Source organism: Caballeronia sp. SEWSISQ10-4 2, from assembly GCF_030464885.1.
Classification (GTDB): Bacteria; Pseudomonadota; Gammaproteobacteria; order Burkholderiales; family Burkholderiaceae; genus Caballeronia.
The window spans coordinates 1-44,438 of the sequence record NZ_JALPRJ010000070.1 but is presented as its reverse complement, the minus strand read 5'-3'; the positions used below and the strand labels follow the sequence as shown (position 1 = coordinate 44,438).

Here is a 44,438-nt window from a genome sequence, read left to right as displayed (position 1 = left end):
TCCTCGTTTTACTCTCGGGAGCTTACTTTCGCTGGCCCCTTACATAGTATCTAGTGCCTTGGGCGAACTGGGTAAGCTTCAGTACAGCAGAAGATCACTGCAGCGCTATCGCACAATCTGGCGACACCTCATGGCGTTTTGTCGTGAGAATAACCTTGGAGATGAGTACTCGGCGGAGTTGGTCGTCCAGTTTTTTAACGCGTATCAGATGCGTGAAGGAGAACACCTCACGTCACGCGAGGGGTGGCGACGGCATATCGTCTTCGGCCTTAAGGTGCTGGACGACTTTGCGCGTGACGGGCACATTGAGCGAACTGTTACCGATATGCAGAAGATACAAGTCCCGGCGCCCATGAACAACGCGGTGCGCGACTACGAACGGTACTGCCGGGATCGCCTTCATCTTCGGCCGACGACCCTTCGCGAACGGATGCGAGAGATCGCCATATTCGGGGATTTCCTGGGATCAAGGAACATCACAGTTTTCGATCAGATGCAGCCGGCCGATGTCTCCGCATTTGTTACCTCACTACATCGTCTGGCGGCCAAGACCGTCTCGCGAATCGTCTGCGATGTGCGCGGCTTCCTGCGGTTTCTTCTGATGCGAGGAATTCTGCAGCGAGATCTGAGCCATGTCTTGCCGACGATCCGCGTTCCCCAGGATGCGACTGTTCCATCGGTCTGGGACACAGAGCTCGTAATCAGGTTGCTCAAGGTCGTTGATCGCAGCTCGCCCAAAGGCAAGCGCGATTACGCGATCCTCCTGCTTGCCTGTCGCCTCGGATTGCGAGTGGGAGATATCCGGACACTAACGCTCGATGACCTGAAGTGGGAAACGGCCACCGTAGAGATTACGCAGTCGAAGACCCTCGAACCGCTCTGTCTGCCACTAACGGAAGAGGTCAGAGAAGCGTTGATCGACTATTTGAGATTGGCGCGTCCTCAATCAGATTGCCTTGAAGTGTTCCTCACATTGACGCCCCCGTTTCAACCCGTCTGCGAAACTGACAACCTGCATCGCATAGTCCAGTTTTGGAAAGACCTTGCCGGCATCCGCTTCCGGACCAAACAACGCCACGGTTTGCATTCGCTGAGGCATACACTGGCGACGCAACTGCTCCGTGAGCAAACGCCATTTCATGTCATCAGCGAGATCCTGGGGCATGCGACGACGGCCTCAACGTTGATCTACGCCAAGACCGACGCGGAAACCCTGCGCACTGCCGCGTTGAACACCGAGGAGGTGCGCCATGTCGAGTAGGGAATTCAAGGGGCAGTTCCGGAGTACAGTCGGCCCGCTCATGGAACAGTTCGTCCAGGAGAAACAGGCATGTGGCTACCGCTATGGTGAGCCGGCCCGTCTGCTGGCGCGCTTTGATCGCTTCTTATGCAACGAAGCGCTATCGCAATGCGAGCTACCGCGTTCGATCAGCCGCAAGTGGCTCGCCAAACAACCCCACGAGAGTGAGGGTACCCAATATCATCGTATCTGCGCAGTTCGCCAATTCGCCCTATACCTCTGCCGGCTGGGATATCCCGCGGATGTGCCGGATCGATCTCTGACCACCAGGGGTGCCAGCAGCTTCTCACCGCGCATCCTGACACACGCCGAGATCAAGCGGCTGTTTGACGCAGTCGACAAGCTCACGCCAACCGCACGATCTCCAATGCGACATCTCATCATGCCGGAAGTATTCCGGCTGCTGTATGGCTGCGGCTTTCGGCTCGGCGAGGTGTTGCACCTGCGTGTGGCCGATGTTGACCTTGACCGAGGAGTCCTGACGGTGCGCGAGGCCAAATTTGGCAAGGATCGCCTCGTGCCTCCAGCCTTGCCGTTGGTGCAGCGCCTTCGAACCTATGCGGAAGTCATGGGAGACCGTTCGCCCGATGCCTACTTCTTCCCCTCGCCATCCGACGGCCCGTGGAGTCTCTCGGCCGTCTATTGGGTATTTCGGGGCCTGCTGCTGCGTTGCGGGATTGCGCACGCCGGTAGAGGCAAGGGGCCGCGCGTACATGATCTTCGACACGCCTTTGCCGCACATGCCTTGCTGCGCTGGTGCCGCGAGGGAGCTGACCTCGATGCGAAGCTCCCCGTACTGGCGACCTACATGGGCCATCGCTCCCTTGCCGGAACGCAGCGCTATCTGCATCTGATTGTCGAACTCTTTCCGGAGATCACGGTGCGCACCAACGCCGCCTTCGGTGACGTCATTCCGCGGAGGAACGGATCATGAAACCGACGGATTTCTCCATGCTCGTGACCAGCTTCCTGACGCATTATCTGGCCGCACAGCGCAATCTGAGCCCCAACACCATCAAGGCCTATCGCGACGTGTTCACCCTGCTGCTGCGATTCTGTCGCGACGGGCGTGGCATCGCCCTGGAACGTTTGTCTCTGGCACAGATCGACGCTTCTCTTGTGGAGGCGTTCCTTGATCATCTGGCCGACGATCGGCACGTTTCGATCAGCACACAGAATCATCGCCTCGCGACGTTGCCCGCGTTCTTCCGCTACGTACAGTCGGAAGTGCCCGAGCGCCTGCTGCAGAGTCAGCAGATTCTCGCCATTCCGCTGCGGCGACAGCCGCGCCCCAGCGTCGGTTATCTCTCCAAGGAATACCTCGCACAGATTCTCGCACAACCGGACCTGCTTACGTCCGAGGGCCGCAGAGATGCAGTGATGTTGAGCGTACTCTACGACACCGGTGCCCGGGTACAGGAGCTGATCGACCTGAACGCCGGCGACGTGCGCCTGGATCCGCCATCACAGGTGCGGCTCTTGGGAAAGGGACGCAAGATGCGCGCCGTGCCCCTGATGGACGCGACGGTCGAACTGCTGCGCCAGTATCGGCACGACAACAACCTCGATCGCCCCGAACATGCGGACAAGCCGCTCTTCCAGAACCGGCAGGGCACACGGTTAACGCGCTCGGGCGTGCGCTACCTTCTGCACAAGTATGTGCAACCTGTACGGCGCGATCATCCCGACTTCACGCAGCCGGTAAGTCCGCACAGCTTGCGGCATACGAAGGGAATGCACCTGCTGCAGAGTGGCGTCCCGCTCGAGATCATCCGCGACTTCCTGGGTCACGTGGACGTGAAGACAACTGAGATCTATGCTCGCGCGAATCTTGAGATGAAGCGGAAGGCACTCGAGAAAGCGGTGGACGGTACACCGCTTCCGACGATCCCGTCCTGGCAGCAGAACAAGTCCCTGCTCGACTGGCTACATTCGCTATAGGGCCACGGAGGTCATGCACGCCGTTTGTTAGTTGCTGGCCTCCACATCCCGCTCAAACATTTATGTCGAGTTCCAACGAACGGAATCCTTTGCTATAAGCGGGCGGGATTCGAGACAGCACATAACAACTTTCTGTCGGTAATAGATCAAATGTGCAGCAGCACATTTACTCTATCTGCATGGCGACGAAGTGAAGCATGCCCGGCAGATCCGCGAGGCGTTCTCGGACCAATAGACTCTCTCGACGACATCATTCCATCTCGGCATGATCTTGTCGAACTGCATGGCCAAAATGCTTGCGATAGGATTTTGCGCTTATCTTGGCTCGACCCCTATGTCGGCGGCGAGAAAATTTAGTTCGTTCCGAAGTTCGTCCAGTGCCGCGCGTGGCGGCAGCGCTTCTCGCGCCAATCTCACGCTATGGCGGCATCCGCCGTCTGCTCCTTCAGACGCTGCAATCCCGGCGCAGCCAGGTACGCGATTTCGTAACCGGCGACACCCTCGATCGCGTGCAAAGGCGCCGAGCTCAGCGTGAAGCGAGAGAGCTTCCAGTTGAGCACATCGAGGCCGACGAGCGATACGACGATATCGTCGCGCGTCGCGACCTGTGCGTTGCGCTTGATCTCGGCGGAACTTAAGTCACCTAGGTCGACGCCTTCGTCGACCGGGACATCTTCGCGATAAATCGACAACACGCGCCCGGGTTGGCCCGTGTGAACAGCAAGATGCAACCACGTTTGAATCGGCGGACGGCCAAACGATTCGACAACCGGTTTAAAGCGCGGCCCGGTCACGAACCTAGCCGCTTCGTCCTCGTTCAGCCACAGGTAGATCGACGTGTAGGCATTGTAATGTGCGCCATACTTCCCGCGCTCACGCAGCGCGAACGCCTTGAATGCGAGCCCTTCGGCATTGTCCCAGACGAGGCCGCGGGTACGGCCCCGCTCGCGGATTTTCGACATGTCGTAGTCCGACGGCAAACGGTGTTCATATTGCTTGATCAGCATGACTGCACTCCTGAATTTCGGGAATATTCAGGTTGCCAGAGCCGCACCAGGCGTTCAATGCCGGGTGTCGTATAACTGTGATGACGGTCGCGAATCGCCGACGCCTTGCTCGTGCCGGGCGGCCGCAAAACCCGGCAGAGCACCGCTGAATACATGCACATCCCACCCACGATGCTGCAGCCAGTATGCAGTGGTGAGCGCGCGCGTGCCGTCGTCGTCGATCAGCACGACGCGTGCGCCGCGCGTCGCCAGCGTGCGATACGTCACGCCGAGCAACTGCCCTCCCGGCGCCGAAATCGAACCAGCAAGGTGCCCTGCTTCGTATTCCTGCTCCGAGCGCACATCGAGCAGATACGTGGTGCGGGAATCCCCTTCGGCAAGCCAGGCGTCGACACGATCGCGCTCGACAATGGAAATGCCCGCGCGAGCCGCGAGCTGGCCGACCCGCTCAGCGCCATAGGCAGCAGAACTGGCACTCGCTCGCGTATGCGATCTGTCCGCACCGCTTTCAAGTTCGAACGATGCGCGCGTCCAGCCCACCGTTCCGTCTTCGAGCAACGCGACACCGTTCGGCACTTGCGCGTCGACCAGCGTCTGCGCGCCGATGATCGCGCGCGGCAAGCCGGCGCACGACACCACGACCAACGTGTCGGGATTCGGCACGTTGTCGAGAAAGCGGTGCAGGATTTCCTCGCCGGGCACGTTGACGGCGCCCGGCACGTGCGACTCCGCGAATTCGCGCGGCGTTCGCGTGTCGATCACGATCACGTCGTGGCCTTCGTCGCGTAGCGCCTGCAGTTCGGCGGCATCCAGCGAAGGCGTCGCGCGCAGCTCACGAATGCTGCCAGCGAACACGTTGCCGGGAATATCGAAGGTCGGCAGCCCGAATCCGCCGTCCACGGTCCATGCCGCCACGCCACCGGCCAGAATATGCAGATTGCTGTAGCCGAGACGCTCCAGGATCTGCGCGCCGCTCGCAGCCGTGCCGTCCCCGCCGTCGACCAGCACGAGCCGTACCGACTGGCGCGGCACGACGTCGCGCACGCTCGCTTCGAGCCGCGGCAGAGGCAGATTGGTGGCAAAGAGCGGCGCGCCGTTTCCAAAATCCGTTTCGGTCCGCAGATCGAGCAGCGCTAGTTCCTGCCCGCCGCTCAAGCCGGTCTGCGTCAGCCATGTTTGCAATGTCGACCGATGAATCTCGCGAATGCTCATGGAAGTCCCGTGTGGAATGATGAGGTTGTTTGAAAACCGAAATGAAGATGCGCCGCGGTCTGCGGCGGTTTCCGAGCCCGATAGATATAAGCGCGGACGCACACCGATTCAACCAATATAAACAGCTTTCGAAGCCATCAAAAATTCTATTTCAAGCAATCCTGTCTATCCAGATCCGGTTTCGATGTTCGGCTCGAATGACGATTACTTAGCATGATTCATTCGTTGTCGATTCGAGATTCGCCGTGATCTACTTGCGATCTGACACGCACCTGGTCCGGTGCAAGCCGCTGCGACGCTGCAACGGCTGAGGCAAGATCACCGGCCCGGACATTCGCTCTCGGGCGACCACTCACTGCATCGGAAACCCCATGGCTGAATCAAGCGGTGTCGAGCGACCGGCCGACCGCGATGCGAAACCCGCATCGCCATTCGTGCCGGTTCACTCGCCTCTCGACTATGCACAGAGCCCGGCGGCACGCCTGCTCGAACAGCCGCTGAATCTCGGCCTGTTCCTGCCAATCCAGGCCGGCGGCTGGAGCGCGTCGACGCTGCCGCGCACCACCGACTGGTCATTCGATTACAACGCCGCGCTCGTCAGGCAGGCCGAAGGCTTCGGCTTCGATCTGGTGTTCGCGCTGTCGCAATGGCTGCCAAAGGGCGGCTATGGCGGCGTCTTCAATGGCGAAGCGCTCGATTCGTTCATGTCGCTCGCGGCGATGACGGCAACCACCGAGCGCGTCTTCCTCGTGGCGACCAGTCACGTGCTGTATGGGCCGTGGCATCCGCTGCATTTCGCCAAGTTCTGCGCGACGCTCGATCACATATCGAAAGGACGCTGGGGCATCAACGTAGTGACGGGACATCGCGCCGTCGAGCATGAAATGTTCGGCTGGCAGCGCATCGAACATGACAAACGCTATGAGCTCGCTGCGGAGTTTCTCGACGCGGTTCAGCAATTGTGGGCGCAACCCGAGAACTTCTCGTTCGAACCGACGCAGTCTAAATGGCGGCTCGACAGTGCGTTCGTCACACCGAAGCCGCGCTATGGACGCCCGCTGCTCGTCAACGCCACGGGCTCTGACGCCGGCATCGAGTTCGCCGCGCGTTACTCTGACTTCATTTTCATCACCAGCCCGGCGGGTTCCGACATCGAAACGGCAATCGCCACGCTGCCTGCCCACACGGCACGCGTCAAAGCCGCGGCGCGTACGCACGGCCGCACGGTGCGCACGCTGCTCAATCCGATGGTGATCTGCCGTGAAACGTCGGCGGAAGCGCATGCCTATCGCGATGCGATCGTCGCGCATGCCGCCGAAGGCAGTTTCGATCGCTTCAATAGCGACGCGCATGCGTGGCGCAACCAGGCGGACCGCGCGCAAGTAGCGCGGCGCGCCGTGGGCGGCAATGTCTCGATGGCAGGCTCGCCGGAAGAGATCGTGGACTACATTCGGCGCCTTCATGCGGCGGGCGTCGACGGCATTCAGGTGAGCTTCTTCGACTTCGCGCCGGACCTCGAATTTTTCGGCCGGCGCGTGGTGCCCTTGCTGCGCGAAGCCGGGCTCAGGCATTGAACGCGCCGGCATCCACCCTTCCCGCTTGAACCGGATCCACGATGCCACTGAACTCGCTGCTAAACACCATCCGTCGCGCGGCACGCACCACGCCCGCCATGCTGCTCACCGCTTCGTTGCCGGTCACGATCACGCTCGTCGCGCACGGCGTCGAGGCGCAAACGCGCGGCGGCATCCTCAACATGGTGGTCACACCGGAGCCCACCACCCTGGTCAACCTCGCCACCACAGCAACCAGCGTGATGCAGGTCAGTGCGAAAGTGACCGAAGGACTGCTCGATTATGATCTGGATCTGCAACCGCGCCCCTTGCTCGCCACGTCGTGGGACGTCAGCGGCAACGGGCGCACGTATACGTTCCATCTGCGGCACGGCGTCAAATGGCATGACGGCCAGCCGTTCACTTCCGCCGACGTCGCATGGTCGCTGCAAACGCTGCGCAAGTTGCATCCGCGGGCACGTTCGACATTCGGCAGCGTCACCGACATCGCCACACCCGATGCATACACGGTCGTGCTACATCTCGCGCACCCGGCGCCCTATCTGATCAAGGCGTTCTCCGCCTCGGAAACGCCGATCGTACCGAAACACATCTACGAGAACACCGATCCGTTGACCAATCCGGCCAACAATGCGCCGATCGGCACGGGCGCGTTTCGCTTCGTAAAATGGGTGCGCGGCAGCTACATCGAGTACGCCCGCAACGACGATTACTGGGACCCAACAAAGCCCCGTCTGGACCGCATCATCGTCAAGGTGATCGGCGATGCCGCGGCGCGTTCGATCGCGCTCGAAGACGGCTCGGTGGATATCGGCGGCGAAACGCCGGTGCCCTTGTCCGATCTCGGGCGCATCCAGGCCGATCCGAGGCTCGGCCTGGAAACACGCGGCTATGCGTTCGAAACCGGCGTGGTCCGCATCGAATTCAATCTCGACAATCCGTATCTGAAGAATCTGCCGGTACGCCAGGCGATCGCCGCGGCCGTGGATCGGAACGTGATCCGCAACGTGATCTATTACGGCTACGCGAATCCGACCAGCAGCCCGATCATTTCCCGCCCGTATGCGGATGCGTCGCCGAGCCCCTATCCGTATGACCTGAAACGCGCTAACGCGCTACTCGACGCAGTGGGTTATCCGCGCCTCGCCAACGGTTCGCGGTTCGCGCTGGAGGTCGATCCGTTTCCCGGCAACGATGCGTATAGCCGTATCTGCGCTTATCTGCGCGTGTCGCTCGAACGGATCGGCATAACGCTCACCGTGCGCAATCAAGACCTGCCCGCGTACCTGAAACGCATTTACACGGACCGTGACTTCGACATGAGTGTGCACGGCATGAGCAATCTGTTCGATCCGTCAGTAGGTGTGGCGCGCCTCTACACGAGTACGAATTTCCGCCCCGGCGTTCCGTTCACCAACGGCTCGCACTATAGCAATCCTGACGTCGACCGGCTGTTCCAGCAGGCCGCCGCGGAACCCGACGAGGCGCGCCGCAAACAGGAATTTCTCGATATCCAGCGGATCATCGAGCGCGATCTGCCCGACATCACACTGGCGTCGCCGCAATACGTGACGGTCTACAACCGCCGCCTGCACGACCATACGGTGTCGCCCGATGGAACCGCTTCGAGTTTCGCCGACGCGTGGCTGCAACGCTGAGCACGCCGCCGCTCGCCGCCCAGCCCCCTACTCAACCGGTGCATTCATCCTAACCATGACAATCAACCGAAGATCATTCCTGAATACTTCGGCGGCACTGCTCTCTGCCGCCGCACTGCCGCGGATCGCCGGCGCGTCGGTATCCAGTGCGCCTGGCGATGGCGGCACGCTGATTTACGCGGTGCCTGAAGACGCGACACAACTCGTGTCGTTTCTCGACACCAACACGCGCAACCGCAACATCAGCGCGAAGATCACCGAGGGGCTGCTGCGTTATGACACCCAGTTCAAGCCGCAACCGCTGCTCGCCACGTCATGGGACATTAGCGCCGACGGTTTGCGCTATACCTTCAGACTGCGCGCGAACGTGAAATGGCACGATGGCCAGCCGTTCATGTCAGCGGATGTGCGCTATTCGCTGCTCACGCAGCAGAAGCTCGGCCCGCGCGGACGCATCAGCCTCGCCAATGTGGCGCGGATCGAGACGCCCGACCCGCTGACCGCGGTCATCGTACTGTCGCGGCCCGCGCCATACCTCATCAAGGCGTTCTCGTCGGCCGAACTGCCGATCGTGCCGCAACACCGCTACGGTGACAGCGACCCACTGACCAACCCGAACGCGAGCGCGCCGATCGGCACCGGTCCCTTCATCTTCGAGAAGTGGGTGCGCGGCAGCTACGTGAGCCTGCGCCGCAATCCGGACTACTGGCGCACCGGCACGCCGCATCTGGAACGCGTGATCTTCAAGGTGGCGAGCGATCCCGCGGCGATCTCCGTGGCGCTCGAAAACGGCGAAGCGCATGCGGGCAACAACATCGCGCTCGTCGACCTGGCTCGCCTCGCGCGCAATCCGCAACTCCGGGTAGACGACACCTACGACGCGTACCTGAACAACGGAGCGTTTCTCGAATTCAACAACGAGCATTCCGCGCTCGCCAAACCCGAGGTGCGCCACGCCATCGCGCAGGCGTTGGATCGCAACTTCATTCGCGACAACATCTATCACCGCCATGCAAATCTGATCGATTCGCCGGTGCCGCGCGTGCTGTCGAATTACTACGACGACAGCACCTTCCACTATCCGTTCGATCCGGCGGCCGCCAATGCTGCGCTCGACCGCGCCGGCTATCCGCGTCAGGCAGACGGCGTGCGCTTCGCGCTGCGCCTCACGTACCTGACCAGCAACGACCTCAAAAACGCCGCCAGCTATACACGCTCGGCACTTGGCAAGATCGGCATCAAGGTAACGATCCTCGAAGGCGATCTGCCGACGTTCCTGAAGCGCGTCTACGGCACGCGCGAATTCGACATCAATCTGAACGGCCTCGGCCGGCTGTACGACCCGAGCGTCGGCGTTCAGCGTTTCTACTGGGGCGATGGCGTCAAGCATCCGCTCGTGTGGATCAACGCATCGCACTACCAGAATCCGGACGTCGATCAACTGTTCGTCCGCGCCGCCGTCGAAACCGACGATACGCGCCGCGCATCGCTCTTCAAGCAGGCGCAGCAGATCGTCGGCCGCGACCTGCCGGTTTATCCGCTCGTCAGCATCCCGTCGATCCAGGTCTACAACGCGCGCGTGCGCAATCTGAACAACAGCATTGACTTGATGGCCGGCGACTTCTCCGACACCTGGATTGACACAAAGGCCAACGCGTGAGCCTGCCGCTGACGCCGCCCTTAGGGACTCTTTCATGACTGCAACGCCTACCACCGACACCGCCCAGGATCTGCTCGATGCGCTTACCTTCGCCAGCGCCCGCGAGCAGGCAGCCGCACTCGCCGACGGCCGCGTGTCGGCGCTCGACCTGCTCGAACATAGCCTCGCGCGCATCGACCGTTTCGACAGCGCGGTCAACGCCATTGCCGTGCGCGATGACGAAGGCGCGCGCCGCGCCGCCCGCGAAGCGGATGCTGCGCTCGCACGCGGCGAGCGCAAACCGCTGCTGGGCGTCCCGATCACCGTGAAGGAATCGTTTGACGTCGCCGGCCTGGTCACCAGCGGCGGCAATCCGCAGTACGCGGGCAATCGCGCCGAACGTGATTCGCTGGCGGTCGCGGCGCTGCGCGAAGCGGGCGCGGTCATCATCGGCAAATCCAATGTGCCGCTCGCCAACGCCGATCTGCAAAGCTACAACGATGTCTATGGACTGACCGGCAATCCGTGGGACCTCACCCGCACGCCCGGTGGTTCGTCCGGCGGCTCGGCGGCCGCGCTGGCCGCCGGTTACGTCGCGCTGGAACTGGGCTCTGATATCGGCGGATCGATCCGTATTCCTGCCCATTTCACCGGCGTCTTCGGCCACAAGCCGAGCTATGGGCTCGTCGCGATGCGCGGGACCGGCGCGTCCGGCGGGCGGATCGTCGATCGCGATTTGAGCGTGGCCGGCCCGCTTGCGCGCAGCGCCGCCGATCTTGAACTCGCGCTCGATTTGCTCGTCAATCGCGAACCGCTTGCCGCGAAGGCTTGGCATGTCACGCTGCCTCCCGCTCGGCAAACACGGCTACGTGATTTTCGCGTGCTGGTGCTCGACACATGGCCGGGCACCGAAGCGAGCTTGTCGGAGCGGTGGGTGATCGAGCGGGTGGTTGAGCGCTTGCGTTCGCAAGGCACGCGGTTGAGCCGCGTCAGCGATCTGCCTGCCGGACTGTTGCCGAATCTGGCGAGCTCGCATCCGCTATTTCGGACCCTCTCCGGTGCGTCGCTGGCCGAGCCGCCGCCGTTGAGCGCGCGAGCGCAGCAACGGCTGAAGCAACTGCAGCCCGGAGATCAAAGCGCCGAAGCGGCCCGTCTGCGCGCGCCGACGCTGTCGCATCGCGAATGGCTCAAGGCGGACGAGCAGCGCTTTGCGTTGCGGCACGCGTGGGAAAAACTGTTCGGCTCGTTCGACGTCGTGGTGACGCCGGTCGCGCCGGCACCCGCATTCGCACACAATCACAGCGAGCCGAAAGACGAACGCACGTATCCGGTGGCTTATGCGGACGGTGTGCGCCAGTTGCCGTTTTTCGAGCTGTTCTACTGGGCCGGTTTGCCGGTGTTGCCCGGCTTGCCCGCCACCAGCTTTCCGCTCGGTCTCGGCGACGATGGGCTGCCGGTCAGTGCGCAAGCGGTGGGTGCCTATCTGGAGGACCGTACGACCGTCGCGTTCGCGCGCGCGTTCGAAGCGGCGTATGGCGGTTTTATCGCGCCGCCCGGCTATGCGGGAGACAACGCATCATGACCTCGCGCCCACCGATGACGGACACGCCCGGCCCATGGCAGGACCAGGGCCGCATCGGCGAATGGATCGAACGGGCGGCCACGCTCGGCCGTGACTTCGAGCAACTCGCCGCGCATCACGACCGCACCGGCGAAGCACCGGCCGCGCAATTCGACAAGCTGCTGAAGGCCGATCTGCTTCGGCTGGTTGTCGCGCAATCGGACGGCGGCCACGGCGCCGGTCTCGCGGCGGCCAGCGCGGTGGTGCGCGAGATCGCCTATGGCGATCCGTCGGTCGCGCTGATCCTGTCGATGCACTATAGCCAGCACGCGGCGATCGTCCGTTCGGAGCGCGAGAGCTTGGGTGAATGGCCCGCGCATCTGGCGCGCCGGCTGGCGCGTGAAGCTGCGACGGGTGCCGCGCTGCTGAACGCCGCACAGGTCGAGCCGGGGCTCGGCTCGCCATCGCACGGCGGCCTGCCCGACACGGTCGCCGTGCGCGACGGCGAGCACTGGCTGCTGTCGGGCCACAAGCTGTATGTGACCGGCTCGCCGCTGCTGTCGTGGATCAGCGTGCTCGCGCGCACCGATGAAGCCGAACCGCGCCTCGGCCAGTTTTTGATTCCGCGCACGGCGCCCGGCGTGCAGCTCGTCGAAACGTGGGACCCGCTCGGCATGCGGGCAACCGTCAGTCACGATGTCGTGTTTACCAACGCCGCGGTACCGCTTGCCGATGTAGTCGCGCTAAAGCCCGCATCGCTCGGCTTGCAGCGCCATCCTCACAGCACCGCGTGGTATTTCACGCTGGTCGCTTCTGTATATGACGGCGCCGCGCGGGCGGCGCGCGACTGGCTGCTGCAGTTCCTGAACGAGCGGCGCCCCGGTGCGCTCGGCGGCGCGTCGCTCGCGAGCGTGGCGACCGTGCAGCATACGGTCGGCGCAATCGAAGTGCTGTTGCGCACCAACGACTGGCTGCTGAAAAGTTCCAGCGCGGCATTCGATGCCGGCGAAGCGCCGGAGACGCTCGCGGGCACCGTCAAGCAGGTGGTCATCGAGAACGCCATCGAGGCCGTCGACCATGGGCTCGAACTGAGCGGCAATCACGGACTCGCGCGCAGTCATCCGCTGGAGCGGCATCATCGGAACGTGTTGTGCGGTCGGATTCACGCGCCGTCGAACAGTCTGCTGGGCGGCAACGCGGGCCGCGCCGCGCTGCAGGCGTGGGGCGGGCGCGAGACCGCGCGCACCTGAAAGCAGGTCAAGGCCCGACACAATCACAGCCAACGCACCGCGGCGCACACCGCCGCGGTCGCGCCGAAAATGATCAACGCGCCGAAACACAAACCCATCAGATGCGCGTACAGCACCTGTTGCGGATCGAGCTCGGCTTCGGCGCCGTCGGGTGAAACCAGCGGATAGGATAGGTTGTCGTAGTGATCCTGCGTGGTGTCGGACATCGAGGCTCCTTTCTGTTGAATCATCGTCATACTGTGTGTCGCGTCGGACAGCAGGCTCGGCAGCCGCTTGCCCGATATCGCGAATAGCTCTAGCGTGTCATGGTCGGCAGCGTCTTTAAACCGGCCGTCGCATATTTCAGTGATGACAAAAAACTATGGATTGCCATGAAAACACTCGACCTCGAAGCCGTACGGGCTTTCGTGCTGGTGGCTGATCTGCGCAGCTTCACACGCGCGGCCGATGCGCTGAACAGCACGCAATCGGCGATCAGCCTGAAGCTCAAGCGGCTCGAAGACCGGCTCGGCCACCGGCTGATCGAGCGCACGCCGCGCATGGTGCGTCTGTCGCCGAAGGGCGAGGTGTTCCTGCAAGCCGCGCGTCACCTGCTCGACGCGCACGACGACGCGCTCGGCGCGCTGGTACGCGAGCGCACCACGCTGAAGGTGGGCATCAGCCATCACATTGTCGGCAGTGAATTGCCGGTGTTGCTGCGGCATGTGCATAGCGCCGATCCCGGCCTGCTGGTGGAGATGCGCGTGTCGAGTTCGCGCGATATCGAAGCCGACTTCGACCGCGGCGCGCTCGATGCCGCGCTGGTGCTGCGTCACGACGACAGCCGCCGCGACGGCGAAACGCTGCTGAAGGAACCGTTCGGCTGGATGGCGACGCCCGACTGGGCGCATCGCGAAGGCGACCCGCTGCGGCTGGCGACCCAGGCGTATCCGTGCCGCGTACGGGCAATGGCCGTCGACGCACTGGACGAAGCGCGAGTGCCGTGGGTCGAGGTGTTCGTCGGCGGCGGCATCGCAACCATCGGCGCGGCCGCGCAAGCCGGGCTCGCGGTCGCGGCGCTGGCGCTGCGGGTCGCGCCTCTCGGCACAGTCGACGTCGGCCCGCGCCTCGGCTTGCCGCCACTGCCGTCGCGCGAGGTCGTGCTGTATTCGTCGACTTCCGACCCACAGGTGCGCGCCGCGCTGCGTACGCTGGTCAGCGCATTTCGTTCGACGCCGGCTAATGTGCGCTGAACGCGTGACAGCCAGGCGAACCCGCCAGCGCTTGCGGGCACAGCTCGGCGGCTTGCAAGGCAAACACTGCATCGGCTACTCCGGCACGCCGGCCTCGAGCGATACCGGAGCCAACGCCGGCTTCTTCTTCTCGAACACCGAGGCCAGCATGCCCGGAATGGTTTGACTCGCGGCGTCGTCGTAGCCCCTTACGCCCATCGGCGTGGTGGTGCGTTCGGGCGCTTCGACCAGCGTGCCGAACAGCCTGTCCCATAGAATCAGCACCACGCCGAACTGGCTGTCCGAATACTTGCGGATTTTCGCGTGATGCGCGAAATGCTGGCTCGGCGTCACGATGACACGCCCGAGCACACGCTCGAGTCCCGCCGGCAGTTTCAGATTGCTGTGGTGATACAACTGTCCGGCCAGCGCGAGCGGCGCATGGATCAGCAGCACGAGCGGATTGAGCCCGAGCAGTGGAATCAGGATGGCGCGCGGCGCGAGAATCGTGATCGCCGCGCCCGGATGGTTGCGGATCGTGGTCGACGCCTCCATCAGCGGATCGCTGTGATGCAGCCGGTGAAAACGCCACAGGAAACGGAACGTGTGATCTGCGCGATGCCGCCAGTAGTCCGCGAAATCGAGTACCAGCACGCCGAGCGTCACCTGGATCCACAACGGCACGGCGACGTGATTGAACAGGCCCCAGTGGTTTCTCTCCGTTGCATGAACCAGCCACACGATGCCGAGGCCGAGCACCGCGGTCGTCGCCACGTAGGTCGCGCCGATCACGAGATTCTTCGCGGTGTGCTGCCATCTCCCGGCACTGTCGATTAACGGCGCGAGCGCCTCGATCAGGATCAGAAGCGGCAGCCCGATCAGGATCACGGCGTAGCGCGGGTTCGCCAAGGCAAGGTTGTACAGATGCATGATGATCTCCAAGTCCTATTTGCTGTCCGGCTGATTCTCGGGAAGCGCACGCTGGAAGGCCGGAACTTCCAGACACGTTTCGACGATCCTGGCGATCGTCGGGTAAGCATCGATGTCGAGACCGGCGCGGCGCGCGGTCAGCGCCTGCGGCACGAGAAACAGGTCGGCCGCGCCGGGTGTGTCACCGTGGCTGAAGCGGCCGGTAAAGCCGTCCTGCAGGCGCTGTTCGAACCCGCGCAGACCTTCGACGGCCCAATGCCGTTGCCATGCGAGGACCGCGTCGGCGTCCTGGCCGAGGTGCTCGCTCAGATAGCGCGCCACGCGCGCAGCGCCGAGCGGATGAATGTCCGCGGCAATGCTCGCGGCAAGACTCGTCACACGCGCCCGCGCGAGGGGATCGGCGGGAAAGAGCGGGGGTTCGGGATAGGTGGCGTCGAGGTATTCGATAATCGCGAGCGATTGCGTCAACAACGCGCCGTCGATCGCAAGCGTCGGCAGCAGTCCCTGCGGATTGAGCGCGAGATATGCCGGTTGACGGTGCGCGCGCAGCGCGATGTCAACCGGCACCGTCTCGTAGGAAAGCAGCTTGAGGTTCAATGCGATCCGCACGCGGAAAGACGCGGACGAGCGGAAATAGCCATGCAGTTTCATGACGGCGCCTGATGAGATGAAAGAGGCTACGAGAGCAATGGGCGATTGGTTACATGACTGACGGCGACAACTCAGCCCGTCGCTATCGCCCTCGTCTTCAGACGCCGCAGCAACCACGCGACGAAACCCGGCAACTGCAACGCTACCGCCACCGCAAATGCGCTCTGGAAAGCGATGGGCGGGTAGTGATGCGCCGCATCCGGCTGCCATGCGCCGACAATGAAGCCGAAGCCGCTCTGCACGACGAACGCGCCGAGGAAAATCAACAGGTTCAGACAGGTCGCCGCACGCCCGGTCAAGGCCGGCGGCACGTTTTGCGCGACGATCGTATATTCGAGCCCGGCAATCGTGCCGATCAGCGTGAAGGCAACCGTGATCGCCGGGATCAGCGGCACGATGTTCAGCACTGCCAACACCTGCACGGCGATAAAGAGTCCCACCCCGACGCCGGCCACATCGAGTGGTTTCATGCCGAAGCGCCGCCCGGCCCATTCGGTGATATTGCCGATCGACAGCGAGCCGGCCACGATCGCCCCCATGCCGGCGAACAGCAGCGTCGCGGTGGTGCGTTCGTTCAGGCCGCCGGCGTCCTGCAGCCATCGGCCCATCCACAGACCCTGCAACCCGAACGCGACCGCATGCGCCGGCAGCAGCAATGCGATCGTGCGGCGAAACGCCGGGTCGCGGTACACCTCTAGCAACGAACGCAGCGACGGCCAGCGCGTCACCCGATGCGCGAGCGGCTCCGGCGGCGTCACGAAATAGATCACCAGCGCCGGTATCAGCGTCACGCCCGCCAGTACGACGAACAGCGCGCGCCAGTTCAAGTACTGAAGCGCCAGCTCGACGGGCAGTGTCGCCGACATCGCGCCAAGCCCGCCGGCCGCCAGCAGATAGCCGTGAATCGACGGCAGCTTGTGCGGATCGACCCAGTACGAAAGCGCCTTGATCGCGCCCATGAAGCACGCGGACAAACCCAGCCCGGTGAGAATCCGCGCCGTGAACAGCGCGGCGAAGCCGTTGCCCGCCGCGAACAGCAGCGAGCCGAGCGCGGCGATGCCGAGCAGCACGAGCTGCACGCGGCGCGGGCCATAGCGGTCAAGCGCGAGACCGACCGGCAATTGTGCGAGACCGAAGGAAACGAAATACGCGCTCGACAGCAAGCCGAGTTGCCCGGCGCTCAGTTGCAGCGACTCGACCAGATACGGCGCAAGCACCGCGTTGATCGCACGGAACACGAACGACACGTAGTGGCCGAACGCGAATGGCAGGAACACCGTCAGGTACAAGGCAGCGGTGCTGAAACGGGCTTCGGTGTTGGACGACTCCACGCGGGACTCCTCGATGGCATTGAAGACAGTGGTTGGCAACGATTGCCGGGCCGGTCGGCGCGACGGCCGGTTTAGCTGCCGGCTCGCGTGCTGCCGTTGGGATCGGCTGCGCCATACACGTGCTGGATCTCGCCGTCCGGCGACTCGCGCACCAGCGTGCCCAGCTCCGCCAGCTGCGGCAGATTCTGCAAGCCGTACAGCATCAGCGGCGCGCTACCGTGCGGATTGGCGAAGCGGTGCGCAATCCACGGCGGCACGTACAGCGAATCGCCGGGTGCCAGCCGGTACTCGGACGTGCCGTCGACATGAGCACTGCCCTCGCCCGACACCACCACATACAGATGCCAGAACGAATGACGATGCGAGTGCGTGCTGCATTGCGGCTCGACCACCTGCACCGTCAGGGAAATGCCGGGCGCCGCCTCCACGCGGCCGGCGTCGGCATCCGCGACCAGCGCGACCGTGCCGCGTTCGCCGTGACCCGTGCCGGCCCACGTCTGCGAGACGGCACGCCACGGCCAGTGGACCGGCTTCTGGCGGCTGCGGCTGGCCGCCGCGAGGTAGGCGTCGAACGGCACCAGGCGGCCGGCATCGGGTTGCGGCCGGTGTTCAGGCAGTGGCCGGAGCCGCGACTCGCCGGTATCGATCGCGGCAAGGGCTTGGGCGTCGCTCATGCGGTCTCCTGGAGGTCGGCGGCGGGAATCGTGTCATCGGGGCTCGCGGCGGCGGGACGCCTGCTGTCGATCGCATCGAACAGTTGCAGCACGCAACGCTCGGCGTCGGCGGTCTGTCGCGATGCGATCTGCGGACGCGGCAACGCGTGCGTATAAAAGTGCGCGCCTTCGACCAGGAAGCCGATTGCCCATAACCGTGGATGCGGCCGTCCGCTGCGGCCGATCGGCCGCGATTGCGTGTCGATGTCGATACCGCCCGGGTGGTAGTCACCGTTGCGGTACGGCCGGATCAGGCCGCGGCGCCGCAGATTCGCGGTCAGCACCGAGTCGTCGGTCAGCGGCGAATAACTGTCGAGCCGCGCGGCGATCAGCACGTCGGCGAAACGCTGCGTTGCGCCTTCCGTGTACGGCGTGTCGATGCGGAACTGGCTGCTTTGCGGATCGCCGCTCACGCTCGCGCCGGGGCCGCCCGCCAGATCGAGCACGCCGGCGGCGCGCAGCGCGAGGAATTCCACGTTGCGCTGCTTCGGCGGACCGAACGCGACGCGGTTGGTGATCGCGTTGAATTCCTCGACAAAAAAACGATGCGAGCCCGGGGTCAGTCCGCCGAATTCGACCGCCGTGCGAAGCGCTTCGCGCGTATCGCGCAGCACGTCGGTGGCCGCTTTCACCGGGCTCGCCAGATTGCCTTTGAAGGCGTGGGCGAGATCGTCGTTGAACTGCTCGTCAAAGAAACGCTGGAACGCTTGCGCCGACACGAAGCTACGGCCTTTGAGCGGCCACAGGATCGCCTCGATTGCCTGCTGCTCGCCGGGCGTGGCTTCGAACGTAGCCGGATCGACGGTTTTCTGAAGCGCCGCGCTGCGATACGCGTATGCCATTTCCTTGATGATCAGCGGCAACACGTCCACGCGGAAATCGACGCGCGGATCGCTGCGCGCGCTCTTCGTCGCTTCGGCAAGCGCACGCACCGCGGCCGGCGTGAAGAACTGCGCCTGATGCTTGCCCGTCAGGCCCTTCTGATTCACGCCTCGCGCGGCGAACGGCAGGCAATTGCGTGAAAACAGCAGGATGTGCGGCTCCTTGCCCGAGGGCTCATAACGCAAGCCGTTCTGCGTTTGCATGTAGCGTCCGCCCCGCCCGAGCGTGAGCTCGGAAATCACGTCGTGCGCGGTGAGCCCAAAACCCTGCACCGCGACGCTCGCCTGTGCGGAGATGCTCGACAGTCCCGCGACCGGATACGGCGAGGCGAAAAAACCGAGCTTCGGATTGCGCGCAACGTGTTGCTTCACGAAGGCGCTGTTGCGAAGATCGTCGTCGGTCGGCTTGCGCCGGCCGTGACCGGTCACGAGAAATACGTAATCCGTGGGATACGTATAGCCGTTTTCGAGCCGCACCTGGAAACGGCTCTCGCGCTCTTCGACATCCAACACGCGGGTGCGATGATGAGCGACGGTGATGCGCTCCGGCAGCAGCCGCACCACCCGGTCATAAACCCACGCCAGGTATTCGCCGAGCAAGCTGCGCGGGAGATGATCGAATTCGGTGATCGCCGCACCCGAGCCGTCTTCCACGCGAAAGTAGCGCTGGCCGAAGCGCCGATAACCGCTCGCGCTCGCCCATTCCACCAGCGATGGCCCGTTGCTGCCGCCGCCCGCGACGCTGACCGGCGCGAACATCGTGATCTGCGACGCGACGGTGTTGATCAACAGATGATCGGGCTGGCGCGAAGGGTGCGAACCCTGCCCGCATTCGCCCGCATCGATCACGTCGATGTGCAGCCGCGCATCGGCCGGCAGCCGTCGAGCGTGTTCGAGAATCCGTTCCAGCACGCTCAAACCACGCGGGCCCATTCCCACCAGCGTCACGTTCGTCAATGTCATGCGGTTTCTCCTCAATTGGCCAACGCGGTTGCCGTTGCGTTTGCGGCTGCGCTGGCCGTATCGGCGCGCACAGGCTGGGGCGCGCTCGTTTCTTCGAGCTCGAGCGGCGCTTCATGGATTGCCAGAATGTCCGGCTCGCCGGGCAAGGCCCGGAACGTCGAGCGCACAAGTGGATCGTGACCGGGCACGATGTGGTCGGGGCCGTCGGCGAGCCGCTCGATCAACGCATGCGCATCGAGCATGCGACCCACATCGATCACGATCGGAAACGGCCGGCGGGCGCGCAGGTTGTCCCAGTAGTGCGCGGCGTCGCTCGCGAGCACCACGTGGCCGCGCTGTGTCGCCACGCGCACCACCTGCAAACCCGGCGTATGGCCGCCCACCTGATGCAGCGTGATGCCCGGAAACAGCTCGCTGTCGCCGTCGACGAAATGCAGGCGACCCTCGAACAGCCGGAACACCGCCTGCGCCACGTCCTGCGGTTCGAACGGCCCGCGCAGGGCGCCGTGGCACATGCAACGGCCGGTGCAAAACGCGAGCTCGCTTTCCTGCAAATGGAAGCGGGCGCGCGGAAACGCGTCGAGGTTGCCGGCGTGGTCGTAATGCATGTGCGTGATGACCACGTCCTCGATTTCGGCTGCGTCGATGCCGAGCTTGGCGAGCAGCGCGGCGGGTTCGCCGAAGTAATCGCGGCCGCGCTTTGCGGCCAGCGCCGGTTTGAAACCGGTATCCACCAGCACCGTGCGCTGCGCGTTCCGGATCACCCAGAAGTAAAAGTCGAGCGGCATCGCGCGGTTGCCGTGCGGATCGTGGCCGAGGTAGTTCTCGGCGCTGTGCCGCGCCGTGTGCGTGGCATAGCGCAGCGCATAGACTTCATACTCGGCCGTGCCGGCGAGGGCATCACGCTTCATTGCGCGGCCTCCGCGGCTTCGGCTTCGTGCGCGTGCCCGGTGCCGGCGACGCGCAGCGTAATGACCTTCTTGCCGGCGTGGGCGTGCGCGTGTATTTCGTCGGTTTCGAAGAAGAACTTGTGCTCGCCGAACGCGGGCACCAGTTCGTCGAGCCACGTCGCCTGCGGATCGAACTTCGCGTAGAACGGCCGGCGCACCCAGTCCGGATTGCGCGCCTGCAGAAACTGCAGCGCGAACACTTTCTCGCCGCCGATCGTGACGATGCCGTCCACCATCACCTTGCCCGGGAATGCGCTCATCGACGGTCCGCGCACCGTGCGCGCGAGTCCCGACACTTGCCGATACGCTTGCTGGAAGATCTCGTACGCTTCGGCAAGCGGGAGCTTGAAGTAATCGCTCGGTCCGGTGTCGCGTTCGACGAACATGTAGTACGGCACGGCGCCCAGCTTCACGCCGAGCGTCCATAGCCGCGCCCATGCATTCGCGTCGGTGTTGATGTGACGGATCAGCGGCGCCTGCATCCGCACCGTCGCGCCGGTACCGATGATGCGGCGCACCGCCGTTTGCGCGATCTCGGGCTCCAGTTCATTCGGATGGTTGTAGTGGCCCATGATCGCGAGATTGCGGCCGGCCGCAACCACCGACTCGAATACCTTCAGCAGGTCGTCCGCGTCCTTGTCGGTGACGAAGCGCTGAGGCCAGTACGCGACCGATTTGGTGCCAATGCGGATGTTCTGGATATGCGACAGCTCGGGCACGAGCAGCGGCGTCAGGTACTCGGCGAGCGAACGCGCGTTCATCACGAGCGGGTCGCCGCCGGTAATCAGCACGTCGGTCACGTCTTTATGGCGCTTCAGATATTCGACCAGTTGGGTGGTCTCCCGCGCGTCGAACTTGAACTCGTCCATGCCGACGAATTGCGGCCAGCGGAAGCAGAACGTGCAATACGCGTGGCATGACTGGCCCGCACTCGGGAAAAACAATACCGTTTCGCGATATTTATGCTGCATTCCTTGTAACGGCACGCCATCCAGATAGGGCACGTTATGAGTTAGCTGACCGGCCGGATGGGGATTCATTCGTAAGCGGATCTTATGGATGAATTGATCAATTTCATCTTCCGATTTGCCTGACTTGATCAGATCTCTCAGGTTCGCGTATTCATCGTCACGCAACATGTCTTTATGTGGGAAGGTCAACCGGTAAATCGGATCGTCAGGCACACGATCCCAGTCGATCAACTCGCTCAGTACATATTGATTCACGCGGAAAGGCAGTACGCGTGCCACCACATCGACTGCTTCCTGCTGCTCGGCGGAGAGTTTCGACCATTCCTGCGTCTGCCGGATAGTTTGCCGCGTGAACGGCTTGAATCGACTCGGTACGGGGTTTTGCATATCAGTGCCCTCGGGGAATATTTTTCATGCGGCAGGCGGGAGCCCGCGAAATGCAAATATTAAAAACCAGACGTTCCGCTACAGACGTGAATTAGTTAGAAGCGGTACGACTCTAATGGCGGCCCCCAAATTTGGCCATCGTGCGTTTGAGATTTCTGAGATTTAATAACCCTATGAGTGATTTTAATTAAGCTAATTTTTCAGCACCTCTTAACAAATGGAGATTTTTCATAACAACTCGGAATCCACACGTGTTATGCACTGAATAGACACAGCAACTCCGCACGTCATTCAACCCGTCAATTAAAAAGCAGAATTCGTTGTTTGGCATTCGCAATGCTTGCGTGCTTTACTGCTTGCACGCAAGCCATGGCCCGGTGCCGCAAATATCGTGGTCCATGAGCACCATGACGTCTTGGCCCGCTTTACCGAACGCATGCCTGGCATGTTGGTCGACACGGATACTCACTGTGACCCACTCCGCTCTCACCGAGTCATCGTTCGCGCCGGCGACATCAGTTGAAAGTGCGCGCGACGCGTCCCCCTTTGTTCCGGTCCGCTCACCTGCCGGGTTTACGGATAGTCCGGTACCGCATGCATTGACGCAGTCCTTACTACTCGGATTGTTCCTGCCGATTCAGGCTTGCGGCATTGATCGCGGGCCGCAGCCGAGACAATCAACGCAGTCCCACGACCCATACATACGAAAGGTGATTGCATGAGCCGACTCTGGTACACGCGCTGCCCCGCACCGACGCCGTTTGGCATCACAGTGCAAAAGGGCTGGCTGCAGGAAGAATTTGCCGCGGACGGCATCGACGTCAAGGCGTTGCAGGATGCCGACGACGCATTGATTCGCCGCTCGCATTTCACCCATAGCCAGCCGTGGTCGTTCCGCCAGGGAGGCAATATTCCCGCGCTGTGGGCGCGTGCTCAAGGCAGTGACACTCGCTTGATAGGCCTGAACTGGGTCGATGAATTCCAGGCGCTGATCACGCTCGACCGGCAACTCGGCGCAACACCGGAAGCGCTCGCCGGGCGACGCTTCGGATTTCCGCGCAATACCAGCGCAAATGTGGTCGATTTTCACCGGGCTACCGCGCTGCGCGGTTTCTCGTCGTTGCTCGACACGGTAGGCGTGCAGTTCGAAGATATCGTTTTCGTCGAACTTCCGCATGCGCCTCGTGGACTCGAAGACGCCAAGCCAGCCGGCGATGCGCCGCTTGATGCGTGGCTCGACGCCCAACGCTCGCACGAATTCGCCCGGGAAGCCGAGGCGCTGCTGCGCGGCGAAGCCGACATCGTGTTCGTCAAAGGTGCGACAGGACTCGACATCGCGAATCTGCTCAACGCGAAAATCCTCGTCGAGATCAGCGCGCAGCCCAATCGCCTCGCTCATGCGAATAACGGTACGCCCCGGCCGCTGACGGTTGACGCGCAACTGCTGCGCGAACGTCCCGACATTGTCGAACGCGTGCTGGCCCGCACGCTCGACACCGGCGGCTGGGCCAACGCCCACGCAGCCGATGTCAGGAGCTATGTCGGGCGCGAGGTCCGTAGCGCCGAGCATTGGGTCGAACGTGCGTACCCCGGCGGGCTGCACCGGCAATTGACGATCGGCCTCGATCCGCAAGCGCTCGCCGCACTCGCCGACTTCAAGCATTTCCTGTTCAAGTGGGGGTTCATCGTGTCGGATTTCGATTTCGATGCATGGGTCGATCCAGCGCCCCTTGCCGCTGCGCTCGAACGGCGTCGCGCGCTTACGCCCGCAACAGTCTGACCGCTTCGGTCTCCTCTGCTCCTCTCACCTAACAAAACGATGCCACATGTCACATCGCAAGCGGCGCCGCGCCGCCGCGGCAAGCGTGTATTGCGCGGGGCACTCAGAATTGCTTTTGCACTCGCCGTTGCGCTGGCCGGTCAGCCGTCGCAGGCACAGACGCGCGGCGGCACGCTCAATTTTGTCGTGACGCCGGAACCGACTGCCCTCGTCGCCCTGGCCACCACCGCGACCAATGTCCTGAAGGTCAGCCCGAAAGTCACTGAGGGCCTGCTCGAGTACGACTTCAAGTTCCAACCCAAGCCCTCGCTCGCAACCTCATGGGAAGTCAGCGACGACAACCGCAAATACGTTTTCCATCTGCGCCACGGCGTCAAATGGCACGACGGCAAGCCCTTCACGTCCGCCGACGTCGCGTACTCGATCCAGACGCTCAGGCAAGTCCACCCGCGCGCGAAGACCACGTTCGCCAACGTCACCGAGGTCGCGACACCTGATCCCTATACGGTCGTCATTACGCTGTCGAAGCCAGCGCCGTATCTGATCAAGGCGTTCTCGTCGTCCGAGACGCCGATCGTGCCCAAACACATCTACGACGGCACCGACGTGCTGACCAATCCGGCCAACAACACACCGATCGGCACCGGTCCATTCCAGTTCGTCAAATGGGTGCGCGGCAGCTACATCGAATACGTACGCAACGACGACTACTGGAACCAGGGCAAGCCCTGGCTCGACCGTATCGTCGTCAAGGTGATCAACGATCCCGCCGCCCGCACGGTCGCATTCGAAGATGGCTCGGTCGATCTGAGCGGCGATACGCCGGTGCCGTTGTCGGACCTCGCACGCCTGAAGGACAACCCGAAGCTCGGGCTCGAGACACGCGGCTACGAATTCCAGGCAGGCGTGGTGCGCATCGAATTCAATCTCGACAACCCGGTGCTGAAGAATCCGAAGGTGCGCCAGGCGATCGCTTCGGCGCTGGATCGCGAAGTGATCCGCAAGGTGATCTACTACGGTTATGCGACGCCGCTCGCGAGTCCGATCATTGCGTCGAGCCCCTACTACGATCCGGCGCCCACGCGCTATCCGTTCAACGTCGAGCGCGCGAGCGCGCTGCTCGACGAGGCAGGTTATCCGCGCAAAGCCGACGGCACGCGCTTCGCGCTGACGGTCGATCCGTTGCCGATCGGCGATCTGCCCGCACGCACCGCCGCCTATGTTAAATCGGCCCTGGCGCGAGTCGGTATCGCGGTCACTGTGCGCAGCCAGGATCTGCCGGCCTACCTGAAGCGCATCTACACGGACCGCGATTTCGAATTCAGCATCAACGGGATGAGCAATCTGTTCGATCCGGTGGCCGGCGTGGCGCGGCTTTATACAACCAACAACTTCCGCAGCGGCGTGCCCTTCACCAATGCCTCGCATTACAGCAATCCGGAGATCGATCAGTTGTTCTCGCAGGTGGCCGAAGAAACCGGCGAGAGCAAACGCAAGCAGATCTTTTCGCAGATCCAGGGCATTCTCGAACGGGACCTGCCGGATATCAACCTCGTGTCGCCGCAATACCTCACCGTCTACTCGCGTGCCGTTCACAACCATACGATCTCGCCGGACGGCGTCTCGGCGAGTTTCGCCGACGTATGGCTGCAACGCTAAATCATTCGCCGACTCCCAACCTCACGGACCCTCACTCACATGGAATACAGACAACTCGGCCGCAGCGGCATCAAGGTCTCGACGCTGACGCTCGGGACAATGATGTTCGGCGGCCCGACCGACGAAACCACCGCGGCCCGCATCATCGACCAGGCCCACGAGCAAGGCGTCAATTCGATCGACACCGCCGACGTCTACGTCAAAGGCGAATCGGAGCGCGTGGTCGGGCGCAGCATCGCCGCACAGCGCGAACGCTGGGTGCTTGCGACCAAGTTCGCCAATCCGCTGCGCGACGGCGACGTCAATGCGAGCGGTGCGTCGCGCAAACACATCGTGCACGCGGTCGACGCGAGCCTGAAACGCCTGAACACCGACTACATCGATCTGCTCTACATCCATCGCGAAGACCACGAAACGCCGGTCGAAGAAACGGTGCGCGCGCTGAACGACCTGATCAAGGCGGGCAAGCTGCGCTACTACGGACTGTCGAACCATCGCGGGTGGAAAATCGCCGAGTTCAGCCATACGGCTCAGGCGCTCGGGCTCGATGCGCCGGTGGCGAGCCAACCGCTCTACAACATCGCCAATCGCCAGGCCGAGGCCGAACAGCTGACTGCCGCGCACCGCTATGGGCTCGGCGTGATTTCGTATAGCCCGCTCGCGCGCGGTGTGCTGACCGGCAAGTACGAGCCGGGCGCGACGCCCGCCGCCGACACCCGCGCAGGCCGCAGCGACCGGCGCCTGCAGCAAACGGAATGGCGTCCGGAATCGCTCGAACTGGCGCGGCGCGTGCGCGAGCATGCTGAAGCACGCGGCCTGTCCGCAGGGCAATTTGCGCTTGCGTGGGTGCTCAATAGCCGCTACATCAGTTCGACGATCGCGGGTCCGCGCACCGAAGCGCAATGGAACGACTACCTGCCGGCTCTGCGCTACCGACTGAGCGCAGAGGATGAAGCGTTCGTCGATTCGCTTGTTGCGAGCGGCCATCCGTCGACGCCCGGATTCAACGATCCGGGCCATCCGTTCTTTGGACGGCTTGCGCACCATGGCGCGTCCCAGGATGGGCTCGATGTCGTTCAGCGGCAATAACCATGACGTACCATGACGTTCGACCGGCGCAACCCATTTGCTGCCGGGCGACGCCGGACGTACGGCACTGCGCAGCGTCAGCCGCGCACCGCGCCGACGCGGCCTGATCCACTTGTATGGACTATGCAGCCTGCACATTGAAGGTCTTGCCGGGAATCGCATCGAGTAGCGTGCGCGTGTAGACATGCTGCGGATCGCGCCAGATGTCGCGATGATGGCCGCTCTCGACAATACGCCCGGCTTGCATCACGTGCACACGATCGGCAATGTAGCGCACCACCGAAAGATCGTGCGAGATGAACAGATACGCGAGCCCCAGATCGCGCTTCAGATCGACCAGCAGATTCAGTATCTGCGCCTGAATCGACACGTCGAGCGCGGACACTGGTTCGTCGCAGATCAGCAGATCCGGTTCGAGCACAAGCGCTCGGGCAATGCCGATACGTTGCCGTTGCCCACCTGAAAACTCGTGCGGAAAGCGGCCAAGCGCGGAACTGGGCAGACCGACCCGGTCGAGGATAGCGGCGATACGTGTACGGCGTTGTTGAGCATCGCCGACGCCGTTGACCACCAGTACCGTATTCAGAATCTCTGCCACCGTGCGGCGCGGATTGAGCGATGCATACGGATCCTGAAACACCATTTGCACGTGGCGGCGCAGCGGTCGTAGTTCGCGCTCGCGCAGCGGCACCAGATCGGTACCACGCAAACGGATCTGTCCGCCCGCGGCCGGCAGGAGCCGCAAGATCGCCTTCGATAGCGTCGACTTGCCGCAACCGGATTCACCGACGAGGCCGACTGTCTCGCCGCGCGCGATTTGCAGCGACACGCCATCGACAGCACGCAGCGTCGTCTTGCCATGACGCTGCGGATAATCGATCTGCACGTCATGCAGCGCGAGCAGTGGCGCTTCGTTGGCTGCCGCAACGCCCGGCACTGCATCCGCGACATACTGACCTGTACGCGGCGCACGCGGCACGACTGCGAAGCTCGGCTTGCCGTCGTCGGCGACACCGTGGCGGATTTCCGGCAACTTCCAGCCGCGATAGTGCAGATCGTCCGCGAGATTCAGCGACGCGCCGAGCAGACCCCGTGTGTACGGATGCCTCGGTTGCGTGAAGAGTTGCGCGACCGGCGCTTCTTCGACCTTCTCGCCAGCCAGCATCACCGCGACACGATCCGCATGTTTGGCGACGATGCCGAGGTCGTGCGTGATCAGCAGCAGCGACATCGACAGTTCGCGTCGCAAACCATCCAGCAGTTCGAGAATGTGCGCCTGGATCGTCACGTCGAGCGCCGTGGTCGGTTCGTCCGCAATCAACAGACGCGGGCGGCAGGCCACTGCCATCGCGATCATCACGCGCTGCCGTTGACCGCCCGACAGCTCGTGCGGATAGTCGAACACGCGCCGCTGCGGTTCTGGAATCTGCACCAGTTCCAGCAGTTCGACTGCGCGCTTCCACGCCGCCGCTTTGGACAGCCGCTCATGCTGCCGCAAGGTCTCGACGATCTGCGCACCAATCGACAGCACCGGATTGAGCGATGTCATCGGTTCCTGGAAGATCATCGAGATCTGCCGGCCACGGATCGCGCGAATCTCCCGTGCCGGCAGTTCCAGCAACTCATGGCCGTCGAAGCGCAGACTCCCTGTTACGCGTCCCGGCGTGGGCACGAGTCGCATCAGCGAAAGCGCGGTCGCCGACTTGCCGCAGCCCGATTCGCCGACGAGCGCCAGCGTCTCCCCCTGCGCGATCTCAAAGTTCAAGCCGCATACCGCCTCATGCGCGCCGAAACTCACGCGCAAGTCGCGTACTTCAAGCAGGTTTGGCACAATGCATCCTCAGGTACGTTGTCAGATGCGCTCGCGCAGGCGCGGATTCAGCGCGTCGTTCAGACCGTCGCCGAGCAGGTTGAGCGCCAGCACCGCCAGCACGATTGCGGCGCCGGGAATCGCGGTCAGATACCACGCCGTGCGCAAGGCGTCTCGGCCGGAGCCGATCATGCCGCCCCAACTGACGACGTTCGGGTCTCCCATGCCGAGAAACGACAGCGACGATTCGATCAGGATCGCGCTCGCCACCATCACCGACGCGGTCACGATCACCGGCGGCAACGCATTCGGCAGAATCTCGCCGAAGATGATGCGCGCGTTGCTGAACCCATGGCTGCGCGCGGCGAGCACGAAGTCCGACTGGCGCAGCGTGCGAAATTCAGCGCGCACGATCCGCGCGACAGTCGGCCACGACGCGATGCCGATCGCCAGCGCGATGATCGTCACGCTCGGCCGGCCGATCGCGACGATCACGATCACCAACAGAAATGACGGCACGGTTTGAAAAAGCTCGGTCACGCGCACCAGAAGATCGTCGACCACACCGCCGAAAAACCCGCCGGTCGCGCCGACCAGCGTGCCGATTACGAGTCCGATCGCCGCCGATGAGGCGCCGATCAGCAACGACACCCGCGTGCCGTGTGCGATGCCGGCTGCCACATCGCGCCCAAGCGAATCGGTGCCGAGCCAGTATTGCGGATCGGCGCCCGGCCATTCAAAGGGCGCAGCCACCATGTCAAGGGGATCTCCGGGAAACAAATGGCCTGCGCACAGCGCGAGCGCGATGAATACCGCGAGCAGCCCTAGCCCGGCCAGCGCCGATGGATTACGCAATAACGCACGCCCCGCGCCCCGCGTGCCCGACGCCGCAACGTGGGTTGCACGGCGCTGCCCGAACAGCGCACCGGCCAGTTGCCGTCGCCATGGCGAGGCGGCAGGCTCCGGTGTGGCGGAAATCAGATTGGAAGAGTCGGAAGCCATTTCATCCCTCTGAGAAAAAACAGGTCAAGGGCCACAGGTCACGCTACGCGTGGATCGAGCCACGCCTGCAGCAAGTCGACCAGAACGTTGGCTACGATCACGAGCACCGACGACAGCAACAGCACCCCTAGCAGCACGCTGAAGTCACGCGCCATCACGGCGTCGAGCGCGAGCCGTCCAAGCCCCGGCCAGCTGAACACCGTTTCGGTCACCGCGGCACCGCCGAGCAGCGTGCCGAAATGGATGCCGATGATCGTCGTCAGCGGCATCAGTGCGTTGCGCAGTACGTGCCGTACCGTCACACGCCACGGATGCAGCCCCTTGGCCTGAGCGGTCCGTACGAAATCCTGGCGCTGCACTTCCAGCATCGCGGCGCGCGTAAGCCGCGCATAAATCGCAACGAAGAAAGTCGCCAGCGTCGCGGCAGGCAGCAGCACGTGCCTGGCTGCGTCGGCTAAATAAGCGAAGCCGTGCAGTTGCACGCCGAGCGTGACGTTGCCGCCGCTGGGCAGCCAGCCGAGCCGCACGGAGAACAGCACGATGGCGAGCAGACCGATCCAGAAGCCCGGTGTGGAATAGAACAGCAGCGCCAGCACCGACAGCACGCGGTCCGGCCACTTGCCGGCCCAATGCGCCATCACCGCGCCGAGTACGACACCCGCCACGATCGCGAACGACATCGCGACACCCATCAGCAGCAGCGTATTCGGCAAGCGCGAGAGGATCAGCTGCATCACCGGCATGTCATAGCGCGGCGAATAGCCCAGACTGAAGTGCGACAAATGAGTCAGATACGACCATAACTGATGCAGCACAGGCTGATCGAGGCCGAACTTCGCGCGCAGGACCTGCATCGTTTCCGCGGTCGCCGAGCCGGATTCGCCGGCGAGCACGTCGGCGGCATCGCCCGGCATCAGTTTCAGCAGGAAGAAGTTCAGGATCACGATACCGACCGCCGTCGGCAACGCCTGCCATGCAGTGCGCCGTGCAATCGCACCGAAACGCAAACGTCGGGTCATCGTCGCTCTCCTATCAGGCGCTCAGGTAGACATCGGCGAGATTGCCTTCGAGTCCCTGCGCTGACACCGTGTGGTTATGCACGCGCCGGTTCGCCAGCGTGATCATCTGCGGCGCGACAAGATTGAGAATGGGTAGGTCGCGATACACGATCTGCTGGAACTGCTGATAGAGCGCGACGCGTTTGCTTTCGTCGGTTTCGATCGCCGCGGATTCCAGCAGCCGGTCTACTTCGGGGTTGCTGTAATGCGGTGCATTGGAAAACGGCACGCCGGAGCGAATGTTCTTCGACCAATAGAGACGCTGCACACCCACGCTCGGATCGAACAGCGTATTGACGCCGATGCTCGTGAAATCGAACTGGCGATCGGCGTACACGCGCTTCAGGAACGCCGGCAAATCCTGCGAGCGCACCGTGACGTCGATGCCGACACGCGCCAACGCAGACTTCACGTAGTCGGCCTGACGGCGGTACAGGTCGCCGTACGGCAGGAAATCGTGAGTCAGGCCGAAGCGCACGCCACCGTTCTTGCGCGGATAGCCGGCCGCGTCGAGCAGTTTCTCCGCGTTGCCGATATCGAACGCGTACGGCGCGAGCTTTGCATCGTGATAAGGCGATCCGGGCGTGATCGGCGTCGGCGACAGATCGGCGTAGCCATACGCAATCGTGCGTTGCACGACTTGCGGATTGATCGCGTGAGCAATCGCCTGGCGCACCCGCAAATCCTTGAGGATCGGATGATCGAGATTGAAGTCGATCTCCGATAAAGGTTCGAGAAAGCGGTAACCGCGCGTTTCGACCGCCAGCTGCGGCAGTTGTGTGAGGCGCGGCAGATCGGTGAGCGGCACCGGGTTTTCGCCGCCCAGATCGAGTGCACCGGTTTCGAACGCCGCGGAGCGGGCGGCGGCGTCGGGAATCACCTTGAAGACGAGGCCGTCGATGTAGGGTTTGCCCGCGTCCCAGTAATCCGGATTGCGTTCATAGACAATGTTGGCGCCGCGCGTCCATGACTTGAAGCGGTATGGGCCCGTGCCGACCGGCGCATTGTTGTGCGGGTTGCTCAGCGGGTCGCCGGATACGTAAAGATGCTTCGGCACGATCGGCGATTCTCCGGCGGACAGCGCCTTCAACAGATAAGGCGCCGGCTTCGACAATTCGATGACCGCGGTCTGTGCATCCGGCGTGGCGACGCGCGTCACATTGGCGAACGTGCTGCGGCCACGCGGGTGCACCGCTTTGAGCAAGTCGATCGAGAACGCGACGTCGGCGGAGGTGAACGGCTGGCCGTCGTGCCACTTGACGTTCTGGCGCAGCGTGAATGTGTATTTCAGCCCATCCGGACTGACGGTCCACGCGGTGGCCAATTGCGGTTTCGGCCGCAGATCGAAGTCATAGGCCAATAGCCCTTCAAGCACTTTCGAACTGGCGACGAGCGCGGGTCCGGTTGTCTGAAAGATCGACACGAGTACGGGCGGCTCGGGATTGATCAGCACGTTGAGCGTACCGCCCCGTTTCTGTGCGGACGCTTCGCCCTGCGCGAGCGCCAGTGCCGGCATGCCGGCCGCTGCCAGCGCAGCACCCGATGAGATCAGAAATTCGCGTCGATTCAGTCCTGCCATGTGATTCGGTTCCTTTCGCCAACGGTTCGGCCGTGCGCGGCCGTGTGCAATGTCACAGTGATTTCGCCGGCCATGCTGCTGCCGCAGCGCTCACGATAAAGCCGCCGCGGCAACAACAGAACCAATCGTTACGCATATGCAAAGCACGACGTGTATGAAAGGCGGTAGGCTAATCAGAGTCTCGCCATCACGCGATGAAAACGTCGGCCAGGTTTCCATCGAGACCATCTGCGGTGACCGTATGGTTGTGCACGCGTTTGTTATAGAGGGTCACTTGCTTCAATGTGATCAGGTCGAGGATCGGCAAGTCGCGCCCCACCACCTGCTGGAACTGCCTGAAATATTCGACCCGCGCGCGCGGATCATTTTCCACCGCCGCCACTTCGAGCAGGCGGTCGACCTCGGGGTTGTCATAGTGCGAGGAATTCGAGAACGGCACGCCCTTCTTGAAGTTGCGCGACCAGTAAAGCCGCTGCACGCCTACGGTCGGATCGAAGGTGTTGCCAAGGAAGTTTGCGTCCAGATCGAAATCGCGATCGGTATAAATCCGCTTCACATACGCGCCGAAATCCTGCGAACGCACTGTCGACTCGATACCTACCTGGCGCAACGTTTGCCGTAAATACTCGGCAAGCCGCGCGAAGGTAGGGTCGTAGGGGTTGTAGTCGATAGTCAACGGGAAACGAAAACTGTTGAACTGCCGCGGCAGTCCCGCCTCATCAAGCAGTCGTTCCGCCTTGGCCAGATCGTGCGGCCATGTCGGCACGCTCGGATCATAGAACTGTGTCAGCAATGGACTGATCGGCGACGGCGCGACGATCCCGTAGCCGTACCAGACCGATTGCAGGATCGCCTGGCGGTCGATGCTGTGCGCAATCGCCTCGCGTACCTTCTGCTTCGACAGGTAGCGGTTGTCGAGGTTGAACTGCAATTGTGTCTGTGCGGCGTTGTAGCTGTAGCCCCGTGTTTCCAGCGCGAGATGCGGTAATGCCTGCAGCCGCTGTATGTCGAGCAGCGGCACCGGATTTTCTCCGGCCAGATCGAGCTCACCCGTTTCGAGCGCGACTGCGCGCGCCGCTGCATCACCGATGAAACGCACGATCAGTTCATCGATATACGGTTTCGGTGCGTCCCAGTAGCCGGGGTTACGAACGAACACCGCGTGACTGCCTCGCTCCCAGGTCTTGAAGCGATAGGGGCCAGTGCCCACCGGGTCGATGTTGTGCGGGTTGTTGAGCGGGTCCCCGCTGCCGTAGAGATGTGCCGGCACAATCGGCGACTCGGATGCCGCTAGCGCATAGATCAGGTACGGCGCGGGCTTCGATAACTGCAGCAATGCGGTGTGTGCATCGGGCGTGCGCACTTCTACAACGTTTGCAAAAGTCGAGCGGCCACGCGAATGGTACTGCTTCAGCAACTCGATCGACACGGCCACGTCCTTCGACGTGAACGGCTGGCCATCATGCCAGCGCACGCCCTCGCGCAATTTGAAGGTGTATTGCAATCCGTCAGCGCTTATCGACCATGCTTTGGCGAGTTGCGCGCGCGGTTTGACATTGAAGTCATAGCTCAACAGCCCTTCGGTGACTTTAGGGCTGATCTTCTGTTCCGCGCCCGCCGTGGTCGCGAAATTGATCAGCACGTTCGGCTCCGGATTCACCAGCAGCGTCAACCGGCCACCACGAGAGGGCGCCACTGCGCTGCTCTCCACCGAAGCGCGCACCAATGACGCGAAAGGACCGAGCGCGAGACCCGCCGCGCTACCGGCCAAAGCCATCAGCGCGCCACGACGGCCAGAATGAAATCGCCTGCGATTGTTCATGCGTGCTCCCATGCGAAAGCGTGTGGCGCACTCATTGGCACGCCGTCACCATGTCTATCGGATGGGTCGCAAGATATCAATCCGGCGCAAACAAAAGAACGAATTAATTGAGGATTGCATATGTATCCTGTCAGGTTGGCGCTACGACCAACCGATCGGTACTCAAGCGCCCATCAATGAAGTCGTCGACATCCGTATCGAACTGGGTCCCGTACACGGTACGCGCACGCTTATTTCGTCAATGCACTTTGGGAAAACCGTGACGCTCGGCAAGCAGGTCAAGTATCCGGCGAGTATCGGTCACGAAGCGCTTGCCTCCAAGTTTCTGTGCATCTGCAGGTGCTGGCCGTTCGTCGCCGAAAATCAGCACCGGTAGACTCTGGTGCTCGGCGTCGAGCACATCGATCACGGCCACACGAGGACGCGGGAACGGCAGACGGCGGATGTCGAGGCGTGCGTTCAGTGCCGGTTCGCTGGCGAGCAGCCCTTCGATAGGCGCGCCATCCGGACAGATGAAACGCTCGCCGGGATGGTTCGGATCTGTGAAGCCCGGTTCCAGCAAGAGAAGTAGGTCTCGGCTCATGGATCTTCGTGGTAGAACAACGCGTGAAATAAAAGCAGCGATTCGTCAGAACACGCGCCCTTCGGTCAGATGCGTGGTCACCCCGTTCAACTCGTAATCGCCGATTACCCGTGCTTTATGCAGCAACGGGTTATGACTGAAGATCGTGCGCAGATTGCGCCAATGGCGATCGAAGTTATGCGAGCGCGCGGTGGCCGACGCGCCGCCGATCTCGAACAGACGCTCGCCTGCATGCAGCGCCAGCTTGCTGACCACCAGTTGCGTCTTCGCGGTGGCAAGCGCGCCCTCTAACACCAGCTCTTCCGCGTTGACCGCCCCGCTATGGATCGCATTCGCCGACCGATCCAGCGTACGCGCGTTCTGCTGCACCAACGCATCGATCGACAGGCTGTGCGCGGCGAGGTCCCCGACCACCTGCTGCACAAAGCCATCCTCGCGCGCCGACGACGCCGGGCTATGCAGCACCGGCCGGCCATACTGAGTGACGTACCGCCGCGCATCCGCGAGAATGTTGCGCACGATACCGGCCGCCACGGCGACCAGATGCAACTGCCGTACGGCGCTGCCGTGTCGGCCGGCGAGACTCGTATAACCTCGCACCGCAATCTCGTGCGCGAAGACCCGCACGTTCTCGAGCACGAGACTGCCGCTCGCGGTCATGCGCTGACCCATGCCGTCCCAATCGTCGAGCACCCGTAGACCTTCGCGCGCGACCGGAATGACGATCGATACCTTTTCGTCATTTTCGTCCTGCACATTGATACGCGCATAGTCAGAAAACGCAGTGCCGGTCGAATAGTATTTCTTCCCCGTCACGCGAAAGTGCTCGCCGTCACGTACGAGCTTAGTGACGATTTCACCGGGCCGTAAAGTCCCGAGTTCAGTCGACGCGCCGCCAAAGATCGCTCCTTCCCGCACGCGCTCGATCTGCGTATCGTTGAATGCCGAGCGCGTCGACAGTAACAGTGACTCGGTCAGGTCGTAGTGAATCCGTAATGCGTGCGCGACATTCGACTCTTCGGCCGCGAGCGTGGCGACCACATGAAAGAGATCTTCCAGCGAACCGCCCAGGCCTCCCCACTCGACGGGAATACGCAACTGGCCAAGACCCGATTCGCGAAATAGCCCAAAGCGGTCGAACGGCAACTCACGTCGCGCTTCACGTTGTGCGGCGTCTTCGCCGATTGTTTTTGCCAGTGCCGGCAACGCGGCCAATACCGCATGAAGCCGCGACTGCGCGGCTGATTCTTGAGCCACCTGCATGCCTTCATTCCTTATTAAAGAGCACGGATCGGGCCGGATCCGGCCACACAGCCGAAGTCGGAAATTCTAAGTCGGGATTGGCTTTGCCAGTCCGACGGGTCAGTATAGGGATGCGGCACGCAGCGCAAAACGAGCGATTTGAGCTATTAATATGCGCGCTTCTGGAATGGAGTCTCGCCGCAAACTGGCGTAGCGCGTCCTGTGCGAGCCTAGGATCTATCTCATGTCGAGTGCAAAGAGGCGGCGGCCACCGGCATACGTCGGGTATCCCGACGTATGCCGGTGGCGTTGTTGCATGGAGGAAAGCGGGGCGGAGATTTGCCCTTTCCTCATGGGCTAGGCGGGCTGCACCTTACAACGAACGGAGTTCGGGCGTGCAGCGGCCAACATGCGGTTGAGTACCGCCACGCCGATGGCGGCCTCGGTTTGTCGCGCAGGCAGATCCCGTGCGCGCAAGGGCCTGCCGATCAGCGCTCTATAGCAACCCATGGTGGTCTCGACAAGTGCACGCCGCCCGTAGTTCACCGCGCTCTGTCAGGTGAGTCGCCCCTGCGTTTTGATCATCGCCAGATGAGATGGACTCTTCCTCACCCCGTAGGCGAGAAAGTGCCGCACTGGATTGCTCACGCTTCGTTGAATGAGGAACCCAAAATGAACCTTATCCGCGTTGGAGTCGACCTTGCGAAGGATGTCTTTCAGATCCACGGTGTAGATCGAAGCGGGGAAGCGGTCTGGCGGCGTAGGCTCCCGAGAGCCGACTGGTTGAAGGCCCTGCAAGAACGAGTGCCGCGAAACGCTGTCATCGGCATGGAGGCGTGCGGAGGTGCGCATCACTGGGCTCGTCAGTTGCCGGTGGCGGGATACACTGTGAGACTCGTGCCACCGCGGAGGACAAGCTGCTGCCGCCCGTGCGGAAAGCACCGGCAAGCACCATTGCGGTAACCAACGGTTCTAGCTGCCGTGAGTAGATTCAACAGAGCGTAGGCCCAAAACCCCTTCATATAGCGCAACTTGCGCTGCTGGCGCTAAAGCGCGAGCCGACCGCAGATCTGCTATATGAGTTTTTGATAGGCACCAACTGGAAACATTCGCTGAAGTCATCGAGACTCGCCATTTCGGCCGGGCGGCCGATGTGTTGAATGTGACTCGGGGTGCCGTGTTGCAGCGGAACATCGCAGGAGGAAGCCTTTGAAACCTCACCGCTGGTATGTGAGCCTGCCGGGGAAACGCTACCTCGGCATATCCAGGTCCTCAAGCTTCTTGAGACAGCCCCCCCAACGAATCAAGCCAGAGGAGAAAAGGGAGCGCAAGGACCGCGAACGCCGTTAATGCAGATTCGCTGGCGACTTGGTTCGAGGTCGTTGCGTTTGCTTTCTCGAAGGAGAATTTTGCGCCGGAACTAATGGTGAATGATGACTAGGACTACACCAGACAGATCGCACTGGAGATCCACAGGTCATGGATGTTCAGTTGTTCATCAAGCGCCTTGGCCGCGACTCGAACCCCGGCGATCAACCCGAGGAGGGCGATATAGAGCTTCGTGGTCTCATAAAGCGCCCTGAGGGCCGATAGGAACGAGGGGGCCCCGACCGGCGTGGAGCTGTCTTCAGCAGAGGGCTTTGCGGGAGGAGCAGGTGATTCAGCCATGGTTACCTCCATTCTCTTCTTTATAGACGAAGGGGACCGGTGATCTGCCATCAATTGTTATGCACAGACAGCAGGGAGCACAGCTATATATATGATAATGTCCTTTATCACACATATCAGGAGCTGCCATGCCGACCCCGGACACCCTGCGTTTGACCCTGGTGCGCGCGCCCGACGATGAGGCGTCCTTCAGTCCGGGATACCAGGCCGAGCTGCGGCAGTTCTATAGCCTCGCCCGTGCCGAGGGTGGCAAGATTGGTGCGGTCACCTTCACGACTGACCACGCGGATGGGGGTGATGGCTTCGTTGGGGAGTTCATGGTCCCGTGCACGCCCGTCGCCGGGTCCACGCTCACCGCGGCGACCGGCGCCTGGTTGCAAGGTCGAGCCGGGCGCAGGCTACGCCTGACAATGGGCGACGTTGAAGTTGAGGCGACCAGTGCGGGCGAACTGTACGGGCTTTTGAATCTGACGATAGCGGTCACGGAACGGCACGAAAAGCCCGCGACCGATCATGTCTGAGGCCACGCTTGCGGTTCGCTCATCCTCACCGCTGCCGTCAGATGGTCTGCTGGCCGTGCAGGGCTGATGACGGGGGAGAACAACGATGAAGCGTGACATGGACTTGATCCGCGAGTTGTTGCTGAAGCTCGAGGCGTTGCCACCAGGCATATTCCGTTTGCGTGCGGGCGACGCCGAGATCCAGATCGACGGACATAGCCCGGAAGATGTCTTCTATCAATTGGGGCTGGTCAAAGATGATTCCCTGATTCATTCGACAGGCAGTGGCCGCATGGGCTCGATTGAATTTGGGGGCCTAACGCCAGCCGGGCACGAATTGCTTGACTCAATACGTCTCCGCTCTCCTCGAGGCGATGGCCAGGACGCTCAACCACATTCTCCAACGATAACGATGAAATCAGCTAGGTCGGAACAGGACATCGAACGTGGGATCGCTCGCCTGCAGGAGCGAATCGATGCGCTTAAGGCATTCGACTTCCAAGTTCTCAAGGACGGAACCATGCCTGAGTTGACCGCGCTGTCGGCGGCGATCGCGGACACGCTCGAACGATGCTTCGGCAAGGACACGTCGGCGTATCAACGCTACAAGTCAGCGACCGCGCTGAGACCTGTGCAGCAAAAAAGCTACGGCAACGAGTTAAATTTGCGTCAAGAAGCTCGGGAGAATTTCGAGCGTTCCGCCGCACTTCTGCAGGACGCGCAGCGCGCGCTTCGCGAGGACCTCGAGGAGGCCAATCATGCAGCGTCGCAACCGGTCATGACGTCGGCGCCTCTTTCCCGGCGTGTGTTCGTTGTCTACGGTCACGACGACGGCGCGCGCGAAGCGGTTGCCCGCTTCCTCGAAAAGATCGGCTTCGAGGCGATCATCTTGCACGAGCAGGCGAGCCGGAACCGCACGGTGATCGAGAAGATCGAGGCGTATCACGATGTCGGCTTTGCGGTCGTACTGCTGACGCCAGACGACGAAGGCTGTGTGAAGGGCGGACAACCGGAACCACGTGCGAGGCAGAACGTGCTGCTTGAACTCGGCTACTTCATGGGCCGTCTTGGTCGGGGCAATGTGTGTGCGCTGAAGCGTGGCGAGGTCGAAATTCCCAGCGACTTTGCCGGCGTGGTCTGGGTGGCAATGGACGCCGGCAATGGTTGGAAACTGACACTTGGGCAAGAACTTCAGGCGGCTGGCCACGAGGTTGAGTGGAACAAGGTGATGCGGCCATGAGCCTGCTCGTCACGTCCAACGACATCCAGGCGCCGACGCTCATCGCCGCGGCCGGCGAGCGGGCCAGCGTACGTTTTCTCGAATTTTTCGCGTCCAACATTCGCAACCCGAACACACGCCGCGCGTATGCGCACGCTGTGGGGGAGTTTCTCGCCTGGTGCGCGCAGGCGGGCGTTGGATCCATCACAGCCGTACAACCGCTGCACGTGGCCACCTGGATCGAGTCGCAAACGCAGACCTTGTCGGCGCCAACGGTCAAGCAGCACCTGGCCGCGATCCGGCATCTCTTTGACTGGCTCGTCACCGGCCAGGTCGTGCCGCACAATCCGGCCGCGTCAGTGCGCGGGCCGAGCCACACGACCCGCCAAGGCAAGACGCCGGTGCTGGTTGCGGCAGAAATGCGGCAGCTGCTCGACAGCATCGATGTCAGCACGCCCATTGGCCTCCGGGATCGGGCGCTGATCGCGTTGATGGTGTTTTCGTTCGCGCGAGTGGGTGCCGCGCTCGCGATGCGGGTCGAGGACGTGTATACGCAGGACAAGCGGTTGTGGGTGCGGCTACGGGAGAAAGGCGGCAAGCGTCACGAGATGCCCTGTCACCACACGCTCGAAGCGTATCTGTACGCATATCTCGATGGCACTGGCATCGCTGATGACGCGAAGAGCCTGCTGTTCTGCACGATCCGGCGCGGCACCGGTCAGCTCAGTGGCGCGCCGCTGCCGCAAGCGAATGCCTATGCGATGGTGCGGCGCCGGGCGGTGGCCGCTGGCATCGGCGCGAAAATTGGCAACCACACGTTTCGCGCGACTGGGATCACCGCGTATCTCAAAAACGGCGGCACGCTCGAGAACGCTGCGGCGATGGCCAATCACGCGTCGACCCGCACCACCCAGTTGTATGAACGGCGCCGCGATGACATCAGCCTGGATGAGGTCGAGCGGATCCACGTGTAGATTACGACTCCCTGTCACGTCAGAAGGAGCTGGCAATGGGCTATCCGTTTACGCGGCATCAACTTTAAGAGCTTGTCTGGGCCGGTCCGATCAGTGCGCTGGCGAAATCGCTGAAGATCTCTGATGTGGGCCTTGCGAAAGCGTGCCGGCGAGGGGACAGCGTGCTTTCCCCGCGGAAAAGATCGAAGCAGTGCGGCCGCTGTCACTCAATCGTGGGCGGTTCTCCGCTACGGACAAGCTGATCGCGTCGTTGCGGTGCGTTTCACCATGAACGGTGGTTGCGGCCGGAGCGGCCTACCTCTTTGGCTACTACCGGTCCCTGCTTTCCATGACGATGAACTTTCCATACGAACGGTTATGGTTTTTTTGCGTAACTGTTCCGCTGCGCCTCAAACCCCAATACGGACGGGTGTCAAATTTTTCCTAGAAAGTGCCCCAGCCGCAACTCGAATTCGCGGCCAAGGCCGGCTGCCCGCTCGCGTATGCGTTGCCCACGTGCGCGCAGCGAAGGCCAGGAACTGACCGCTGTTAGAAAGACGTTCTGTGTCTCCAATAGATCTGCCGCCGCGGGCAACGAACGTCGATTGATCAGGCGTTTGGCTTCACGGAGTGCGGGTTGGTCGAACGAGGCGATGCGTTGTGCAAGGTTGTCGACGAAAACATCAAGTGCGGCGTCGGGCAGTGCGCGATTGATCCAACCATAGTGTTCAGCTGCTCTTGCGTCGAAGTCGTCGGCGCCGAGGATGATTTCGAGGGCTCGCGCACGCCCCGTCAGCAGCGGCAAGCGTTCGATCGCGCCACCGCCGGGAAGCACGCCGGCTGCAACTTCGGGTTGACCGAACACCGCCTTCTCTAGGCTTGCAAAGCGCATGTCCATCGCCAGGGCCAGCTCACTACCACCACCGCGAGTGCGACCGCGAATCAGTGCAATGCTGACCACCGGCGTCTGGCTGATACGCGTAGTCATGTCGATCCAAGTGGGCAGGCCGCTGGGACCAGGTTCGGTTGGCGTTTCTGCCGCGCGCGCCAAGTCATAGCGCGAGAAGAAGTAGTCAGGATCGGAACTTTCGAACACGACGACGCGCAAGTTCTCATCGGTCTCGATCTCGCCAACCAGTTGTTGAAATTCAAGGATGGTATCGGGATCAATCAGATTCATCGGCGGATGAGAAAACACCACACGCCAGTACGCGTTGTTGATCCGGGTGGTGAGGAATTGTTTGGACATAGTCGAACCCCTGCTGTTATCCGAAGAATTTATTGAGATGCCGCACGGTTTCTTCCGGTTGCTCATCTGGGATCCAGTGCCCGGTATTGGGTAGCTTTAACACTGTCGCGTCAGGGGCAGCCGTGCCAAGGAAAGCGGCGAGGAAGTCGTAGCTGATGCCGCCTAGCCCGAGCACCGGGATAGTTAGCGGCGCATAGCCGCCAGCATCAGCGATGTCAGTTGCAAAGGAGGAGAACCAGCTGTTGGCTGCGCGTAGCGCATCCGCGCTGTCGTAAGCTGCCGTATACACCGCGCGGTCGTGCGCGGTGATTGCTGTCTTGTCGGCTGCCAAGTAGTCGAACAGCCAATCCTGCACGATGCCGTAGCGGCCCGTGAACACTCGTTCTGACAATCCTGGAATCTGGTTGAAAGCAAACCACCACGGATGTACCGCGCGCGCTGGATTCTCCAGATCGTAGGTACCCGGCGCTGGAAGCAGAGGAATCTGCTCGAATACCGCGAACGGATGGGGCGAGTCCATCATCACCAGCTTACGCGTAGCCTCTGGATGGTTAGCGGCAAAACTGTAGGCCACCATCGCGCCGACATCGTTGCCAGCGATATTCACTGTGCCTAGGTCAAGCTGGGACACGAGGGCGTGGATGTCGGACGCCATCGTCTTCTTGTCGTAGCCATCGTCGGGTTTGTCCGAGCTGCCCATGCCGCGAAAATCGACTGCAAGCACGCGATAGCGTTCCGCGAGCCGCGGCAATACACGGCTGAACTGCCACCAGGTCTGCGGCCAGCTCGGCAGTAGAATCAACGGTTCGCCGGTACCACCTTCCACATAGTGCAGGCGGATACCGTTGACTTCGGCGTAAGCGTTCTTGAAACCAGGCAGCGTTGCGACGAGGTCGGCGTCTCTGACCGGACCATGTGATGAAGAAGGCATGTGATCTCCTTAGAACATTGTGTTGGTGTTGTTAGAAGAGGCCGGGACTGGCTGCAGTACGTCCCAGTGCTCGACGACTTTTCCGTATGCATCGAAGCGGAAGATGTCGACTCCGGCGGTTTCCCGACCGCCCCAGTCCAAATAGCGCACATGCACAAAGGCGAGATCGCCATCGACGGCAACGCGCTTGACCTCGCAGGGTATGCGCCCGGCCTGCTTGATATAACCCATGATCGCCTCGAGCCCATTCGGGAAAAGCGGGTTGTGTTGGATGTATAACCCGGAAACGAGACCTGGCAGCAGGTCGCCTTGACCCCGGTTGAAGACCTGGTCGTAGATGGTGTCGAGCGCGCGTTGGATGAGATCTCTAGTCATGACTTGGCCCCTGATGTGTCCATCTCATCATTGGAGCAATCTTTCGGAAGATGGACCATGCGCGAAGTGCGCTATAACATAGCAATTCGTCTCATTTTGCTAAGATGCTGTCATGCACGCATTGAACGATTGGTTGAAAGCAGTTCGCGCCGACGGCTTGGTTCTGGTGCGCACGCGCGTGGCGGGCCCATGGGGTTTCGCTGTAGAACCTCGCGACGCAGTGGTGTTCCATTTCGTGGCGGAAGGACGCGCCTTCGTGCGGCAACCCGGCACGGAAAGCTTGGAATTGCGGGCTGGCGAACTTGTCTTGTTTCCGCGTGGCAGCGGGCACGAAGTGGCGTATTCGCCGCGAGGAAAAGCGATTCCTTTGGAGGCGTTCCTGGCTAAGCGTGATGGCGTCGTCGATCGCAATCCAAAGGCTGTTACGCTGATCTGTGGTCAGTTCGACATGGACCAGCAACTGGCACTTCCAGCCTTGCGGGCGTTACCACAAGCCGTGTCGCTACGCGCTGGTACGGAACCCGGATGTTCACCGCTGAGCGACACACTGCGCATGCTCCGTAATGAAGTGGAGACGCCTAACTTCGGCAATCAGATCGTAGTGCGCAACCTGCTTTCATCTTTGTTCGTCTTCTTCATGCGCGATTGGGCCGACACTACTTCTCCGGCAGCCAACGACTGGTTTTCCGCCGTGCGGTCGCCGCACATGGCACGGGCTCTCGCGAGCATGCATGAGGCACCCGAACGTGCGTGGACGCTAGAAGAACTCGCACAGGAAGTTGGTTTGTCGCGAGCCGCTTTCGCCCGCAACTTCAGCGCCTCGGTGGGTGAGCCGCCACATAGTTATCTGACGCGCTGGCGGATGGGCGTTGCCGCGCGGTTGCTCGAGGAAACCGATCTGCGACTCATTGAGATCGCATCGCGTGTCGGTTATCGGTCGGAATTTTCGTTTAGCCGCGCCTTCAAGTCGGCTCGTGGCACCTCGCCAACTCAGTACCGCCGCGCAGCGTCGAATCGCGCGGGATCATTGCGGATATAAGACTACTCGCTGCGATACTTGATAAGCGTCTGTTGGACCGGCGTGCGCTGAAGTAAAGGATGCGGCCCCCTTCAAGCAGCGCCTCGGCTGATTCCTGTTTAGCAGTACGGAAAATATACAGCGTGGCGATCACTCGCACGTACCGTCAGAGACTCGCGGTAGCGCGCGCTACCTGTTTGAGCATCGAAATGGTGCTGTGGTTCGCTCGGAATCGATGACTGATCCCGAAGATAACGATCTCTTGCAAGGTCGTTCCCGCATACGTATATGATCCGATCGACGCCTCTGCCCCTTGCGTGCCACCGTCCGCGGTTCTCTGCGTCCCGCTGGCGTGTTGGTAAGCCGAAACGGCGTAGAGGTACGTCCTTGGCCGCATCAGGGAAATGTTCCACTTCGCGGCTGATTGCATTGCTCGGCGACATTCCACCGAGTCCACCCGCGAACAAAACTTGCACCCCTTAAAGCGCGTCCATCAAGTTGTCGATGAGTAGCAAGAGGTCCGTCTGGTCAGGTTTTGTTCCCCACCGGCTATGCCCAGAAGCAGATGCTATGACGAACCAGGAATGAGGTGGTAGCCATTCCATCCAAATCGTGGTTCCGACCAAGATTCTCAAACGACCATTGCTGGAATAAAATTCGGCTCGAACGGTTTTGCCGGTCACGGTTTTGCTGGCAACGATAGGAGTGTCCGAAAGGGTTTTGTCGCAGTAAGAAGCGCGGAGCGAACGAGATCGATATGCAGAGTACTGC

At 62.1% G+C, this 44,438-nt stretch carries 39 protein-coding genes and 4 pseudogenes; 20 read left to right on the top strand and 23 right to left on the bottom strand.

The annotated features are described in order from the left end of the window. From M0D69_RS33680 to M0D69_RS33670, 3 genes are all read left to right on the top strand, one after another. Window positions 1-1,261, top strand: a 1,261-nt coding sequence (locus M0D69_RS33680) for a site-specific integrase (protein WP_301786157.1), incomplete at its 5' end; no start/stop codon positions are given. Window positions 1,262-1,301: 40 nt separating this feature from the next. Then, window positions 1,302-2,234, top strand: a complete 933-nt coding sequence (locus tag M0D69_RS33675; RefSeq protein ID WP_301786156.1) for a tyrosine-type recombinase/integrase — start codon at window positions 1,302-1,304, stop codon at window positions 2,232-2,234. Continuing rightward, the gene (locus M0D69_RS33670) at window positions 2,231-3,241 is read left to right on the top strand and encodes a site-specific integrase (RefSeq protein WP_301786155.1); all 1,011 of its coding nucleotides are present in this window, start codon (window positions 2,231-2,233) and stop codon (window positions 3,239-3,241) included. Before M0D69_RS33675 ends, M0D69_RS33670 begins: the two co-directional genes overlap by 4 nt. A 413-nt stretch (window positions 3,242-3,654) precedes the next feature. Here the strand turns inward: M0D69_RS33670 and M0D69_RS33665 are convergent, their stop codons facing one another. Further along, entirely contained in the window at window positions 3,655-4,248 is a 594-nt protein-coding gene (locus M0D69_RS33665; RefSeq protein WP_301786154.1) for a DUF4865 family protein, read from the bottom strand. A gap of 54 nt (window positions 4,249-4,302) precedes the next feature. Then, entirely contained in the window at window positions 4,303-5,460 is a 1,158-nt protein-coding gene (locus tag M0D69_RS33660) for a rhodanese-like domain-containing protein (protein WP_301786153.1), read from the bottom strand. Window positions 5,461-5,831: 371 nt separating this feature from the next. Here M0D69_RS33660 and M0D69_RS33655 point away from each other — a divergent pair, with 371 nt between their 5' ends. From M0D69_RS33655 to M0D69_RS33635, 5 genes are read left to right on the top strand one after another with little or no spacing between them, the layout of a single operon-like run. Next, on the top strand, window positions 5,832-7,034 hold the full coding sequence (locus tag M0D69_RS33655) for an LLM class flavin-dependent oxidoreductase (protein WP_301786152.1): 1,203 nt from the start codon (window positions 5,832-5,834) through the stop codon (window positions 7,032-7,034). Window positions 7,035-7,075: 41 nt separating this feature from the next. Further along, window positions 7,076-8,692, top strand: a complete 1,617-nt coding sequence (locus M0D69_RS33650; protein ID WP_301786151.1) for an ABC transporter substrate-binding protein — start codon at window positions 7,076-7,078, stop codon at window positions 8,690-8,692. A 55-nt stretch (window positions 8,693-8,747) separates the two neighbouring features. Beyond that, on the top strand, window positions 8,748-10,352 hold the full coding sequence (locus M0D69_RS33645; protein ID WP_301786150.1) for an ABC transporter substrate-binding protein: 1,605 nt from the start codon (window positions 8,748-8,750) through the stop codon (window positions 10,350-10,352). Between the two features lie 34 nt (window positions 10,353-10,386). Next, window positions 10,387-11,913 carry an amidase gene (locus tag M0D69_RS33640; protein WP_301786149.1) on the top strand — a complete coding sequence of 509 codons (1,527 nt, stop codon included), beginning with the start codon at window positions 10,387-10,389 and terminating at the stop codon, window positions 11,911-11,913. Continuing rightward, on the top strand, window positions 11,910-13,142 hold the full coding sequence (locus M0D69_RS33635) for an acyl-CoA dehydrogenase family protein (protein ID WP_301786148.1): 1,233 nt from the start codon (window positions 11,910-11,912) through the stop codon (window positions 13,140-13,142). Before M0D69_RS33640 ends, M0D69_RS33635 begins: the two co-directional genes overlap by 4 nt. A 23-nt stretch (window positions 13,143-13,165) precedes the next feature. Here M0D69_RS33635 and M0D69_RS33630 read toward each other — a convergent pair whose 3' ends face one another. Further along, window positions 13,166-13,348: a hypothetical protein gene (locus tag M0D69_RS33630; protein WP_301786147.1), complete on the bottom strand. Its 183-nt coding sequence runs from the start codon at window positions 13,346-13,348 to the stop codon at window positions 13,166-13,168. Window positions 13,349-13,513: 165 nt separating this feature from the next. Between M0D69_RS33630 and M0D69_RS33625 the strand changes: the two genes are divergently transcribed. Beyond that, window positions 13,514-14,374, top strand: a complete 861-nt coding sequence (locus M0D69_RS33625) for a LysR family transcriptional regulator (protein WP_301786146.1) — start codon at window positions 13,514-13,516, stop codon at window positions 14,372-14,374. A 75-nt stretch (window positions 14,375-14,449) separates the two neighbouring features. Here M0D69_RS33625 and M0D69_RS33620 read toward each other — a convergent pair whose 3' ends face one another. The 7 genes from M0D69_RS33620 to M0D69_RS33590 form a co-directional block, all read right to left on the bottom strand. Further along, a complete protein-coding gene (locus tag M0D69_RS33620; protein ID WP_301786145.1) occupies window positions 14,450-15,283 on the bottom strand; it encodes a sterol desaturase family protein in 834 nt (277 codons plus the stop codon). Between the two features lie 15 nt (window positions 15,284-15,298). Continuing rightward, window positions 15,299-15,934 carry a maleylacetoacetate isomerase gene (maiA, locus tag M0D69_RS33615; RefSeq protein ID WP_301786144.1) on the bottom strand — a complete coding sequence of 212 codons (636 nt, stop codon included), beginning with the start codon at window positions 15,932-15,934 and terminating at the stop codon, window positions 15,299-15,301. Window positions 15,935-16,005: 71 nt separating this feature from the next. Then, window positions 16,006-17,265 (bottom strand): nitrate/nitrite transporter, encoded by a 1,260-nt coding sequence (locus M0D69_RS33610; RefSeq protein ID WP_301786143.1) that lies wholly within the window; start codon window positions 17,263-17,265, stop codon window positions 16,006-16,008. 71 nt (window positions 17,266-17,336) lie between these two features. Next, window positions 17,337-17,939: a cupin domain-containing protein gene (locus tag M0D69_RS33605; protein ID WP_301786142.1), complete on the bottom strand. Its 603-nt coding sequence runs from the start codon at window positions 17,937-17,939 to the stop codon at window positions 17,337-17,339. Further along, window positions 17,936-19,822 carry an FAD/NAD(P)-binding protein gene (locus M0D69_RS33600; protein WP_301786141.1) on the bottom strand — a complete coding sequence of 629 codons (1,887 nt, stop codon included), beginning with the start codon at window positions 19,820-19,822 and terminating at the stop codon, window positions 17,936-17,938. The genes M0D69_RS33605 and M0D69_RS33600 overlap by 4 nt, the downstream gene beginning before the upstream one ends. Before the next feature lie 11 nt (window positions 19,823-19,833). Then, window positions 19,834-20,733 carry an N-acyl homoserine lactonase family protein gene (locus M0D69_RS33595; RefSeq protein WP_301786140.1) on the bottom strand — a complete coding sequence of 300 codons (900 nt, stop codon included), beginning with the start codon at window positions 20,731-20,733 and terminating at the stop codon, window positions 19,834-19,836. Further along, a complete protein-coding gene (locus tag M0D69_RS33590) occupies window positions 20,730-22,130 on the bottom strand; it encodes a KamA family radical SAM protein (protein ID WP_301786139.1) in 1,401 nt (466 codons plus the stop codon). The genes M0D69_RS33595 and M0D69_RS33590 overlap by 4 nt, the downstream gene beginning before the upstream one ends. A 470-nt stretch (window positions 22,131-22,600) precedes the next feature. On the opposite strand from M0D69_RS33590, the pseudogene M0D69_RS33585 reads away from it, so the two are divergent. From M0D69_RS33585 to M0D69_RS33570, 4 genes and pseudogenes are all read left to right on the top strand, one after another. Further along, window positions 22,601-22,780 (top strand): annotated as a pseudogene (locus tag M0D69_RS33585) (LLM class flavin-dependent oxidoreductase); the annotation flags it as partial. 68 nt (window positions 22,781-22,848) lie between these two features. Beyond that, window positions 22,849-23,910 carry an ABC transporter substrate-binding protein gene (locus tag M0D69_RS33580; protein ID WP_301786138.1) on the top strand — a complete coding sequence of 354 codons (1,062 nt, stop codon included), beginning with the start codon at window positions 22,849-22,851 and terminating at the stop codon, window positions 23,908-23,910. 39 nt (window positions 23,911-23,949) lie between these two features. After that, on the top strand, window positions 23,950-25,569 hold the full coding sequence (locus M0D69_RS33575) for an ABC transporter substrate-binding protein (protein ID WP_301786137.1): 1,620 nt from the start codon (window positions 23,950-23,952) through the stop codon (window positions 25,567-25,569). Between the two features lie 39 nt (window positions 25,570-25,608). Beyond that, on the top strand, window positions 25,609-26,658 hold the full coding sequence (locus tag M0D69_RS33570) for an aldo/keto reductase (protein ID WP_301786136.1): 1,050 nt from the start codon (window positions 25,609-25,611) through the stop codon (window positions 26,656-26,658). Between the two features lie 121 nt (window positions 26,659-26,779). Here the strand turns inward: M0D69_RS33570 and M0D69_RS33565 are convergent, their stop codons facing one another. The 7 genes from M0D69_RS33565 to M0D69_RS33535 form a co-directional block, all read right to left on the bottom strand. Next, a complete protein-coding gene (locus M0D69_RS33565; RefSeq protein WP_301786135.1) occupies window positions 26,780-28,489 on the bottom strand; it encodes an ABC transporter ATP-binding protein in 1,710 nt (569 codons plus the stop codon). Between the two features lie 21 nt (window positions 28,490-28,510). Beyond that, window positions 28,511-29,470 carry an ABC transporter permease gene (locus M0D69_RS33560; RefSeq protein ID WP_301786134.1) on the bottom strand — a complete coding sequence of 320 codons (960 nt, stop codon included), beginning with the start codon at window positions 29,468-29,470 and terminating at the stop codon, window positions 28,511-28,513. Window positions 29,471-29,508: 38 nt separating this feature from the next. Beyond that, window positions 29,509-30,489, bottom strand: a complete 981-nt coding sequence (locus M0D69_RS33555) for an ABC transporter permease (protein WP_301786133.1) — start codon at window positions 30,487-30,489, stop codon at window positions 29,509-29,511. 13 nt (window positions 30,490-30,502) lie between these two features. After that, window positions 30,503-32,107: an ABC transporter substrate-binding protein gene (locus tag M0D69_RS33550; protein WP_301786132.1), complete on the bottom strand. Its 1,605-nt coding sequence runs from the start codon at window positions 32,105-32,107 to the stop codon at window positions 30,503-30,505. 187 nt (window positions 32,108-32,294) lie between these two features. Next, window positions 32,295-33,929: an ABC transporter substrate-binding protein gene (locus M0D69_RS33545; RefSeq protein ID WP_301786131.1), complete on the bottom strand. Its 1,635-nt coding sequence runs from the start codon at window positions 33,927-33,929 to the stop codon at window positions 32,295-32,297. 238 nt (window positions 33,930-34,167) lie between these two features. Beyond that, entirely contained in the window at window positions 34,168-34,512 is a 345-nt protein-coding gene (locus M0D69_RS33540) for a DUF3088 domain-containing protein (protein WP_301786130.1), read from the bottom strand. 45 nt (window positions 34,513-34,557) lie between these two features. Further along, complete coding sequence (locus M0D69_RS33535) at window positions 34,558-35,775, bottom strand: acyl-CoA dehydrogenase family protein (RefSeq protein WP_301786129.1); 1,218 nt, start codon at window positions 35,773-35,775, stop codon at window positions 34,558-34,560. A gap of 651 nt (window positions 35,776-36,426) precedes the next feature. Here M0D69_RS33535 and M0D69_RS33530 point away from each other — a divergent pair. Both M0D69_RS33530 and M0D69_RS43915 read left to right on the top strand, forming a co-directional pair. After that, a pseudogene (locus tag M0D69_RS33530) lies at window positions 36,427-36,660 on the top strand (IS110 family transposase); the annotation flags it as partial. A gap of 193 nt (window positions 36,661-36,853) precedes the next feature. Beyond that, a complete protein-coding gene (locus M0D69_RS43915; RefSeq protein ID WP_367619796.1) occupies window positions 36,854-36,967 on the top strand; it encodes a LysR family transcriptional regulator in 114 nt (37 codons plus the stop codon). A gap of 230 nt (window positions 36,968-37,197) precedes the next feature. Here the strand turns inward: M0D69_RS43915 and M0D69_RS33520 are convergent, their stop codons facing one another. After that, window positions 37,198-37,422 carry a hypothetical protein gene (locus M0D69_RS33520; protein ID WP_301786128.1) on the bottom strand — a complete coding sequence of 75 codons (225 nt, stop codon included), beginning with the start codon at window positions 37,420-37,422 and terminating at the stop codon, window positions 37,198-37,200. A 128-nt stretch (window positions 37,423-37,550) separates the two neighbouring features. Here M0D69_RS33520 and M0D69_RS33515 point away from each other — a divergent pair, with 128 nt between their 5' ends. The 4 genes and pseudogenes from M0D69_RS33515 (at window position 37,551) to M0D69_RS33500 (ending at window position 40,115) form a co-directional block, all read left to right on the top strand. Next, window positions 37,551-37,943, top strand: coding sequence for a hypothetical protein (locus M0D69_RS33515; protein WP_301786127.1), 393 nt, complete (start codon window positions 37,551-37,553; stop codon window positions 37,941-37,943). Between the two features lie 85 nt (window positions 37,944-38,028). Then, window positions 38,029-38,217, top strand: a pseudogene (locus M0D69_RS33510) (DUF2513 domain-containing protein); the annotation flags it as partial. A 117-nt stretch (window positions 38,218-38,334) separates the two neighbouring features. Beyond that, window positions 38,335-39,162 carry a nucleotide-binding protein gene (locus M0D69_RS33505; RefSeq protein WP_301786159.1) on the top strand — a complete coding sequence of 276 codons (828 nt, stop codon included), beginning with the start codon at window positions 38,335-38,337 and terminating at the stop codon, window positions 39,160-39,162. Next, complete coding sequence (locus M0D69_RS33500; RefSeq protein WP_301786158.1) at window positions 39,159-40,115, top strand: tyrosine-type recombinase/integrase; 957 nt, start codon at window positions 39,159-39,161, stop codon at window positions 40,113-40,115. Before M0D69_RS33505 ends, M0D69_RS33500 begins: the two co-directional genes overlap by 4 nt. A 412-nt stretch (window positions 40,116-40,527) precedes the next feature. Here the strand turns inward: M0D69_RS33500 and M0D69_RS33495 are convergent, their stop codons facing one another. Genes M0D69_RS33495 through M0D69_RS33485 form a run of 3 tightly spaced genes read right to left on the bottom strand, consistent with a single transcriptional unit; the run spans window position 40,528 to window position 42,649 of the window. Then, the gene (locus M0D69_RS33495) at window positions 40,528-41,343 is read right to left on the bottom strand and encodes an enoyl-CoA hydratase/isomerase family protein (RefSeq protein WP_301786126.1); all 816 of its coding nucleotides are present in this window, start codon (window positions 41,341-41,343) and stop codon (window positions 40,528-40,530) included. A gap of 16 nt (window positions 41,344-41,359) precedes the next feature. After that, window positions 41,360-42,274 (bottom strand): alpha/beta fold hydrolase, encoded by a 915-nt coding sequence (locus M0D69_RS33490; protein WP_301786125.1) that lies wholly within the window; start codon window positions 42,272-42,274, stop codon window positions 41,360-41,362. Window positions 42,275-42,283: 9 nt separating this feature from the next. After that, window positions 42,284-42,649, bottom strand: coding sequence for a nuclear transport factor 2 family protein (locus M0D69_RS33485; protein WP_301786124.1), 366 nt, complete (start codon window positions 42,647-42,649; stop codon window positions 42,284-42,286). Window positions 42,650-42,761: 112 nt separating this feature from the next. Between M0D69_RS33485 and M0D69_RS33480 the strand changes: the two genes are divergently transcribed. After that, window positions 42,762-43,688, top strand: coding sequence for an AraC family transcriptional regulator (locus M0D69_RS33480; protein ID WP_301786123.1), 927 nt, complete (start codon window positions 42,762-42,764; stop codon window positions 43,686-43,688). A 208-nt stretch (window positions 43,689-43,896) separates the two neighbouring features. On the opposite strand, the pseudogene M0D69_RS33475 reads toward M0D69_RS33480, so the two are convergent. Together M0D69_RS33475 and M0D69_RS33470 are read right to left on the bottom strand one after the other, a co-directional pair. Next, a pseudogene (locus tag M0D69_RS33475) lies at window positions 43,897-44,055 on the bottom strand (porin); the annotation flags it as partial. A gap of 91 nt (window positions 44,056-44,146) precedes the next feature. Further along, on the bottom strand, window positions 44,147-44,438 hold a 292-nt coding region (locus M0D69_RS33470; protein ID WP_301786122.1), incomplete at its 5' end, for a hypothetical protein.

Bases quoted from the DNA above. Each gene is read 5' to 3' on its own strand.
- M0D69_RS33545 (WP_301786131.1), bottom strand. From the start codon at position 33,929: ATGAACAATCGCAGGCGATTTCATTCTGGCCGTCGTGGCGCGCTGATG.
- M0D69_RS33490 (WP_301786125.1), bottom strand. From the start codon at position 42,274: ATGCCTTCTTCATCACATGGTCCGGTCAGAGACGCCGACCTCGTCGCA.
- M0D69_RS33620 (WP_301786145.1), bottom strand. From the start codon at position 15,283: ATGCATCTGTACAACCTTGCCTTGGCGAACCCGCGCTACGCCGTGATC.
- M0D69_RS33665 (WP_301786154.1), bottom strand. From the start codon at position 4,248: ATGCTGATCAAGCAATATGAACACCGTTTGCCGTCGGACTACGACATG.
- M0D69_RS33600 (WP_301786141.1), bottom strand. From the start codon at position 19,822: ATGACATTGACGAACGTGACGCTGGTGGGAATGGGCCCGCGTGGTTTG.
- M0D69_RS33505 (WP_301786159.1), top strand. From the start codon at position 38,335: ATGAAATCAGCTAGGTCGGAACAGGACATCGAACGTGGGATCGCTCGC.
- maiA (WP_301786144.1), bottom strand. From the start codon at position 15,934: ATGAAACTGCATGGCTATTTCCGCTCGTCCGCGTCTTTCCGCGTGCGG.
- M0D69_RS33555 (WP_301786133.1), bottom strand. From the start codon at position 30,489: ATGACCCGACGTTTGCGTTTCGGTGCGATTGCACGGCGCACTGCATGG.
- M0D69_RS33660 (WP_301786153.1), bottom strand. From the start codon at position 5,460: ATGAGCATTCGCGAGATTCATCGGTCGACATTGCAAACATGGCTGACG.
- M0D69_RS33650 (WP_301786151.1), top strand. From the start codon at position 7,076: ATGCCACTGAACTCGCTGCTAAACACCATCCGTCGCGCGGCACGCACC.
- M0D69_RS33500 (WP_301786158.1), top strand. From the start codon at position 39,159: ATGAGCCTGCTCGTCACGTCCAACGACATCCAGGCGCCGACGCTCATC.
- M0D69_RS33655 (WP_301786152.1), top strand. From the start codon at position 5,832: ATGGCTGAATCAAGCGGTGTCGAGCGACCGGCCGACCGCGATGCGAAA.
- M0D69_RS33595 (WP_301786140.1), bottom strand. From the start codon at position 20,733: ATGAAGCGTGATGCCCTCGCCGGCACGGCCGAGTATGAAGTCTATGCG.
- M0D69_RS33640 (WP_301786149.1), top strand. From the start codon at position 10,387: ATGACTGCAACGCCTACCACCGACACCGCCCAGGATCTGCTCGATGCG.
- M0D69_RS33495 (WP_301786126.1), bottom strand. From the start codon at position 41,343: ATGTCCAAACAATTCCTCACCACCCGGATCAACAACGCGTACTGGCGT.
- M0D69_RS33535 (WP_301786129.1), bottom strand. From the start codon at position 35,775: ATGCAGGTGGCTCAAGAATCAGCCGCGCAGTCGCGGCTTCATGCGGTA.
- M0D69_RS33485 (WP_301786124.1), bottom strand. From the start codon at position 42,649: ATGACTAGAGATCTCATCCAACGCGCGCTCGACACCATCTACGACCAG.
- M0D69_RS33575 (WP_301786137.1), top strand. From the start codon at position 23,950: ATGCCACATGTCACATCGCAAGCGGCGCCGCGCCGCCGCGGCAAGCGT.
- M0D69_RS33670 (WP_301786155.1), top strand. From the start codon at position 2,231: ATGAAACCGACGGATTTCTCCATGCTCGTGACCAGCTTCCTGACGCAT.
- M0D69_RS33630 (WP_301786147.1), bottom strand. From the start codon at position 13,348: ATGTCCGACACCACGCAGGATCACTACGACAACCTATCCTATCCGCTG.
- M0D69_RS33590 (WP_301786139.1), bottom strand. From the start codon at position 22,130: ATGCAAAACCCCGTACCGAGTCGATTCAAGCCGTTCACGCGGCAAACT.
- M0D69_RS33540 (WP_301786130.1), bottom strand. From the start codon at position 34,512: ATGAGCCGAGACCTACTTCTCTTGCTGGAACCGGGCTTCACAGATCCG.
- M0D69_RS33580 (WP_301786138.1), top strand. From the start codon at position 22,849: ATGAGCCGACTCTGGTACACGCGCTGCCCCGCACCGACGCCGTTTGGC.
- M0D69_RS33550 (WP_301786132.1), bottom strand. From the start codon at position 32,107: ATGGCAGGACTGAATCGACGCGAATTTCTGATCTCATCGGGTGCTGCG.
- M0D69_RS33560 (WP_301786134.1), bottom strand. From the start codon at position 29,470: ATGGCTTCCGACTCTTCCAATCTGATTTCCGCCACACCGGAGCCTGCC.
- M0D69_RS33675 (WP_301786156.1), top strand. From the start codon at position 1,302: ATGGAACAGTTCGTCCAGGAGAAACAGGCATGTGGCTACCGCTATGGT.
- M0D69_RS33520 (WP_301786128.1), bottom strand. From the start codon at position 37,422: ATGGCTGAATCACCTGCTCCTCCCGCAAAGCCCTCTGCTGAAGACAGC.
- M0D69_RS33635 (WP_301786148.1), top strand. From the start codon at position 11,910: ATGACCTCGCGCCCACCGATGACGGACACGCCCGGCCCATGGCAGGAC.
- M0D69_RS33625 (WP_301786146.1), top strand. From the start codon at position 13,514: ATGAAAACACTCGACCTCGAAGCCGTACGGGCTTTCGTGCTGGTGGCT.
- M0D69_RS33605 (WP_301786142.1), bottom strand. From the start codon at position 17,939: ATGAGCGACGCCCAAGCCCTTGCCGCGATCGATACCGGCGAGTCGCGG.
- M0D69_RS33515 (WP_301786127.1), top strand. From the start codon at position 37,551: ATGCCGACCCCGGACACCCTGCGTTTGACCCTGGTGCGCGCGCCCGAC.
- M0D69_RS33645 (WP_301786150.1), top strand. From the start codon at position 8,748: ATGACAATCAACCGAAGATCATTCCTGAATACTTCGGCGGCACTGCTC.
- M0D69_RS33480 (WP_301786123.1), top strand. From the start codon at position 42,762: ATGCACGCATTGAACGATTGGTTGAAAGCAGTTCGCGCCGACGGCTTG.
- M0D69_RS33570 (WP_301786136.1), top strand. From the start codon at position 25,609: ATGGAATACAGACAACTCGGCCGCAGCGGCATCAAGGTCTCGACGCTG.